Source organism: Alcanivorax sp., assembly GCF_040118815.1.
GTDB lineage: Bacteria > Pseudomonadota > Gammaproteobacteria > Pseudomonadales > Alcanivoracaceae > Alcanivorax.
Genome location: NZ_JBEDTC010000021.1, coordinates 115,343 through 165,589, shown reverse-complemented (window position 1 = coordinate 165,589; position 50,247 = coordinate 115,343). Strand labels below are relative to the sequence as shown.

The following is a 50,247-nucleotide window of genomic DNA, read 5'->3' as shown; positions in this document are numbered from 1 at the left end:
TTGTAGCTTGTAGCTTGTAGCTTGTAGCTTGTAGCTTGTAGCTTGTAGCTTGTAGCTTGTAGCTTGTAGCTTGTAGCTTGTAGCTTGTAGCTTGTAGCTTGTAGCTTGTAGCTTGTAGCTTGTAGCTGAATTACACTCGCTTCCCATGCGAGACGATACCCGTGATTACCTTTCCCTGTTCCTGAATGACACGCCCCTGCTGGACGTGCGCGCCCCCGTGGAATTCGCCAAGGGCGCCTTTCCGGGTGCCGTCAATATTGCCCTGATCAACGATGACGAGCGCCACCAGATTGGCATCTGCTACAAGCAGCAGGGCCAGCAGGCGGCCATTGATCTTGGCAATAAATTAGTCAGCGGCGAGGAGCGGCAACAGCGCATGCACACCTGGCAGCAATGGTGGCAGGCTAATCCCAACGGCTACCTGTATTGCTTCCGTGGCGGCTTGCGCAGCCAGACCACTCAGGCCTGGCTACGCGAAGCCGGGATCGATGCGCCACTAATCACCGGTGGTTATAAGGCGCTGCGCCGGTTTTTGATTGATGAAATGGAAGCCTGTATCGCCAGCTTGCCACTGGAAGTGCTGTGCGGACGCACCGGCTGCGCCAAAACCCGAGTGATTGAACAACAGCCCAACGCCATCGACCTGGAAGGTCTGGCGCACCATCGCGGTTCCTCCTTCGGGCGCCGCCCGGGCGGCCAGCCCACCCAGATCGATTTCGAAAACGCCCTGGCCATTGCCCTGCTCAAACAGCGTGACACTCAGCCCACGCGTATTCTGGTGGAAGACGAAAGCAAACTAATCGGCCGCTGCCACCTGCCTTTTTCCCTGCAGGATCAGATTAAATCGCAGCCACGTATCGTCATCGAGGAATCACTGGCATCCCGTGTGCAGGTAACACTGGAGGATTACGTGATCGGCCCCTTGCAAGAATACGCCGGCTATTTCGGTGAACAGGATGCGCTAACACAGCTCGGCGACGAGTTACTTGCTGCCATGGATCGCATCCGCCGACGCCTGGGCGGCATCCGCCACCAGCAACTTCGTCAGCAACTTCAGGAAGCACTTGCCGTGCAAGCCGCCTGTGGCGACACCGAACTACACCGCGAATGGATTCACCGCCTGCTCGCCGATTATTACGACCCCATGTACGACTACATGCTGTCCCGTCGCGAAGGCACCATTGTATTCCAGGGCACCCGCGCCGAAGTCAGCGATTTCCTCAACAACCGCTGACGCAAAACCGCGCGCAAGCCGTTATACTGCCCCCACGTTTGCGTATGGCCGAACCCGCAATCGTACCCGTGCATTTCCCTCATAAAGTTCGGTAAGCCTCCCTATTAAACGGAGACAACAATGCGTTTGAAATGTCTTGCTGCACTGGCTGCAGTCTTGCTGCTATCTGCCTGTAACGAACCTCATACCGGCACCTTCACCTTTACCGCGATTCCCGATCAGGATGAATCCCAGCTGGTGAAACGGTTTGGCACCATTGCGCTCTACCTGGAAGACCAGCTCGGCGTACCGGTTAAATACGTGCCGGTGAAATCCTATGCCGCAGCCGTGACCGCCTTCCGTAACAATGAAGTACAAATGGCCTGGTTCGGCGGCCTCTCCGGCGTACAGGCCCGGCGCCTGGTGCCCGGCTCTGAAGCTATTGCCCAGGGCCAGGAAGACACCGCCTTCAAATCGTACTTTATCGCCAACAGCAGCACCGGGCTCAGCTCCGTGGAGACTCTCGGCGACGATTTCATTGCACAGCAGTCGTTCACCTTCGGCTCCAAAGGCAGCACCTCTGGTCGCCTGATGCCCGAATTTTATCTGCGCGATACCTTCAACAAGGCACCCGGCGATTTGTTCGAGAAAGTGGGTTTCTCCGGGGACCACAGCCGTACCATCGCGCTGGTGCAAAGCGGCGCCTACGCCACCGGCGCGGTGAATTTCAAAGTCTGGGAGCGGGAACTGGCCGAGGGCAAGATCGACACCAGCAAAGTCAGCGTGATCTGGGAAACCCCCACCTACCCGGACTACCACTGGACCGTGCGCGGCGATCTGAATGACCGCTTCGGCGAAGGCTTCAGCCAGCGCGTCACCGACACCCTGCTGTCCATCGACGATCCGGTGCTGCTAAACGCGTTCCCACGGGAAAAGTTTATTCCGGCCTCCAATGCGGACTATGCCCCGATTGAGGAAACCGCCAGCGCCATTGGCCTGTTGGACTAACGGCCAAAGGCAGCACCAGCGTGTTCCGCTTTCAGCAGGCCCGGCTTGGTCATGGCCACCAGGTAGTCTTCGACGACCTAACGCTGACCATCGAGCAAGGCGAAAAAGTCGCCCTGCTCGGCCCTTCCGGGGCGGGCAAGTCCACCCTCCTCAATGCCCTGCGCTCCCAGCAGGAAAGCACTTGTGCCTGGTGTCCCCAGGCCGGCGCCCTGGTGCCCATGCTCAGCGTGTTCCACAACATCTACATGGGCGCCCTGTCCCGCAATCGCACCCTCACTAACCTGCGCAACCTGATCACCCCCAGTCGACACGAGCGCGAACAGGTTGGCGCGCTGGCCAACGACCTGTCGCTTCACGACAAGCTATTCACCAGTGTCGATCAACTCTCTGGTGGCCAGGCGCAACGTACCGCTCTGGGCCGCGCCCTCTATACGCAACGCCCGATTCTGCTCGCCGACGAACCCGTCTCCAGCCTGGACGAGCATCAGGGCCAAGCACTGCTGACGTTATCACTGGCTCGCCATGCCAGCGCCGTGATCGCCCTGCATGACCGCGCATTGGCGCTGGCCTGCTGTGACCGAATTATTGGTCTGAACCAGGGCAACATCGTCCTCGACGCTGCCACCCATTCGCTATCGCTTAGCGATCTGGATGCCCTGTATCGGGATGACGTGAATTCATGAACGCGCCAACGTGAATACGGCTAGCGCGCCAGTGAATACCACTGCCAGCCGCTGGCGGCGCACCACCGGCGGTCTCGCCCTGGCGGGGCTGGCAGCACTGTTACTGGCCGATATGGAGATCGCCCGCTCCAGCCCTGGCCAGGAACTGCTGCGCATGGGCAAAGGGTTCATGGCCCCAGACTTTTTTGCCACCGAACAACTTGGCCAGGCACTGGCCAACACCTTGGCCTTTGCCTGGCAGGGCACCGCGCTGGCCGCCCTGTTCGGTTTTTTGATGGCAATTTGCTGGTCGTCACGGGCTGTCCGCGGCTTCGCCGCCAGCATCCGCGCCATTCATGAACTGTTCTGGGGATTGCTGCTGTTACAGGTAGCCGGCCTCAGCACCCTCACCGGGGTACTGGCCATCGCCATCCCCTATGCGGGGATTTTTGCCAAAGTGTTCGGGGAGTTTCTCGAGGAATCGGATCCAGACCCATCTCACTCTCTGCCCGTCAGCACCACCGCCGTCAGCCGCTTTTTCTTCGCCCGGCTGCCACTGGTCTGGCAAGCTTTCAAAGCCTACGGAAGTTACCGGCTGGAGTGCGCCCTGCGCGCCTCTGCCATTCTCGGCTTTATCGGTTTACCCACTCTGGGCTTTCATCTGGAAACCGCCTTTCGCGAAGGCGTGTACGACCAGGGCGCCGCCCTGTTGTATCTATTCTTTGCGCTGATTTTCACCCTGCGTTGGTGGCTGCGCCCGGCATTGATCCCGGTGTACCTGATTGCCGCCGTGATTTGGGCGCCACCGGTTTTTACCGGCAGCCTGTCTACTTTGGTGCGTTTTGTCACGGTGGATCTGGTTCCGTTCCCCCTGCGTCAGGGCGGCGGGTTAGTGGAACTGTGGCAGTGGTTCGCCCTGCTCTGGCAGCAGCAACTGTGGCCCGGGCTGTGGCAGACCGGGGTACTGGGCCTGGCCGCCTTGCTGCTCACCGGTGTGCTGGCGCTGGTGCTGTTCCCGCTCACCTCGCCGCTATTCGGTAATCGGATCAGCCGCACCCTGGGCCATGGCGTACTGGTGGTGCTGCGTACCACCCCGGAATTTTTTCTCGCCTTCTTCTTTCTTATATTGCTTGGCCCCTCCATGTTGCCCGGCATTTTCGCCCTGGCCCTGCATACCGGTGCCATCGTTGCTCACCTGACCGGCCGCTTCAGCGAAACCCTGCGCCTGCGTGCCGACGCCCCCACCGGGGTCAACCGCTATGCCTTTGAGGTCTTGCCGCGCATCAGCCCGAACCTGCTGGCCTTCTTGCTCTATCGCTGGGAAGTGATCATGCGCGAAACCGCCGTGCTGGGCATTCTTGGCATCCATACCCTGGGTTTCTATATTGATTCCAGCGTGGCGGAATTCCGCTTTGACCGAACCGCCCTGTTGATCCTGGCCACGGTGTTGCTCAATCTGGGGGTCGATGCCTTGTCGCGCACACTGCGACGGCGCCTGAGACTGCACCCCGGCCACGGCGTGCCGGCAAGTGGTTAGCCAAACAAAAGCAGACACGAGTCGCCCTATGAAACTGTACCAAGTGGATGCTTTCACCGACGCCCTGTTTGCCGGCAACCCGGCCGCCGTGGTGCCGCTGACACGTTGGCTAGATGATGCCCTGCTGCAAAACATCGCGCTGGAAAACAACCTGTCGGAAACCGCTTTTCTGGTGCCGGACGAACAAGGCTTTGCGTTACGTTGGTTTACCCCTCAGGTGGAAGTGGACCTGTGCGGCCACGCCACACTGGCCGCCGCTTGGGTAGTCTTCAACGCACTGGGGTTTCCCGGTGAGCGCGTGCGCTTTTCCACCGCCTCCGGGCCACTGTTTGTCACCCGCAGCGGGCAAACACTCAGCCTGGATTTCCCGTCCCGCCCGGCCCATGTACTCGCTGATAGCACACCGTTTCATCAAGCACTGGATCTGCCCATCCGGGAAGTACTTCAAGCCCGAGACACCCTGATCATTGTCGATAGCGCCGAACAGGTCCGTCACTTTCAGCCGGACTTCGCCGCCATCGCCTCACTGGATACCTTCGCGGTAATGATCTCTGCCCCCGGCGAAGACTGCGATTTTGTCAGCCGTTTTTTTGCACCGGCCAAAGGCGTCCCGGAAGACCCGGTCACTGGGTCGGCCCATTGCACACTGGTGCCCTACTGGGCAGAAAAACTCGGCAAGACACGCCTCCATGCGCGCCAACTTTCCCCCCGTGGTGGCGAATTGCACTGCCAATTACAGGGCGACCGCGTCATGCTCAGCGGCACCGCTCGCTGCTACCTGCAAGGTGACCTTCAACTGTGATACGCCCCTCTGCCCATTACGATCTGGTGTTTGTTGGCGCCGGCCACAGCCACGCGCTGGTCCTGCGCATGCTGGCCATGAAACCGATTCCCGGCGTACGCCTCACTCTGGTCTCCCCGGATAGCCTGAGCGCCTACTCCGGCATGCTGCCAGGGCTGATCGCCGGGCACTACGACCTGAATGACACCCACGTGGATGTATATCGGCTCTGCCAGGCCAGCGGCTGCCGCTTCATTCAGGCCAGCGTCACGCAGATTGATCCACAACAGCGACAATTACAGCTCAGTGATGGCAGTCAGCTAGATTACGACTGGCTAAGCCTGGATGTGGGCGCCACACCGGATCTCGCGCCCATCGGCAACGATTCTGCCGGCGTTGTTCCGGTGAAGCCGGTGGCCAGTTTTTATACCCGCTGGCAGCAACTCTGCCACGATACCGGCGAACAAACGCCGTCCCTGGCCGTAGTCGGCGCCGGTGCCGGCGGCACCGAAATGGCGCTGGCCATGGCCCAGTACTTCCAGGCCCGCCAGCAACCGGCAGAGATTCAACTGATCACCGGCGGTGATCTGTTACCGGGCTTTCCTGCCACTGTGCGTGACAAGATGCGCAAGCGGCTGACCGCCCATCACGTCACGCTGCATACCGATACCCGTGTCAGCCGCGATGGCCAACGGCAACTACGCATGGACAATCAGCCGCTAGCGGCCCAATGGGTGCTCTGGTGCACCGGCGTACGAGGGTTGCCGTTACTGACAGACAGCGGCCTGGACTGCGACCCGCAAGGATTTGTGCGGGTAAACGACACGCTGCAAACGGCCAGTGACGCGCGTATTTTTGCCGCCGGAGACTGCGCCGCCTTTCCCACATCACTGCCCAAGGCCGGGGTCTATGCGGTTCGTCAGGCGCGCACCCTGGCCGACAACCTGCGCGCCGCCATTCAAGGGCAACCGCTAGTGGCCTATCGGCCACAATCGCGCTTCCTGTCACTGTTATCCGCCGGCGGCAAAGACGCCATTGCCAGCCGGGGCGGCAAGCTGTCACTGGGCGGCCATTGGGTGTGGCGTTGGAAAGACCGTATCGACCGAGCCTTTATGGCCAAGTTCGATCAACACCTGCCCACCATGATTGTCCCCCCGGCAGACACGGACGCATTACACTGCGCCGGCTGCGGCGCCAAGGTCGGCAGCAATGCCTTGCACGACGCATTGGCACACCTTCAACCGGTGGTGAAACAGGGCATTGAAGCCGGTGTAGACGCCGCCGATGATGCCGCCATCATCGATTGGCCCGCCGGGCAGCGGCTGGTGCAGAGCCTGGATTTCTTCCCCGCTTTTATCGATGAGCCTTACCTGTTCGGGCGCATCGCCGCCCTGCACAGCCTCAGTGATCTGTACGCCATGAACGCCCGCCCCCACTCCGCGCTGGCCAATGTCACCCTGCCCTGGCACCACCCGCGCCTGCAGGGCCGCGACCTGCAACGGATGATGGCCGGAGCCGTCCGGGAACTGAATGCAGCCGGCTGCACCCTGGTTGGTGGCCACACCATTGAAGGCCCACAGATGGCCGCCGGGTTCACCGTCAACGGCCAAGCGGACCCGGCACAGCTCTGGCACAAAAGCGGCGCCCGCCACGGCGACCGGTTAATCCTCACCAAGCCGCTAGGCAGCGGCGTGCAGCTTGCCGCCTTGATGCAGTCCCCCGGCAATGCTGATATCACTTTCCACGGCCCCTGGCTGGAGGCCACCTTGCGCCACCTGCTGATCAGCAACGGATTGGCCCAGCAGGCCTTGCAGGGCATACCCGTCAACGCCTGCACTGACATAACCGGCTTCGGGTTACTCGGGCATCTCTACGAAATCAGCCAGCAAAGCGACGTAACCCTGGCGGTGGATTGCCACAATGTTCCCTTGCTGCCCGGCACGCTTTCGCTAATTCGACAGGGCGTGGCCAGCACGCTCAGTGACGCCAATCGCCATATTCTGATGCAATGCGAGCAACCCAAGCCCGTGGACGATGCCCTGCTCACCGCCCTGTGTGACCCGCAAACCGCCGGCGGGCTGCTGTTCTGCCTGCCCGCCGACTATGCCAGGCAGGCACTGCAACAGCTTGATCAGGCAGGCATTGCAGCCGCGGATATCGGTAAAGTCCTTGTAAAAAGTCCCCCGAACCATGCATCGATCCTGTTGGATAGCAGTCACACTGGTAGCGTATAACGCTTCCAATTATCAGGAGATGCATCCATGACAACCTCAAAGCGCGTTACCGGCATCATCAGTGCCTTTATGCTGCTGTTCATGCAGCTGCTGATCGTACCTGCGGCCCAGGCCGCCATGATTGGTAATGACACCGTAATCCAGCAACAGGACCGCGCTGCCATGAAGCAGCAGGTGATGCAGCTGATGGATCACAAAGTGGCCGCCCAGGCCCTGAGCGAATACGGGGTAAACGAACAACAGGTGAGCCAGCGGCTCGATCGTCTCACCGATGCTGAACTGCAACAGCTGGCCCAGAAATCCGAAGAACTGCCCGCCGGCCAAGGCGTGCTGGGCGTGGTGCTCGCCATCATTCTGGTGCTGGTGATTCTGGATCTGCTCGGCGCCACCGATGTCTTCCCGGTCATTGATCCGGTGAACTAATGGCAATGGCATTACGCAGCCTGTTTGCCAAAAAGCAGGCCGCCCTGCTGGTAACCGTTTTGCTAACGCTGGGCGGTTGCCAGAGTTTTCCCCCGCCGCAAAGCGCCACTGTCCACACCGAACAACAGGTGGTGGTGCCCTTTGTTCCCCAGGATGCCTACCAGTGTGGCCCGGCCGCCTTGGCGATGATGCTGCAATGGGCTGGCAAAGACGTCAGTGCAGACGCACTGGTGGACGAAGTCTGGCTACCGGAACGCAAAGGCTCACTGGGCATCGAGCTGCGCGCCGCAGCTCGCAGCCGTGGCCTGATGGCCTACCCGGTGGAATCCGCCGAAGCGCTGTTTCAAGAGTTACAGGCAAACCGCCCGGTGCTGGTGATGCAAAACCTGGCGTTGCCCCGCTGGCCGAAATGGCACTTCGCGGTGGTGACCGGCTACCAGGACCAAGGCGATACCGTGGTGCTGCACAGTGGCACCAGCCAGAGCGACAGCACCCACTGGAACCGCTTTATCCGCACTTGGGCCCGGGCCGACCAATGGGGTTTCACACTGGTGGAAGCCGGCCAGCTCCCTGCCAGCGCCGAACCCGACGCCCTGTTTCGGGCCATTTCACCGTTACCCAATAGCGCCGCGTTCTGGCCTGCGGCGGTAGACGCCTTCCCGCAAAGCGGGCAGCTATGGTTCGGCTACGGGAATGCCCTTTGGGCAGAAGATAAACAGGAAGATGCACGGACCGCGTTTGAAAAAGCAGTGCGTCATGCGCCGGAGCTGGCCGCCGCCTGGAACAATCTGGCCTATGCGCAACAGGCAGCGGGGGATAACAAACAGGCACGGCAAAGTATCTGTCAGGCCTTGTCGGTATCACCGAACGATAGCGAGGTTCAGGACAGCGCCCGTGAGCTGGGTGCTCAGTCCTGCGACGTCTCGCCGGCTCCCTCTGCTGCTTCTACCCCCTCTGCCTCCTCTTCGGCGGCCAGTTCAGGGTGCTGCGCCACCAACTGATCGCGCTGCTCACGCAGCGTGTCCAGTTTGGCGATGCCTTCTTCCAGTTGCTCAGGGGCAATGCCAAATGCCTTTCCCTCGGCGATCAGCCCTTCCAGCTCGGCCATTTTGCGATTGGCCGCCGCCACGAAAGACGCGCGCACCTGCTGGTTCTGGCGGGCTTCGTATTGCTGATACTGAGACGGGTCTGCCAGTTCGGCAGCGCTGGGCGGTTCGCGTAAATCCGTATTGCGCACCAGCGGCGGCGTGCGCGGATCGCCATTGCGCATGCTTTCGCGCAGTGCCGCCACCGCCTGTGGTGAGGGCGTCGGCGCGGCTGAGCCATCGCGTTCATTGCGATTATCGGGGGGGGGAAGTCTGCGCTCCGCCACCGTATCAATCATCGACAACGCCGCCGGAGTAGACGCCGCTTCCGCCTTGGGTTGCGGGTGCTGTGGCAGGCCTGCCACAGCCTCATGCGTGGCACTCGGCGACGCCGGCTCCTCCGGCACAAGCCAGTAGGCCCCGGCGCTCGCCGCCACCGCCAACCCAGCCAGCAGCGCCAACCGCAACAGGCCACGCTGTTGCTGATGCCGCCTTATCGGCATCGTCTTGCGATCATCCACAGACATCACAATACCTCGTGATTCACTCGCAACGACGCCGCCTCGGTGGCCTCCGCCAGCAAGGTCTGGAAACGCTGCTGCATCTGCTCCCGGGCAATGGCCTGGGCCGCCCGATAACGCACCGATTCACTGTCCACACGCTGATAGCCCATTTCTTTCTGATCCACCCAGAGCAGCTCCCAATAAGGGGCACTATCGGTGGCCGGGCTACGGAACGGCGGCGACACCCGCTGGGCCGGTTGTACAAACGCCAGCGCCTGGATCCAGTGATCCTCACGGCTATCGCGGTCGATCCAGCCCAGCGCCCCGCCCTGTTCGCGGTCAACCGCGACCGAGTAGCGCGCCACCGCATCGGCAAACGCCTCGCCCGGGTCAGCGCTTTCGTCTTGCTGTATTTTTAACAGCTCGGCATAAATCCGGTCGGCTTCGGCTTGGCTGTTCACCCGCAGGTGGTGGGCGTGAACGCGCTCCACGCGAGTGAATTCGTCCTTGTGCTGTTGATAGTACGCAGCGATCTGCGCCTGGCTCACTTCAGCCGCCAATGCCCGCAGCTGCGGGTTATCGTCGTGGATATCGTGCATCAGCCCCAGATCATGGAGCAATACATCACGGGTCATGGCGTCATCAATGCAGTCATCCACGGCAGCGATGGCATCGCCGGATAAACCCGAGTGCTGGTCGAACCAGTAAAAGACATACTCCATGGTGAGCTGTTGCTTGATGGCCTCACGGATAAAGCCGGTATTGAGGTTGTGCATTTGGACTTTCAGCTGAATATTCTGCCGGCGGTACAGGTCCCACAGTGTCAGCGTTTGTTCCGGCTGATCCTCGTCAAAACGGTAACGGGCAATCACCAGCTGACTGGCCGCGTGTTGCTGGGCCTCGGTCATGGTGGCGTATAACGCCTGCTCCAGCTTCAGCAACGGTGACAGCGCTTCGTCAGACAGCACCAGCGGCGCAGAAAGATAATCCAGGCTGTTTTTCGTGCCGCTCTCTTCCACCGCTACGCGCAGCGCATCGGCAAAGGCAGTACGAATCAGCTTGAAGCGTTGTTGTTCATGTCGGGTCTGTGCGTCATAGCCCACCCGACTGGCGTCGGCATGATCATGCCCGGCTGGGTCGTCATGCTTGTGGGCCACCGCTGCCAACAGCCGGTTTTCCACCAGCCCTTTGAGCACTGCTTCACGGCTGACATCAGGCTCACTGCGATGGGCAGCAGCCACAAACACATTCAGGGTATCCAGCGGAATCACGGTGCTATCCACTGTCGCGGCCACGCTGTCGGGCAACGGCCCCCAGTGCTGCCAACCGGCATAGCCGGCCAGCGCAACAACCGCTAACCCAATGGCCAACATCCCTCGACGTAATGCCATGGCCGTTTTCCTCTATTTTGTTGTTAGTGCAACGCAGACACGCATCGCCCTACACCCATCAAGCACGTGTAGCGTGATGCATGCCGCTTGTTACGTCTTATCAGGGATTAACCTTCACGGCAGCGTGGTTTAGCACATGCACCACCATGGCGATGGCATGGGGAATCACCACCTGCGCCACCTGCACTCGATCCGCATGGTCGGTGCTGGACAGCACAATACCGCCATTGCCGTAGGCCAGTGCTCCGCCTTCAGTCAGCAAGGGGCGAATATCGTTGCTACTGGATGCCAGCGGGGTGAAATCCAGCAACGCCTGATCCACCAGCGCAGTGTTGCTCAGATTTTCGCTGTCATAGTAATCCGCCACCCAGGATTCCCAGCCGCTGTGGTTCAGCGCCGAGGTGGTCCACACATGGTGCGGCTGCAACAGGTCGGTGGTGTGCATCACGAAACCCAGAGTCTGGGCGGTGGGGTTAGCGAGGAACTGGCTGTACCAGTACTGCCCCAGATTATCGATGGGCTGGAAAGGCATTTCTTCAAAGTCATCGTACATGGACTTGCTGGAGGTGCTGCCCTGGCGATAGTTGGCTTCAGTGACGCCGTAGGTGTTGTACTCGCTGTCATCGGCACAGCTCCAGAAGCACCAGCCGGTCATGCCACCATTACCATCATCCATGTAGTCACCCACCAGCCAAGCAGCGGCGATGTTGTCGATATCCCCCCAGACGGTGAGCAGGTCGTAGTTATAGCCGCCCAGGTCATTACCGTGCGCGTCGGAGCCCCGGGTATGGTTCTGGAAATGCCAGTAGGAGGTGTAGTTCACCAGTGAGACCCCGGCGTTAAAGACCGGCGCATACACGCAGTCCCCGGTGACCGCGCCACACAGGTAGGTATCCTGGAAATCGTCCACGTCGTAGGCGCCCTGGCCGATCACTTCAGCGAACTGATCCACGCTGTACCCGGCCGCGTTCACCCAGCTCTTCAGCCGGTTGTACTCGGTGGTCGTCGGGTGCGCCTTCATGTAGTTCACCGCATCGATGGCAATGCGCTTGTGGGTAATTTGCTGGAACGCCTGGGCAGGCGATGAAAGAACAGCCGCGGCCAGCAGGCCGGTGAGTGCAAGCGTCTTCATGGGGGTCCCCCTCCTGTTATTGTGATTATGTAAATTTTTGTATTTATTGATCAAACAATAAACAAGCAGGCATATCAACCCAAGGGCTCAGACGGACAAAAAGTGGACATTTCCTGACAGGACACATCGCGTCTTTGCTTCAGTGCCCGCCTCCGCTTTTCATCTCCATGCCCACCCCTCGTATAGAATGGGCACCTGCACACCCTGCCATGAATAAGTGACAATACATGGACAGGGTTTTGTTCTGGTGGCCCCCGTGCCCATAAACCCTTACTCGTCGTCGCCCGGTGGTTCGCCAACGACTTCGCTGATTAGCACTGTCGGGACAGCAATGATCCCGACCCTGTGATACAAAGACCTCAACACTTTTCAGGAGCCTTGGTTGTTATGGATCGACGCCTTCTTCCTCTCGTCCTACTGATATTGCTACCCGTTCTCGCTATTGCGCAGCCCGGCAGCTTTTCCCTGCCCGGCGTTGGCGACCTGCAAAAGCAGCTCACCGATACCAGTGACAAAAAATCCGACGGCACGGAAAACCCCGACAAGAAACAGCTCAAGGAGACCCTGAAATTCCGTCAGGAGATCGACAGCAACCAGGAAAAAATCAAGGAACTGAAAACCTTTTCCCAGCAGGCCGCCAGCCAACGCACACGTCTCAACGTCGAACTCACACGTCTGCGCCAGGAACGGGACACCGATTGGGAAAAACACTACGCAGGCAAAAATCTGGACGCTCTGGTGAAAGCCCTGGTCAGCGAGCTGGATGCTCTGGAAGCCAATCAGGAAGATCTGGCTGACGCCAACAGCGACCTGACTCGCGCCCAGACCCTGCCGGAACAGGCCCAAAACGTAATCAGCAAAGCCATGGACCGGCTGGACGTCATCCGCACCCGCCTCAATCAAGGGGTCGATGAAGAAGGCGAAGCCTTGTCTGAATTGCAGACACGGACGCTGAACACGGAAATGCAGGCCCTGGAATCACGCATCGAGCGCTATAACCAGGAACTCGCCATTGTCGATAAACAACAGGATATTGCCCGCCTGAGACAACAGACAGACAAGCAGCTACAGCTCATCATTGAGGCAAAACTGGATGCGCTGCAGCCACTGATCAATGAGCGCCGCCTGAATCAACTGGAAGAAACCGCCAATTCTCCGGAAACCGATCTCCCACAAAGCGTGCTGGACCACCCCCAGGTCCAGAAAGCCATGGACAAGAACCGGGCCCTGCGTGAACAACTGGCCGGAGCCAGCGAAAGTGTAAACAGCCTGCTGCGTGAAGCGGTCAACACCAAGACCGAACTGGACAAGGCACGTTCATTATCCTCCACCGTCAACGACCAGATTCGCATGCTCGATGGCAGTTTGCTGCTGTCACGCATTCTTTACGAGCAGCAAAAAAGCCTGCCCCAGGATCAGGGCGAACTGAATCTGGACAAGGATATTTCTGACGCGCGCCTCAGCCAATTCGATATCGAACGGGCCATGCAGGATCTGGATGACGCACACCTGCCCTCACAGGCCCAGGCGGACAAACCCCTGAGCCCGGCACTGGAGCAGGCCTTTTCCATCCTCCGGGAAGAGCGCCTGGCCATTTACGACCAGCTGGACCAGGAACTCAGCCGCCAGCTGGCCATCCTCACTCGCACCCAGCTCAGCCATGAACAGCTGCGCAAAATTACCCGCAGCCTGCACAACACCATTTCCGAACAAACCTTCTGGATGCCCAGCAACCAGCCCCTGAGTTTTGAATGGCTCGGCAAGCTGCCAAAAGAACTCATGGAGCAGGTTAAAACCATGCCCTGGGGCGACCTGTGGGAGGGAACTGGCGATCTGTTTAGCCGAAAATGGGTCTGGCTGATCGGGCTGCTCATCCCGGCAGTGCTGCTAATAGTGGTACGCAGCAAACTCAAAAACCGCATCGACGAAATGAACAAGGATGTAGGGTACCTGCGCCGTGATAGCCAGGCTCACACTCCCCTGAGCCTGCTGTACACCTTTCTGATTGCGGCACCTGTCCCGCTTTTTCTTGGCCTGCTGGCCGCCGGCTTGTGGGTGCAACCTGGCACATTCACCAGCGTCATGGGCGCTGCCATGGCACAGATCGCCTTGCTATGGCTGGTATTCGAAGTGCTCTACCGCCTACTTAAAAGCGATGGCATCGCCCAGCGTCATTTCCGCTGGAGCATGGAATACAACCATCAAATGCGGCGGCGACTGCTGGTAACCGGCCTGGCGCTCATCCCCCTTACCTTTCTGGTGGCGTTTGGTGATCAGTGGCCAGCACAGCTCAGTAATGACCGGCTCGGACTGGTGATCATGATGGCATCCATGATCACCATCATGGTGAGCCTGCCCTGGGTGGCGCAGTCCTACCCCGGCCGTCATTACAGCCGCACCATGAGGACCCTGGCCACCGGCCTGTGCATTCTTGCCCCGCTCACCCTGATCGTGCTCACCGGTGTGGGTTACTACTACACATCGGTACGACTCACCGGGCACATGATCTACAGCCTCTACCTGATTGCACTGTGGATCGTTCTGGATGCCACCGCCGTGCGCGGCCTCGCCGTGGCAGCCCAGCGGCTTTCTTACAAACGGGCCGTCGCACAACGCGAAGCCGAACAGAAAGAAGACACCAGCAGCGCCGAAGCCGTGGAAGTGGAAGAGCCACAACTGGACCTGAAACAGGTCAACCAGCAGTCACTGCGCCTGATCCGCCTGGCGCTGGTGGCCGCAATCGGCCTGCTGGTGTATTGGGTCTGGGCAGACGTACTGCATGCCTTCGCCTATACCGACAACATCGTGCTGTGGGAAACCGCCGAAGGAGCCGGCCAGGCCGCCACCACCTCCCCCATCAGCCTTGGCGACGTGATTGCCTCGCTAGTCATCGGTGCCGTGACCTTCCTGTTAGCCAGCAACCTGCCCGGCTTGCTGGAAGTGCTGGTGCTGTCGCGCATGGACCTGCGCCAGGGCACTAGCTACGCCACCACCACCCTGCTCTCCTACGTGATTGTCGCCAGCGGTATCATGTTAACGCTTGGCGCGCTCGGCCTGAGCTGGGACAAGATGCAGTGGCTGGTAGCCGCACTGGGCGTCGGGCTGGGCTTTGGCCTTCAGGAAATTTTTGCCAACTTCATCTCTGGCATCATCCTGTTGTTCGAACGCCCCATCCGCATTGGCGACGTGATTACCATCAACAATCTGGATGGCACCGTCAGCCGCATTCGCATCCGTGCCACCACCTTGATCGACTTCGATCGCAAGGAAATTCTGGTCCCCAACAAGGTGTTCGTCACCGAACGGCTGATCAACTGGTCCCTCTCCGACACCGTGACCCGGATCATTCTCAAAGTCGGCTTCGCCTACGGCTCCGATTTGCAGAAATGCCGCGACATTCTGCTGCAGGCCGCAAAAGAGAACCGGCGCGTACTACGTGACCCGGAACCTGTCGTACTGTTTATGGGCTTTGGTGCCAGCACCCTGGACCATGAACTACGCGTTCATGTGGATGACATCAACGACCGCCTGGCAGCCACCGACGAGATGAACCGTCACATCGACGCCCTGTGCCGGGAACACGACGTGGAAATCGCCTTCAGTCAGCTGGATATCCATATCCGCAATAGCAACGGCGACCAGCTAAATCTGGAAACCCATTCGGCAGAAGAGGAAGGTAATGGGGACGACAACACACCGCCACCGGAAGCCAACGACGGGAAGTCCAATGAAAGCAGCGATCCGCGCTAACCACGGCAGGGGCATCGCTGGCGGCGCGGTGGAGTAACAGTGACGAGTAGCGAGTTTCGAAAATCAAAATCTGGACGTTGGGAAAGTCAGGTTTTCGCTTCTCGTTTCTCGCAACTCGATTGGGTAACCGCGGCGCCCCTACGGGAAATCAGGGCTTACAGCACCACCTCAAAACACTCCAACTGCGGCGGCCCCAGGTAAATGTCCTTGCGCGCCCCCGCATTGGCATGGGCCTTACGGAACGCTTCCGACTTGGTCCACCCTTCAAAGGCCTCTTGCGATTCCCAGGTCGCATGGGACGAGAACAGCGTGTACTCCTCGTTGCTGGCACCTTGCAACAGGTTGAAGCTCTTGAAACCCGGCACATCTTTCAAAAGAGAGTCGCGGCCTTTCCAGATCTCGATGAAATCCTGCTCGCAGCCGGGTTTGATCTTGAAGCGGTTCATAGCAATAAACATAAAAGTCTCGATGTCCTTCCAGGGTTTGAGAGCGAATAAAATGGGAGAAGAGTAAAATGGGGACACGCATAAATTTAAAGAAATGAAATCATACCTCTCACCCCAACGCACACGCCACTTTCTGCCCCGATATCCATTGTCGACCCGTTGCTTCAGCAAAAGCCCGTAAGCGGGTCATCGCACCCACCGCAAGAGGTACCCGCTGTTTTCTAGGGGCCATGTGCCGCAACCATGCACTTTGATCGATACCTAAACGTGAAAGGATCTCAGCGGCCTTGGCGTCAATGGCGCCCCGCTTGTCCTCTCGAATCGCCCGGCCGGTTGCATCCACCAATTGCAGGTAATCCATCAGCCGGAATCGGCAAACCGTTACTGCGTCTTTCTTTTCAGCGTTATCCGTATCAACCAGAGGCACAAGCCGCGGCAACCCCTGGCTGACGCCATTGTTGCGAAAACGCTCTGCGCGCTGCCGGATAGATGTGTGTTCGGAGTCTTCCGGGGTGGCCGCTATGCCGGCCCGCACCGGGTTGAGGTCTACGTAGGCCATGCAGCTCAACAGCGCCTTCTCATCCAGTAGGGCCTGGCTTTTATAACGACTTTCCCAAAAGCGGCCTTTGCAGTGGTCTTCTTCATTGGCTTTACGGGCCAGGTGCTCGTTCAGGCACTTCATGAACCAGCCCAGATCAAACAACCGGGTTCGCCAGCCCTCAACGATTTCCCGCGCTTTCAGGGTCTCGGCTTTGACCGTCTCTCCTCGCAGCCAGCGCTTAACCAGCAGCGGCCCGGAGAACAGCGTCATCCATCGTTCCGCTACCTCTTCTGACGACCACGCTTGAGCGCTCACCCGGTCGACCTTCAGGACCACGTGGTAATGGTTCGACATGACTGAGTAGGCACAAAGGTCGATCGCGAAGGCCTCCACCAAGATAGCTAATCGTTCTACCACCCACTGCCGGCGGTGTTCATAGTTCTCACCAGAGTAAGGATCCTGACCACAAAGAAAGGCCCGCCGCACACAACGGCAGATACAGTGGTAATAGGGCGTCTCGTCCAGCGAGACCTGAGAATAACGGGCTTGTGTCATGGGCGCCTCCTTGCTTGCCATAACACAAACCTTAACGACAGAACCTAGAACCAACCATCAGCGATTCAATCAACGGAGCGTAAGTGATCGTCTAATTTATGCGTGTCCTGTTACTTTGTTGGAAGTTAAGCAACGGGAAACAGGAGACCCCGGGCCGCTGATACACTACACGGGTATAAAAGGATGTACGCTAAAGCGGGGGAACTACAGCGTCGCATTTGACGCGCTTGTTAAGAGCTTTCAGAAGAACCATGAAAATATCAGTCCTATACCCAATAGTGGGAGCACTCCTAGCCACAGTAACACCACTGACCTGAACCCCCATTCCTGCCACTTAGGCAGTGTGGCTTCTTCTGTTTCATCCCATGGTTGCTCTGTGCAAACCACTGAAATGAAGTCAGATTTGTAACTGGGTGAAGCAGAGTTTTCCGCTATAGCAAGGTCAATGGACTCTTTTAGCAGCACGAGACCATCGCGATTCCCAACGATGCAATCCTCGTAGACATCGCTAGCTGTTTTCACCCATGGCTCTACCTCTGCACTCAACCTATTTGCCTCTTAACGCCTGCAGCAGGTGCGCGACGTCAGGAGCGTCACTTGCCTGCATTTGTTATACATTTAAGAGTTCGCCTCCCGTAGCGTATTTTCAATGCCATCGGGCTGTAAATCATTATCTATAGCCTCTTGAGCACGAGCTAGATCATAGTCAGGAGCTTCTCTTACTCCGACACGCCGTCGTTCCGAATCCACTTTCCAGAACTCAACGTGCTCTATGTTCCTCAGTCGAGGCTCCATGAATAACGAAAAGTCTAGCGTATATGCTTCAAACCTACCTTTTCTTCCGGATGCAGCTGAGGTATCTGGCTCAACCACATGGATAAGCTTAAAATCCATAAGCTGGAGGATCAGTTCGTGAACACTAAACAACTTTTGCGCTTGTTCCTGAGAGACCAAAAAGGCCGTCTTCTTCTTTTCTCTTAAACAGAAAGAGATAATATCTTGGTAAACTTTTTCTAATGGAGAAGAATCCGAACTCGCTTCTTCCTTAAGGTTATTCAACTTCGTCCGATACGAGAGTCTGCTTGCGCCCTTCCAAATATAGGTTGGCGTCAGCCATCGATCTTGGTCATCTGCGTTAGCCGCCGAAATTGCCTCAACAAATATATTTAGAAAATCTCTTGGAACCCCTCCTGACGCTAGCACCAACGAGTGAAAGGCGTCGGGATTGAAAAGAGTGTCCTTTGGATTATCAACTCCGGCTGTGTACGATAGCGCGGCGAGCATCTCACCGAGGTATTCGCTGGTGGCCTCTAAATCTTCTAGCGTCCTATCAAGATTAATTTCCTCTACGTCCTGATGGAGCTCTACACCTATTGTTTGTTCACCGTTTCTTATTATAGATGTCCGATGCCTAACCGTTCCTATTTTTAGGTAAAAGTTTGTCCCACGAAGTAACCTATGAAGGTAGTCTATGACATCTGGCTGACGACTTCTTGGTATAAGATAAAAGTCGTCAAGTAGTATAAACGCTGAGTCATACTTGGATTCATCCAAGGATTCCGAAAGTGACTTTTTGTAATCGCTGAGATAACGCTCCAAATGATCAAGTTTCTGCTCTTTGAATTCACTTTGTTTCTCTTGACTATCTGAACGCTTGCCATGAACTTTGGCGGGTCCCTTTTCAATACCACCACCATGTTCAGAATTTCTTCCATCAGTTTGCCTGACCTGGGCTTCTTCGGCTTGCGCAAGAACTTTTCGTAAATCGTCGATGTTCTTCTGTACCGAATTCGGCATTCTTAACAATCTTCGCCACGAGCTACTAGCCGCGGGCATATTCTCAAATATTCGAAGCAATAGCCTGACTAGAAGATCAGGATACGTAAGCCGCTTGAACTCATCACCCTCGATATAAATTGGCAGTATTCCATTGCTAGCGTTTTCGTCGTTTAAGAAATGGACAAAAAGACACGACTTCCCCGACCCCCTTCGGCCAAATACTATCTGGTGTTGCTTGGACCGGAACCTTTCCAAATGACCAGATACGTCCACGTAGTCTGGGTTGTGGTTTGGCCTAATACGAAAGGAGTCTTTGACCAGGTTGGTAAGTCTTGAAACCTCTTGGCTACGAAGCACATGTATCTCCATTTGTATAACAGCGTATTAGTTAGAACGTTCCTTATAACTCGGTTCCGCATAACTCCGAGCTACCCGCCCCACAAAAGATATCAAAATACTCTCATAACAATCACTTACAGTGAAATAGCCAATGTCCTACACGGAGTTCAAAGGAACCTTCCTTTGAACTCCGTTCCTGCTACCCCAATCCCCGGCACTAGAATATCGATTGAAATCAGTATATTGGAATTTCAGCCCCCGAGTTATGCGGAACGTTCCGCTGAAAACGGCCGATCAGCCAGGTTCAGTGCGCGAACACCCACGATCACACAGCCACTGATGTACAATCACGCCCACACTCTCCAGAGCCCAATCCCATGCGCACCTTCGTCCTCCGTGCCCGCGCGGCCTCCACCAACAGCCAGACACTGCTTGCCAATGTAGGCGGCGATGCCCATAGCGAGATTCTGGCGCATACGTTGATGAATGCGATCTTTGTGGCCCAGTCCCACCGTGGTGATGTGGTGGTGCATCTGGTGCTGGAAAGCACCCAGGACTACTCCCGCACCATCACCTTTGTGGCCGCGGAGATGCGAGATATTGGCGGGTTTCATGAGCAGGCACTGCTGACCAAGGTGGTGCGGGCCCTGGATGCTTCTGCCGGCATGGGCAAGGAACAGATGAAGGCTGTGGAGAGTGGGATTACCGTGCGCACGCAGAGCTTTGAAAAGCTGGTGAAGGAATTGGCCGAAGACGGCCACCAGCTTTACATGATGGACCCCAAGGGCGAAAGCATCCGCGAGCTTACCTTTGCCGAGAAACCTTGTTTTCTACTCACCGATCACATCCCCATGCCAAAGAAGAGCTTCAACAGCCTGAAGCGGCTGGGCACGGAGAAGATCAGCCTGGGGCCGACCATGCTGTTTGCGTCGCAGTGTGTGGTGCTGATTAATAATGAGCTGGATCTGGCGGGGGCATAGTACTGGGTTGAGAAGCGAGTGACGAGTTTCGAGTTGCGAAAGACAAAACAGAACGAGTTTCGGGTTCTGGGGTTCGAAACTCGCTTCTCGTAACTCGAAACGGCTTTTCCTCGCTGTCGCTCGGTTCGCGCCTCAAGATGCGCTCCTACAGCGGCTACGTCAGGTCGGTTTAGGGTTTAGCTATTAATTATTCATTATTAACTATTAATTAACTGTCCAGCCACACTTCACGCGCCCATTGCCAGATGCTGCCCCACACCTCGTCTTCGTTGATGCCTTGCTCCGGCTCCCAAAGCACCACTTCGCCTTCCTGAGACATGGCGTAGACGCCCGCGGCGGCTTCGCAGACGGGGATCAGGTAGCGTGGCATGCCCTGGTCCCAGGCGTTGGCGGCCATTTCCGGGAGGAAGTTGTGGGCGTAGTCGTCCATCACGGTGGCGGGCTCCAGGCTGCCACAAACGATGTCGCTGGCGTTGAGCAAGAACTCTTTGTAATCCCCCGGCAGGGAGATCAGCAGCTGCTCTTCAATTTCCACTAACCGGTCTTCGTCCGGTAGTTCCAACGCGACCAAACCACCATCATGGCGCTCGCGCAGCATGTCGATTATGTCGTCCATATCAAACCCTTGCTAACCACAAAGGACACAGAGCCCACGGAGACATGCCTCTGTGAACTCTGTGCGCCTCTGTGGTGAAAATGGTTTTACCCCCGACGGAACGGGAAGAAGAACTGTTTGACCACCCCTTCCGGCACCTGGGTGCTGGCGCGGGTGCCGTACTCGGCGGCCAGCCGGTTGGGCATGATCAGAGTGCCGAACAGTTTATCGTAGATGGGCAGGAAGGCGGCGTAGTTTTTGTCCACGGCTTCGTCTTCCGAGGAATGGTGCCAGTGGTGAAATTCCGGGGTGGCGATCAACCAACGAACGCCGGGGAACCGGAAACGCACATTGGCGTGGATAAAAATCGCATGGAAGGACACGAACACCAAGTAGGCGTACACCGCTGACGGCGAGAATCCGAGGACAAAGATCGGCAGGTAACCGATAAAGCGGTTCGCGACGATTTCCACTACGTGCAGGCGCGACGAGGCCAGCCAGTCCATCTGCGTGGTGGAATGGTGCACCGCATGGAACTTCCACAACCAGGGCACCTCGTGGAAAGCGCGATGAATCCAGTAGCTGCCCAGGTCGATCACGATCAGAATCTCGATAAATTGCAGCCACAGGGGCTGGCTGGCGATGGCCTGCTGAAAACCGATATCCACCTTGTTATGCAGAAACACCTGAATCGGGATAACCGTAAAGAAGCTGATCAACTGCAATCCCACATGGCTGAACAGGAAATACTTCATGTCGGTGATCCAGCCACCGCGCAGGGTCTTCTGCTGCGGATTCTTCGGGTAAGCCCGCTCCAGTGGAATAAACACCAGCCCGAGTACCAGCAAGGTGAGAATGAAATAATCCAGCCCCGCATAGAGGCTGCGGCCATCCATTGGCGGCATATCCAGCCGCCCGGAGCCGATCAAGGCGGCCATGCAGGCCAGCACCATGCCGATAATCCCGTAACGGCGCTCCTGATGGCGAAAAACACTGAAGAAGCCGCAGATAAAGCCGGTGCCAATGCCCACGAACAGCATCCATCGCAGCACCTCGGCATTATAGAAGACGCGAAACTCCGGCGTGGTAAACAGATCCGGGTAGAGGAAACAAAAGCTCCCCAGCAGCGCCAGCAACCCCAGCCCGATTGAGATCGTCGCGGTGATCTTGCCCTGCCCCGGGGTCAGGTCCACTTCTTCATAGCGTTCGCGCAGAAATTCCGACATTGTTCATCCCTTCCTTTATTCTTCCCGCTGTAGACCGTGCTGACAGCGGCTTCCACGTCCCGCCATGCTGCCGTGGCCGGACGCCAAGTACCAGTACACGCCCGTAACAAGCTGCTACACTGCGCGTTCAATTAGATAGATGCATCACGCAGCCCGCGACACGCTTCAACACGGGACAAACCGCGCTTATCCGGCCGCTATTCTCCGCGCTTAAAGGCCCGGGCGCGAGGCACTGATTCTCACTGCCTTGCCATTGTCCTGTTTATACCGTGTCGCGCGCTGCGTGTTGCCTGATGCCTGGATTTATAAAGTATGCCACTGATTACCCTTCGCGACATTCAGCTCAGCTACGGGCAACACCCCCTGCTGGACCACGTTAACCTGTCCATCGACGTAGGCGAGCGCCTGTGTCTGATCGGCCGTAACGGTGCCGGCAAGTCCACCCTGATGAAGATCATCGCCGAAGAAATTCAGGCGGATGACGGCCAGATCGAGAAGACCCAGGGGCTGAGTGTAGCCCGCCTGGAACAAGAAGTGCCCGATGACCAGGAACACAGCGTGCACTTCATGGTGGCCGAAGGGCTGGGGGAGCAAGGCGCCTTGCTCAGCGAGCACGCCGAACTGGTGCACCACCTGGGCGACGGTGATGACAAGGTACTGGCCCGCTTTCAGGAACTCAGTGATGAGATTGAAGCGCTAGGGGCATGGCAGCTGTCGCAGCGGGTGGACACCGTGCTTTCCAAGCTGAACCTGGACGGCGACATGTCGTTCGCCGGGCTTTCCGGCGGCATGAAACGCCGCGTACTGCTGGCCCGTGCACTGGTGCAGGACCCGGATATTCTGCTGCTGGACGAGCCCACTAACCACCTGGACATGGAATCTATTCAGTGGCTTGAAGAATTCCTTAAAAGCTACGGCACCACCCTGGTCTTTATTTCCCACGACCGCGCCTTCATCCGGTCGCTGGCCACTCGGATCATCGAACTGGATCGCGGCAAGCTGACCAGCTGGCCCGGCAGCTACGAGAAGTACCTGAGCGGCAAGCAGGCCGCACTGGATGCGGAGGAAAAAGCCAACGCCGAGTTCGACAAGAAACTCAGCCAGGAAGAAAAGTGGATTCGCCAGGGCATCAAGGCACGTCGCACCCGTAACGAAGGCCGAGTACGTGCCCTGAAGGCCATGCGCGATGAGTTTTCCCAGCGTCGTAGCCGCACCGGCACCGCCAGCCTGACCATTCAGAGCAGCGACAACTCCGGCAAGATCGTGGTTGAAGCAGACAACATCAGCTACGCCGTGGGTGGGAAACAGATTGTTCGTGATTTTTCTATCGACCTGATGCGCGGCGACCGGATCGGCATTCTGGGCCCGAACGGCTGTGGTAAATCCACCCTGATTCGCCTGTTGCTGGATCGGCTGGCCCCGGACACCGGCACCGTCAAGCAGGGCACCCAGCTTCAGGCGGCCTATTTTGACCAACTACGTGACACTCTGGACGAAGAGAAAAGCGTGATCGACAACGTGGCGGAAGGCTCCGATGTCATCAACCTGAACGGCCAGAGCAAGCATGTGATCGGCTACCTGCAGGACTTCCTGTTCGACCCGGGCCGGGTGCGCCAACCGGTGAAATCCTTGTCCGGGGGCGAACGTAATCGCCTGCTGCTGGCCAAATTGTTCACCAAACCGTTCAACCTGCTGGTGCTCGATGAGCCCACCAACGACCTGGACGCAGAAACCCTGGAACTCTTGGAAGAACAACTGATCAACTACCAGGGCACCCTGCTGCTGGTCAGCCATGACCGGGAATTCATCGATAACGTGGTGACCTCCACTCTGGTCTTCGAGCACGGTGAACTGAACAGCTACGTGGGCGGTTATCAGGACTGGTTACGCCAGCGCCCGGAACCCAAGCGGGAAAAAACCGTCAAACCGGCCAAGCCGGCGGCAGCGGAAAAACCTGCCCCTGCCCGCAAGAAGCTGTCATACAAGGATCAACAAGAGCTGGAACAATTACCCGCTCGTATTGAACAGCTGGAAACGGATCTGGACGCGGTACAGACGCGCATGTCCGATCCCGCTTTCTACAAGGGTGAGCCGGCTGATATCGGCGCGGCAGAAGCTCAGCAAAGCGAGCTGGAGCAGCAGCTGGAAGTGGCTTTCTCCCGCTGGAGTGAGCTGGACCAACAGGGTTAGCGTGGGCGCGGTGCGCCGCGCCCCACCACATGGAAACGACACGCAAGGAGCCGTTTGTGCACAAACGCCTGTCATGGATAACTCTGGGCACTCTGTCATTGCTCGCCTTATCACTGCTTACCGCCTTGGCTCAGCCCGTCTGGGCCACCGAAGTGGAAGACGAAGAACGGGCACTGGAGCGGCAACAGGAAACTGACGCCAATACGCCCAACAAAGCCCCGCATCGCAGTGAGAGCAAACAGGGCGACGCTGACTCAGAGAGCCCCAGCGCGGGCGCTGAGCCGGAAAAACCGTCACCACTCCCCTTGTTAGGCCAGACGGTGGAACCGGGCACCTTTGCCACCCTGCACTGGACGCCAGATCAATCGTTTGCGTCCATTGCCACACCAGTGCCTGTATTGGTCGCCCACGGCGACAAACCCGGCCCCAAGCTGTGTCTCACCGCCGCCATCCATGGTGATGAGCTGAATGGCATCGAGATGGTTCGCCGGCTCATGTACGAACTGGAACCGGACCAGCTGGCCGGCACCGTGATCGGTGTTCCCATCGTCAATCTGGACGGCTTTCGCAGCGGCACCCGTTACCTGAGCGACCGCCGTGATTTGAACCGTTATTTTCCCGGTAACAAGAATGGCAGCGCCGCCAGCCGCGTGGCCTCTTCATTGTTCAGCAATATCGTCAGCCACTGTGACTACCTGGTAGACCTGCACACCGGTTCCCAGAAACGCGTCAACCTCCCTCAGCTACGCGCCGACCTGGATAACCAGGACGTGGTGGCCTTTGCCAAGCACTTTGGTGGCATGACCGTACTGCACAGCCCAGGCGTAAGCGGCATGCTCCGCGATGCGGCGGTAAAAGACGGCATTACCGCCGTGACCATGGAAGCGGGCGGCCCGAACCGGCTGGAAACCCAGGCCGTGAACTACGGCGTGCAGGCCATCGAAACCCTGCTGGAAAACCTGGAGATGCGTAAGGCCAGCCGCTTTTGGAGCGCCCCGCAGCCGGTGTTCTTCGAATCAGAATGGATTCGCGCCGGCCAGGGCGGCATTCTGCTGTCTGAGGTAAAACTCAACGACAAAGTGAAAAAGGGCCAGATCCTCGGCACCGTCACCGACCCGATCAGTAATACCGGCAGCGCCATTATCGCCCCGTATAACGGGCGTGTGCTGGGCATGGCTGTGAATCAAGTGGTCCACGCCGGCTTTGCGGCCTTCCGCATCGGTGAAGAGAAGAGTACCGAGGAAGTGGAAGCCCAGGCGGAAAAAGCCAGCAAGGAAAAAGAAAGCAAAGGAGACAAAGGGGATAAAGACGAAAAGTCGGAAGGAGACGGCGAACCCGAACCTCCCAAGGCGCCACGACCTGAACGGGACGTGGACCGTGCCGACGACCTCAGCGCTGTCGACCATCAGGACGATGAAGACAACGAACCTCACCCCTGATTATTCATTTTACGAATCGCTGCGCGGGATGCTGTTCCCGCGCAGCAATCGGCCCCTCTCGCTATTGCACCACGATCTGATCGCGCATTTTCGCCAGCGTTTTCTCGCCAATGCCTTTAATGGCCAGCAACTGATCCGGGCTGGTGAAACCGCCTTGGCTATCACGGAAATCAATGATCGCCTGGGCCGTTTTCGGACCAACCCCGTGCAGCGTTTCCAGTTCGGCCATATTGGCAGTGTTTAGATTGATGGCGGCCTCGCCTTCTACCTTGGCAGCCGCAATACCCGACACGGCCTTATCCGCTTGTTCGGCAGACGCAGTCTTGAGGGTGTCAGCGGCGGGCGCAGGCTGCAGCTCAACAGCTACAGCCGGCATGACCAGTGCCATCAGGAAGGGCAGAATCGCCAGGGAACGTTTTTGCATGTGAGATCTCCGGTTCTTTTTGAATGGAGAGCCCACCTTAGAGAGGGGCCAGCGCCGCTGTTATCCGCCTGTGGCGAGCGGCACTGTAAGCAAGCTATGTCAGGCTGTGTAATATAGCGTCGACTACGTCCGTAGGTGTGGCGGCCTGGGTGATGGGCCGGCCAATGACCATGTAATCCACACCCGCGTCTCGTGCCTGCACCGGCGTTAACACCCGACGCTGATCGCCCGCCTCGGTTCCTTCCGGGCGGATCCCCGGCGTTACCAGCTCGAAGGCGGGTCCGCAGGCCTGTTTCAGCATCGCCGCTTCCTGGGCAGAACAAACCACACCATCCATACCCGAGGCTTTCGCCAGCTCTGCCAGGCGCTGCACCTGCACCTTGGGCACATCCACCACGCCCACCTGCTGCAGGTCGCTATCATCCATGCTGGTCAGCACTGTCACAGCAATCAGGTGCGGGCGCTGGGCATGATTGGCAATGGCATTGGCGGCGCCTTCCATCATCCGTTGCCCGCCACTCGCGTGCACGTTCACCATCCACACCCCCATGTCCGCCGCCGCGGCAACCGCACCCGCCACGGTATTGGGGATGTCATGAAATTTAAGATCGAGAAACACCTCAAAACCCAGCTTGTGCAACGACTCCACCACCGCCGGCCCACTGCGGGTAAAAATTTCCTTGCCCACCTTTACCCGTACTTTGCCTGGATCCAGTTGTTGGGCCATAGACAGGGCCTGTGCGGCATCCGGGTAGTCCAGAGCGACAATAACGGGGCTGGAAATAGGCATGGCAGAGATCCTGGGTGATGGTAGGCGGAGCTATGGTAGGCGCTGCGCAAAAGCGGTTCAAGAATGCTCAAACAGTGACGAGTTTCGAGCTTCGAGTTGCGAAAGACAAACTCCGGAGGCACGTGCGGGTTTAGCCTTTGATCTTCGAAACTCGCTTCTGGGTTTCCCTCTATACCTCTTTCACCACCGGCTTGATGGTGCCCCAACGCTTGCAGCTCGGGCAGCGCCATTGCATCAGCGGCGTTTCAAAACCACAGCGGCGGCACTTGTAGAGGCTTTTATCGTTGAGCAGCTTATCCGACACTTGTTTGAGCATGTCCAGATGCTCACGGGCTTCACCTTCCGCCGTGCTGGCCAGGCTCATGTCGATGATGCGGTTAAGCCCACGCACTGACGGGTTGGCCTTCATGTATTCGCGAATAAAATCCGCGGCTTCCTTGTCGCCATAACGCTCTTTAAGCGTTTCCGAGAGCAAAAGAATACGCGTGGTGCTGGGTTTTTCCGCACTGTAGTCGGCCAGCATCTGGATAAAGTCTTCTTCTTTTTCCTGGTGCTGGAAACATTGGCGCAGGCGCTCCAGGGTTTCATCGAAGAAATCGCTATCCTGGGTCCAAACCCGCTGAAAGGCATCAATCGCAACGCCCCAGTTAGATTCCGCCATTTCCAGATCGCCCTCTGCCAGGCTGGCGCGGACGCACTGGTTATCGAATGACAGCGACCGGCGCAGCATGCGGCGGGCCGGGTTGATATCACCGTCGCGACGCAGATTTTCTGCTTGCTCACAGCAGAACTGCGCCAGCACCGGCGCCAGGTTGGCGCGGTTCTTGAGCAGACGCTCGCCCATACTGATGGCGTTCACCCAATCGCGTTCCTGTTCGTACAGGCCCATTAATTGTTCGCACACTGCGTCCTTGGCCTGGCAATCCTGATCCAGCATTTCCAGCAGCACCTGCTCAGCCAAATCGAAAATGCCACTAGCCAGATAATCCTGGGCCAGTTCCAGCTGAATTTCTTCCTGCACCGGCCGCCCATAATCCCCGTGTTCAAGCAGGTGGGTATGCAGCTGTGCAGCACGGTCAAATTCGCCCCGCTTGCGGAACAGCTTGCCCAGGGCCAGATGGGTCTCCAGCCCCTCTTCGCTCACATCAAGGCTGTTGAGAAGCGCTTCGATGCCTTTATCCGGCTCTTCATTGAGAAAGAAATTGATGCCCGCCACATAATCCTTGGACAGGGACGCCATGCGGCGACGTTGACGGCGTTTGCTTTCGCGCCGCCCCATAAAAAAACCGGCGGAAATGGCCACAAAAAACAGGGGAATGAGCCACAACGATTCGCTCATGAAAACAAGCCCTTGATGCCACGCAGACCGACCCCGGCCAACAGGCCGAGCAACAAGCCGATGGCCAGCACAGAGACCACCAGCACGCCCAGTGAGACCTGCCACTGCCAGGCATCCACCAACAGATCAATCATTACCAAGTCACGGTTGCTGGTAACAAAGAGGAAAGCGACAAGAAAAATGGCCACAACGGCCAGAATTACCAGAATCCGGTAAAGGTTTCGCATCGTGAACGTCCTTTTCTGGCCAGGCTCGAAAGCCAGGCAACACTAACTGGCGGCAGCTTGATTGCCGTTACTGCCGTTATTATCAACATCTTCGCCTGAGTCTGTCAGCGATTCATTGACGCGCTCACGGAGCTCTTTGCCAGGTTTGAAGTGAGGAACGTATTTACCGTGCAGCTCGACGCTGGCACCGGTTTTCGGATTGCGACCCACTCGCGGGGCGCGAAAATGGAGGGAAAAACTGCCGAAGCCGCGAATTTCAATGCGACCACCGCCGGCCAGGGAATCGGCCATTTGTTCGATCAAGGTTTTAACTGCCAGCTCCACATCCTTGGGGGACAGCTGCGCTTGCCGGTCGGCAATACGCTCAATCAGTTCGGACTTGGTTAATGCCATTACCGCTTACTCCCTGGGCTCCCAGCCCAGTGGGGCCGGCGCGATGCCGGCCCCCGGGAGGAGCCGTTTATGACTCGTTACTGCTTTCCATTTGCTTCTTGATCAAGTCACCAATGGTCTTCGGAGCATTCGCGTCTTGCTGCTCCTGATGACCTTCGACGGCTTCACGCTCATCCGCCTGATCCTTGGACTTGATGGACAAGCTAAGGACACGGTTCTTGCGATCAACGTTGGTGATTTTGGCTTCCACCTCGTCACCGACCTTGAGAACCTCGGTCGCATCGTTAACGCGGTCGCGGCTGATTTCGCTGGCGCGCAGGGTGGCTTCAACGTTCTCAGCCAGCTCAACAATGGCCGCTTTCGCGTCGACTGCTTTCACTACGCCCTTAACAATTGTGCCCTTGTCGTTAGCAGCAACATACTGAGCAAACGGATCATCTGTCAACTGCTTGATACCCAAGGAAATTCTTTCGCGCTCTGCGTCGATAGAAAGTACCACGGTTTCCAGCTCATCGCCCTTGTTGAAGTTACGCACGGCGTCTTCGCCCTGCTCTTCCCAGGAGATGTCAGACAGGTGAACCAGACCATCGATGCCGCCTTCCAGGCCGATGAAGATGCCGAAGTCAGTGATGGACTTGATTTTGCCGCTGATGCGCTCGCCTTTCTGGTACTTCTCTTCGAAGGCATCCCACGGGTTGGACTGACACTGCTTGATACCCAGGGAGATACGACGACGGTCTTCGTCGATGTCCAGGATCATCACTTCCACTTCGTCGCCGATCTCTACAACCTTGGACGGGTGGATGTTTTTGTTGGTCCAATCCATTTCGGAAACGTGAACCAGGCCTTCCACACCTTCTTCGATTTCGGCAAAGCAGCCGTAATCGGTCAGGTTGGTTACCTTCGCTTTCACGCGAGTACCTTCTGGGTACTTGCCAACGATATCGTGCCAAGGATCTTCGCCCAGCTGCTTCAGACCCAGGGAAACACGCATCTTCTCGCGGTCGAACTTGAGTACCTTAACGTCGATTTCCTGGCCAACTTCAACGATCTCGCTCGGATGCTTGATGCGCTTCCAGGCCATGTCGGTGATGTGCAGCAGGCCGTCGATACCACCCAGGTCTACGAAAGCACCGTAGTCGGTCAGGTTCTTGACGATACCTTTGACTTCCATGCCTTCCTGCAGGGATTCCAGCAGCTGCTCGCGCTCTGCGCTGTGCTCTGCTTCCATCACCGCACGACGGGAAACCACCACGTTGTTACGCTTGGGATCGAGTTTGATGACCTTGAAGTCCAGCTCTTTGCCTTCCAGATGCGCAACATCGCGAACCGGACGGATATCTACCAGAGAGCCAGGCAGGAAGGCGCGGATCGGGCCGATATCGACAGTGAAGCCACCCTTCACCTTGCCGGAAATCATACCTTTTACGATCTCGTCTTCGTCGAAAGCTTTTTCCAGCTCGCCCCAAACTTCGGCGCGCTTGGCTTTTTCACGGGACAGACGGGTGAAGCCCATACCATCATCGATGGCGTCTACGGCAACATCTACTTCATCGCCTTCGACGATTTCCAGCTCGCCTGCCTCGCTAAGGAATTCTTCACGGGCAATAATGCCTTCGGATTTCAGGCCTGCGTTAACGGTTACCCAGTCGCTATCGATGGATACAACAGTACCCTTGATAATGGAGCCACGGGCAACGTCCAGGTCCTTTAGGCTTTCTTCAAAGAGATCAGCAAAAGATTCAGTCATGAAATTCACTCAAGTTTTCGCACATGCCAACCAGCAGACATGGGTTAGTCAATAGATGAGATCCGCCCTTCCCCAGCTGGCTTACTTTTTCAGGGTTGAGCAGATCGGCCGCTTAACACAGAGTAACCCCGCGATGGCATGCCACCGGGAGGCGTTAACGAAGTGTGTGCCACCGTTACGCCAACTGGCGTGCGGCAGCCTCATCAAGAATCCGGTTTACCACGTCATCAACCGTCATAGTGGTGGAATCGATCACCACGGCATCGTCTGCCGGGCGCAATGGCGCCACCTCACGGTTCATGTCACGGTCATCCCGGGTGCGGATGTCCTCGACGAGGGTCGCGAGGGTAGCACCAAAGCCCTTTTCCTTCAACTGCTCAAAACGCCGTCTGGCGCGCTCTTCAGCGCTGGCAGTCAGGTAAATTTTAAGGGGGGCGGCGGTAAACACCACGGTGCCCATATCGCGGCCATCGGCCACCAGGCCGGGGGACTCGGCGAACACCCGCTGACGGGCCAATAAGGCGTCGCGCACGGGCTGCAATACCGCCACCTGGCTAGCCAATTCGCCCACGCTTTCCTGGCGAATGATATTAGACACATCCTCCCCATCGAGAATCACCGCGGTGTGGCCCTGTTGCTCGATGAACCGCACCGGCAGCGCCTGCGCCAAAGCGATCAAGGCAGGCTCGTCATCAAGAGCAACCCCTTGATTTCTGGCGTGATATCCGAGAACGCGGTAGAGCGCGCCAGAGTCCAGCAGGTGCCAACCCAAGCGGATCGCCACCAGGCGGGCCACGGTGCCTTTGCCGGAAGAAACCGGCCCATCAATGGTCAGAACAGGTGTCATTTCACCTCCAGCTTGAGGCCTGCATGGGTCGCCAACTGGGCGAACCCGGGGAAGCTGGTGGCCACGTTGGCGCAATCATGAATAGTAATGGGTGCCGTGGCGCGCAAGGCCGCCATGGCAAAACTCATGGCAATCCGGTGATCGCCGTGGGACTGAACCTCACCGCCACCGAACTCGCCGCCGGTAATACGAATCCCGTCTTCGAACACCTCGTGGCTCACGCCCAGGGCCGCCAAACCATCCGCCATCACCTGAATACGGTCGGATTCCTTCACCCGCAGCTCTTCCGCCCCGCGCAGGATCGTCTCCCCCTCGGCACAGGCTGCTGCGATGAAAATAGCCGGAAATTCATCAATGGCCAGCGGCACCAGCGCTTCCGGGATCTCGATCCCCTTAAGCGGTGCCGCCTTGACGACCAGGTCCGCCACCGGCTCGCCCCCCGCATCACGCTGATTTTCAAGGCGAATATCCGCGCCCATCAGCTTGAGAATGTCGATCACCCCGGTACGGGTGGGGTTGATGCCCACGTGCGGCAGGGTCACTTCACTGTCAGCGGCGATGGAGGCGCCAACCAGGAAAAACGCCGCGGAGGAGATATCTGCGGGCACTTCCAGCTTGCCGGCGGACAACTGGCCACCGCCCGTCAGCGCACTGGTGGGGCCATCACGGCGTACGTCATAGCCGAACCCACCCAGCATCCGCTCGGTGTGGTCCCGGGTAGGGGCCGGCTCAGTCACCGAGGTTTCTCCGTCGGCGTACAGGCCACCCAACAACACCGCTGACTTCACCTGGGCGGAGGCCATGGGCAGGTCGTAATGGAAGCCTTTAAGCGGCTGGCCGCCACGGATCCGCACCGGGGGACGGCCCTGCTCGCCTGTGGTGATCTGGGCGCCCATCTCGCGCAACGGTTTGGCCACGCGCTCCATGGGACGCTTGGACAGGGAAGCATCGCCAGTCAGCTCCACATCAAAGGCCTGCCCGGCCAGCAAGCCGGTAAGCAGGCGCATGGAGGTGCCCGAGTTGCCCATATACAAGGGCTTCTCCGGCGCCTTAAGACCATGCAACCCAACTCCGTGAATCGTCACCTGCCCGTTGTGCGGGCCTTCGATCACCACGCCCATGTCACGGAATGCCTGCAGGGTAGCGAGGGCATCTTCCCCTTCCAGGAAACCTTCTACCTGCGTCACCCCTTCTGCCAGCGAACCGAGCATAATGGAACGGTGGGACATGGATTTGTCGCCGGGCACGCGCAGGCGGCCCTGTAGCTGACCACCCGGTGTTACCAGAAAAGTGGGATTCTGGGCGGCGTCATTACTGTCTGTCATGGTTACGTCGTCACCTGCACACTGAACATGGTGGGCGCGCGTATAGGAGGTGCGCCCGTTCATAGCCAAAAAATGGGCCCGAGCGGTATTGGCCCGAGTCATGATGCCCATCAGGGCATCGGAATCTTCATTTTCCACCGACTGGCGGAAGCGGCCGATACCGTCACTGAACTGGTCCAGTGCCTGCAGCAGGGCCGCCTTGTTCTCACGAAAAATGTCGTGCCACATCACCGGATCGGAGCTGGCGATGCGGGTGAAGTCGCGAAAACCGCCGGCAGCATAGCGGAAGATCTCGGTGGAATCTCCCTGCCTGGCCAACGTGTCCACCAGCGAGAACGCCAGCAGGTGTGGCAGATGGCTGGTTTCCGCCAACACTTGGTCGTGATAATCCGGCGCCATTTGTAGCACTTCCGCGCCCATAGCCGTCCACAGCGCCCGTACTTCGGCAGTGGCCGCCGGGTCGGTGGCATCGGTGGGCGTGAGAATCACTCGATGGTCGCGATAGAGATTCGCATCCGCGGCCGTGACGCCGCTTTTTTCCTTGCCGGCAATCGGGTGCCCGGGCACAAAGCGGGCATAGTGAGCCCCAAGAGCATCGCGGGCGGCGGTGACCACCGCGCCTTTCACGCTGCCGCCGTCAGTCACGATGGCACCCTTCGCCAGCCCCGGCTTCAGGGCCGCCAGCACCGCTCCCATGGCAGACACGGGGGTGGACACAAACACCAGATCGGCACCGTCTACCGCCTCCGCCAGGTCCTGGCTGCCGCTGTCGATAATGCCCAGGGCAACACCTTGCTCTAGCGTTCTTGCAGAGCGGGAGCCAGCAACGATGGAGCGGGCCAGGCCGTTTTCACGGGCGGCAGCAGCGAATGAGCCACCAATAAGGCCCAGGCCGATGACAGCGATGCGATTGAAAAGCGGTTCAGGCATGGAAGCGCTCCAGGTTTTCGGTAGGAGCCCCTCTCGAGGTGCGAATCGAATCTGGCACGGGCCGTTGCAAGCAGGTTGGCACCTCGAGAGGGGCTCCTACCGCGAGGTACCCGCAACGATGGAGATTATCCATCCGCCATCACCTTCTTCAGGGCAATCAAAAAACGTTCATTTTCGCGGCTGGTGCCGACGGTGACGCGCAGGTGGTTGGGCATGCCGTAACCCGCCAAGGGCCTCACAATCACGCCTTCCTGCAGCAAGCCCTCGTAGATCGGCATGGCATCACGACCGCAATCAAACGCAATGAAGTTGGCCACGGAGGGGATCTGCTCAAGATGCAGCGCCTGCAACCCTTCGGCAATTTGCACCAGGCCGCTGGTATTCTCGCTGCGGGAATTTTCCAGGTGGTCCTCATCGGCCAGCGCGGCTTCCGCCGCCACCATAGCCGGCGTATTCACATTGAATGGCTGGCGGACCCGGTTAAGCACATCAGCAATCTGCGGGCTGGAAACGCCGTACCCAATACGCAGGCCAGCCAGGCCGTGAATTTTGGAGAACGTGCGTGTCACCACCAGGTTCGGGTATTTTTCCAGACGATCAATGCCATTCGGGTAATGGCTCTCTTCCACATATTCAAAATACGCTTCATCCAACACCACGATCACCCGCTCAGGCACCCGCGACAGAAATTCATCCAGCGCATGGGCATTAAACCAGGTACCCGTGGGGTTGTTAGGATTCGCCACGAACATCACCCGAGTGCGTTCGGTCACCGCTTCCGCCATGGCCGCCAGATCATGGCCATAAAGGTTGGAGCTCACCTGCACGGGCTTGGCACTGCAACCCAATGTGACCAGCGGGTAAACCGCAAACGCATATTCGGAAAAGACGGCTTCATCGCCGGGTTGCAGGTAAGCGCGGGCAATCAGCTCCAGCACATCGTTGGAGCCATTACCCAGCGTCAACTGATTCGCCGCCACGCCCAGCTTCTCTGACAACGCCGCTTTCAGGGCAAAACCGGCCCCGTCGGGGTACAGATGCAGGTCGTCCATATGGCGCAACGCATGCAACGCTTTGTGGCTCGGCCCCAACGGGTTTTCATTGCTGGCCAGCTTGACGATATCGGTGACACCAAGCTCCCGCTCCAGCTCGGCAATAGGCTTGCCCGGCTCGTAAGGCTTGAGTTGCTGAACACCGCTGTTGGCGAGTTTGATGTAGTCCATATTCGCTCCGCAATTTCAGGCCGGATGCCGGACGCCAAGCGCCTGACGAGGGGAGTCTTCCAGCGTCAGGCATCCTGCATCAGGCTTCGAGCGTTCTACAGTACGGCTTTTGGGTACGAGCCCAGCAGCTTGATGGTATTGCCCGCGGCTTCCAGTTTGTCCAACACCGCCTGCAGGGTGGCGTCTTCCTTGTGGCCTTCGCAATCGACGAAGAACACATAGCTCCAGTTGGCAGTGCGCGAGGGGCGGGATTCCAGCCGGGTCAGGTTGATGCCCTCGTCCCGAAAAGGGGACAGCACTTCGTATAACAAACCCGGGCGGTTCTTGCCGCTGATCATCAGGCTGGTCTTGTCGCAGCCGGAGGCCGGCGTGTCCTGGCGACCAATGATAATAAAGCGGGTGGTGTTGTCCGGACGGTCTTCAATGTTGCGTTGTACGGCAGTCAGACCATACAGCTCTTCCGCCATTTCCCCGGCAATGGCCAAGGCATTCCATTCGTCTTTCAAGCGGCGCGCCGCTTCGGCGTTAGAGCTGACCGCGATCCGCTCCACCCCGGGCATATGGGCATCGAGCCACTGGCGGCACTGCGCCAGCGTCTGCTGGTGGGAATACACCCGGGTCACCTTGTCCTGACGGGTATGCTCACCCGCCAGCAAATGATGATGGATGCGTAGCTCCACTTCCCCGCAGATCTTCAGGCTGGAGGTCATGAAGGTATCCAGGGTGTGATTCACCACCCCTTCGGTGGAGTTTTCCACCGGCACCACGCCATAGTTGGCAGCACCGGATTCCACTTCACGGAAGACTTCATCGATGGCACCCAACGGCAGGCTTTCCACCGCATGGCCAAAATGCTTGAGCGCGGCCTGCTGGGTAAAAGTGCCTTCCGGCCCCAGAAACGCCACTTTCATGCGCTGTTCCAATGCCAGGCAGGCGCTCATCACTTCACGGAAAAAGCGCGCCATGGTCTCGCCATCCAGCGGCCCCTGATTACGCTCTTTCACCCGACGCAGCACCTGGGCTTCTCGCTCCGGGCGATAGAACACCGGGTTGGGGTCGGTGGCCGTTTTTACTTTGGCGACCTTGTGAGCCAGAGTGGCGCGCTCATTGAGCAGATCCTGAAGCTGCTGATCCAGCTCGTCGATCTGGCTGCGAAGGGTGTCCAGATTATCGGTCATGCAGACCTCGCTTGCAGGCAGCACGCAACACGCGAACAAGCGTGGGAGCGTTCTTTGCGGTCTGCTGCCAACCATTCAAATTCATTGTTTTACCCACCGTTCAAACAATCACATAGCTCCACACTACCACCGCCCCATCAAACATGGCGTGGCGCGTGTTGCGTGGTGCATGTTGCGTTCATTCAGGCGTTTCTTTTTTCAAATTCCGCCATAAAGCCAATCAGCGCATCCACCGCCGCTTCAGGCACGGCGTTGTAAATGCTGGCGCGCATGCCGCCCACGCTCCGGTGACCTTTCAGATTCAACAAGCCGGCTGCCTGTGCTTGATCCAGGAAGGGCTTGTCGAGCCGGTCGTCTGCCAGCACAAAGGGCACATTCATGCGGCTGCGGCTGATTACCTCTACCGGGTTGCTGTACAGGCCACTGTTATCAATAAAACCATACAGCTTTTCAGCCTTGCGCTGGTTAATTTCACCCATGCTGCCCACACCGCCCTGCTTTTTCAGCCAGGAGAACACCAGGCCTGACAGGTACCAGGCATAGGTCGGCGGAGTGTTGTACATGCTGCCGTTGTCGGCATGGACCTGATAATCGAGCATGGCAGGCACGCGGCTTGACGCCTTGCCGAGCAGGTCCTTACGGACGATGACCAGGGTCAGGCCTGCCGGGCCAATGTTCTTCTGGGCACCGGCATAAATCAGCCCATACTGATTCACATCCACCGGTCGAGACAGGATGGTAGAGCTCATGTCCGCCACCAGCGGGGTGTCGCCAACCTGCGGCACAAAACTGTATTCCAGCCCACCAATGGTTTCATTCGGGCAGTAATGCACATAGGCCGGGTTATCAGACAGGTTCCAGGTGTCCTGCGGCGGCACGGTACTGAAATTCGTGTCTTCACTGCTGGCAGCCACATTGATGTGGCCGTAGCGGCCGGCTTCCTTGATGGCTTTTTTCGACCATTGCCCGGTGTTGATGTAATCCGCGGTTTGCCCTTCGCCCAACAGATTCATGGGTACCATGGCGAACTGGCTGGACGCCCCGCCCTGCAGAAACAGCACCGCGTAATCATCGCTGATGCCCATCAGGTCGCGCAGGTCTTTCTCGGCCTGCTCGGCAATCTCCACAAAGACGTTATCGCGGTGGCTCATTTCCATAATGGAAACACCCAGCCCCCGATAATCCAGCATTTCCTGCTGGGCCTGTTCGAGTACCGCCTGCGGCAACGCCGCCGGACCTGCGCAGAAGTTATAGGCGCGGGACATGCATTTTCTCCGTTTAAACGAATCCGGTTAATCAAAGAAGCCCGGCATTACCGGGCTTGGGTATTTCTGGCTGAAAAACCTGCCGTAGGAGCGTCGCTGGCGGCGTGATTCCAGCGGATCGTGCCGCCAGCGTCGCCCCTACAGTAGTTTTATTCCTCAGCGCCGTCGGTGGTGGCGTCGGATTCCGGTGTCTCAGACGTCGCTTCGCCCTCCAGCACCTCGCCGTCTTCGCCTTCCTCTTCCTCAACGCCTTCCAGCTCGGGAATGGTGGCCAAGCCACACAGGGCTTCGCCATCGGCCAAGCGGATCAAGCGAACACCTTGGGTGTTGCGGCCAGACGTACTCACCTGATTTACACCGGTACGCACCAAGGTGCCCTGGTTGGAAATCAGCATGATGTCTTCTTCGCCGAACACCTGGGTGGCACCGACCAACTCACCATTTCGTTCGTTGATCACCATGGCAATTACGCCCTGGCCACCACGGCCCTTGGTGGGGTAATCGGTGAGCGGAGTGCGCTTGCCGTAACCGTGTTCGGACGCAGTGAGGATCTGGCCATTCTCTTCCGGCACGATCAGGGAAATCAGATCTACGCCCTCGGCCAGCTTGATGCCACGCACACCACGGGCCAGACGGCTCATGACACGCACCTTGGACTGATGGAAACGCACGGCCTTACCGTTGCGAGCCACCAACATGATGTCTTCGTGGCCTTGGGTAATAGCCACATTCACCAGGTGCTCGCCTTCCTGCAATTTCACCGCAATCAAACCGGAGCTGCGCGGACGGGCAAAGTTGGCAAGGGCTGTTCGCTTGACGATACCGCTAGAGGTGGCCATGAAGATAAAGGGCCCGGGAACGGTATCGGTTACCGCCTCGGCTTCAACCTCAACATCACTCTCCGCCTCATCTTCAATGACTTCAGCCACATCATCTGCATCGACAACGTCTTCTTCGCCACCGGCCTTCTGCTGACGCACCATTTCCGCATCCAAACGCAGGATAGCGGTAATTCGTCCTTCATTACCCAGTGCTGGCAGCAGGTTCACAAGCGGCTTGCCACGCGATGCTCGACCACCCTGAGGTAGCTCGAAGGTGCGCAACCAGAACACCTTGCCGGCATCCGTAAACAGCAACAGGGTGTCGTGGGTACCCGCCACCAGCAGGTGCTCCACATAATCTTCGTCTTTCAGCTGCCCGGCAGATTTACCGCGACCGCCACGCTTCTGCGCACGGTAGGTGTCGATAGGCTGCATTTTGGCGTAACCGCCATTAGACAACGTCACCACCACGGTTTCTTCGGCAATCAGGTCTTCCATGCTGAAGTCCTGACGGGACGCCACGATCTCGGAACGACGCTCGTCGGCGTATTCCTCACGCACCGCCTGCAACTCTTCGCGGATTACTTCCATCAGACGCTCTGGGTTACCCAGAATCTTCAGCAATTCGGCGATCTGCTCCAGCAGTTCCTGATAGTCATTAATCAGCTTTTCACGTTCCAGACCGGTCAACTTCTGCAGACGCAGATCCAGAATCGCCTGGGCCTGTTCCGGGCTCAGGTGATAAAAGCCATCCACCAGGCCGTATTGTTCATCCAGGCCATCCGGACGGGCCGCGTTTTCACCACCGGCACGTTCCAGCATCTGCAGCACATCACCAGGCTTCCAGCCCTTGTCCAACAGCTTGGCTTTGGCTTCTGCACCGCTGGGGGACGCCTTGATCAGCTCGATCACCGGATCGATATTGCTCAGGGCAACCGCCAGGCCTTCCAGCAAATGGGCTTTTTCACGAGCCTTGCGCAGCTCGAATACAGTCCGGCGAGTCACCACCTCACGGCGGTGAAGAATAAAGGAGTCCAACAGCTGGCGCAGATTAAGGATCTTCGGCTGGCCATCGACCAGCGCCACGGTGTTGATACCAAACACCGATTCCATCTGAGTCTGCTGATACAGGTTATTGAGCACGACTTCGGCATTCTCACCCCGACGCAACTCAATCACGATGCGCATACCATCTTTATCCGATTCGTCGCGCAGCTCGGTGATGCCTTCGATCTTTTTGTCTTTCACCAGCTCGGCAATCTTCTCGATCAGCCTCGCCTTGTTCACCTGATAGGGGATCTCGTTAACGATGATCGCTTCTTTACCGCTCTTGTCGGTGGGCTCGATCTCCGCACGGGCGCGCATGTACACACGGCCACGGCCGGTGCGGTAGGCCTGCACAATACCGGCGCGGCCGTTAATAATGCCAGCGGTGGGGAAATCCGGCCCCTTGATGTATTCCATCAAGTCATCCGGCGTCAGGCTGTCGTCGTCGATCAACGCCAGGCAACCATCCACCACTTCACCCAGGTTATGGGGCGGGATGTTGGTAGCCATGCCCACGGCAATACCGGAAGAACCGTTCACCAGCAGGTTCGGCACCCGGGTGGGCATCACATCGGGAATGCGTTCCGTGCCGTCGTAGTTATCGACGAAATCCACGGTTTCCTTGTCCAGATCAGCCAGCAGTTCATGGGCGATCTTGGCCATGCGCACTTCGGTATAACGCATTGCCGCCGCGGAGTCCCCGTCGATGGAACCAAAGTTACCCTGGCCATCTACCAGCATGTAGCGCAGGGAAAAAGGCTGCGCCATCCGCACGATAGTGTCGTACACCGCCGAATCACCGTGGGGGTGGTATTTACCAATTACGTCACCGACCACACGGGCCGATTTCTTGTAAGCCTTGTTCCAGTCGTTGTTCAACTCGTGCATGGCGAACAGCACGCGGCGGTGCACCGGCTTAAGGCCATCGCGCACGTCCGGCAATGCCCGCCCGACGATTACGCTCATGGCGTAATCCAGGTATGACTGCTTGAGTTCGTCTTCGATGTTGACCGGGGTAACTTCTCTGGCGAGATCCGTCATAGCGATCCTTACTGTCCACAAGGTGTCGGGAAAGCCCCTGCGGCTTCCCCAAGCCGGCCCGTCAGCGGGCCGATTTCACAGGATGCCTATGGCCTCCCGTGCAGTCTGTTCTTATAGGCAGTGGAATTTCAGGGGGCAGACACCCTACCCGGCCCCACTGCCGTCGCGAATTCCGGTTCACAAAGCCCGGAAAAGCCCCGGATGATAGCACAGCTGGACGGTATCGGCGCCATACTCGCGTTGATCCTCGCAAGATGGCTTTCCTCTACCCGCCTGAGAGCACTTTCTCGTCATAGAGCAAAGGCAAAAGGCGCGGTGACACGCTATACTACGGCGCACAAATCGAGGGCTCAGCCCCCTGTTCGATCAAGGAGTTATGCATGAGCGACAATCAGGCCGACCTGATCGTCCACGCCCGCTGGATTGCCCCGGTGGCCCCGCAAAGCACCGTGCTGGAAAACCATGCACTGGTGGTCAAGAACGGCCGTATCGCCGACTTGCTACCCAGCGCCCTGGCTAACCAGAAGTGGCAGAGCGAGGAAGAGGAGCATTTAGGCGATCACCTGCTGATCCCTGGCCTGGTCAATGCGCACACCCACGCAGCCATGAACCTGCTGCGCGGCATCGCCGACGACTTGCCGCTGATGACTTGGCTGGAAAAGCATATCTGGCCCGCCGAAGGCCGCTTTATCAGCGAGAGCTTTGTGTATGACGGCACCCGGCTGGCCGCCGCGGAAATGATCCGCTCCGGCACCACCTGCTTTGCCGACATGTATTTCTTCCCCGCCCATGCAGCCCGCGCCACCGTAGAGGCCGGCCTGCGCGCCAGCCTGTTCTGCCCGCTGCTGGACTTCCCCACGCCCATGGGGTCCGGGCCGGAGGACTACCTGCGCCTTGCCACCGACGCCATGGACGAATGGCAGCATGAGCCACGCATCCAGATCGGCTTCGGCCCCCACGCGCCTTACACCGTGTCTGATGCACCATTACAGAAAGTGATCACCCTGGCTGAAGAACTGGACGTGCCAGTGATGATGCACGTGCATGAAACCGCCGGCGAAATCCAGATGGCCGTGGGCAACACCGGCGAGCGCCCACTCACCCGCCTGCATAACCTGGGGCTGCTGTCGCCGCGCCTGCTGGCCGTGCACATGACCCAGCTCACCGACGACGAAATCGCCCTGGTGGCTAAAACCGGCACCCACGTGGTGCACTGCCCGGAATCGAACCTGAAACTGGCCAGCGGTTTCGCACCAGTGGAAAAACTGCGCAAAGCCGGCATTAATGTGGCACTGGGCACCGATGGCGCCGCCAGCAACAACGATCTGGACATGCTGGGTGAAGCCCGCACTGCGGCCTTCCTGACCAAGGGTGTCAGCCTGCAAGCCGATGCCCAGCCCGCCATGGAAACGCTGAAGATGGCCACCCTGAACGGCGCCAAGGCACTGGGCCGCGACGATGAAATCGGCTCACTGGAAATCGGCAAACAAGCTGACATGGTAGCCGTGGATTTGAACCGACTGGAAACCCAGCCGGTCTACGACCCAGTGGCCCAACTGATTTACGCCGCCACCCGGGACCAGATCACCCATACCTGGGTCGGCGGCCGCTGCCTGATGGACAACCGCCAGCTAACCACACTCAATGAAGCCCTGATCCTCAACAATGCCCAGCAGTGGCAGGAAAAAATTGCCGGAGCCGACCGTGACTGAACAACAAGCCCAGACTCACTCCTCCAAGCAGAACGTAGACGCGAGTGAAATCGCCAAGTTCAACGCCCTGGCCGAGCAATGGTGGGACCCGAACTCCCAGTTTCGTCCACTGCACGACATTAACCCGCTACGCCTCAACTATATTGACGAGCGCGTCAGCCTGCCGGGCAAAAAAGTCATCGACATCGGTTGCGGTGGCGGTTTGCTTTCCGAAGGCATGGCCCGCCGTGGCGCTGAGGTCACCGGCATCGACATGGGCGAAGCCCCGCTGGCCGTGGCACGCATTCACGCAGAGCAAGCCGGCGTAGCGGTGGAATACCTGCAAACCCCGGCGGAACAAATCGCCGAGCAGCGTGCTGGCCAGTACGACGTGGTCACCTGCCTGGAAATGCTGGAGCACGTGCCAGACCCCTCTTCGGTAATCCGCGCTTGCGCCACCCTGGTTAAACCTGGCGGGCAAGTGTTCTTCAGCACCATCAACCGCAACCCCAAAGCTTTCATGTTTGCCATTGTTGGCGCCGAATACGTTCTGCGCCTACTGCCCCGGGGCACCCACGAATACGCCAAACTGATCAAGCCGTCAGAACTGGCCGGCTGGGCCCGTGACGCCGGGCTGGAAGTCAAAGACACCGCCGGCATGGTCTACAACCCGCTAACACAGGTCTACAAGCTGAACCGGGATGTATCCGTGAACTATCTGATGCACGCCCACAAAGGGGCCTAAGAAAGAGTCGAGTCGTGAGTGACGAGTTTCGAAAGGCAAAACCGGTTTTGATCTTCGCAACTCGTTACTCGAAACTCGCGTCTGCTTTCAGGTCTTCACCGTAAGCACCAACGATCAAAGAACAGAGAACGCTATGGAACGCCTTGAAGCTGTTTACTTCGACCTGGACGGCACCTTGATTGATACCGCACCGGATTTTCATACGGTGCTCAACACCCTGCTGGAGCAACACGGTCGCCCGGCAGTAACCTACTCTGCGGTACGCGCCAATGTCTCCAATGGAGCCCGTGCACTCACCGAACTGGGCTTTGGCACTGGGCCGGAGGATCTCACCTTCCCGGCATTCTTGGACGAACTGCTGGACGCCTACGAGCAACACCTGGCGGTAGATACCGTGCTGTTTCCCGGCATGGACGAGACCCTGGACTGGATGGAAGCAAACGGCATCCCCTGGGGCATCGTCACCAACAAGCCAGCTCGCTTTACCGGCAAGGTGCTGGAAGGGCTGGGGCTGCATAAACGAGTGGGGCCAGTGCTCTGCCCAGACGACGTTAAACAGCGCAAGCCAGATCCGGAAGGCCTGTTGATCGCGGCCAGCACAGACCAAGTAGATCCGGCAAACTGCCTTTACGTGGGCGACCATCTGCGCGATATACAGGCAGGCCAGAATGCGGGCATGGAAACCGCCGTTGCGGCCTTCGGCTACATTGATGCGGACGATGACCCACGCGGCTGGCAGGCCAATTATTATCTGGAACAAGGCACTGATCTGTTACCGCTCTTACAAGCCCTCTACCAACAAGCGCCACACTGACCGCATGGCGGAAACCGGTTCCGCCGGCTTTCGCCCTACGATTAAACGCGCCAGGCCGTAACCTGCCGCGCAAGATACACAGGAACCGTCATGACCGACATCCAGCAACAAGCCCTCAACTACCAATGCGCCGATGGCGCCTTCAAGAACCGCATTATCCTGGTCACCGGTGCCGGCGCTGGCATCGGCCGCGCCGCGGCGCTGTCACTGGCAGCCCATGGTGCCACGGTAATTCTTCTCGGCCGCACCCAGGAAAAACTGGAAGCGGTTTACGATGAAATCAAAGCAGCAGGTTGGCCGGAACCGGCTCTGGCGCCGGTAAATCTGACCGTTGCCCGCCCGGAAGATTTCCAGGAACTAGCAGGGCTTTTCGATAAAGAATTCGGGCACCTGGATGGCATCCTGCACAACGCATCCTTGCTTGGCGACATCACCCCCATGGACCGCTACGGCGCAGGCACTTGGGAGTCAGTCATGCAGACCAATGTGAACAGTGCCTTTTATCTGACTCAGGCCATGCTGCCCCTGTTACGCGCCAGCGATGATGCCCGCCTGCTATTCACCTCATCCAGTGTCGGTCGCAAGGGTCGCGCCTTCTGGGGTGCCTACGCAGTTTCCAAAGCGGCCACCGAAAATCTGGCCCAAGTGTTGGCCGAAGAGCTGGAAAACACCAGCAACATTCGCGTCAATACCATCAACCCCGGCGGCACCCGCACCGACATGCGCGCCCTGGCCTACCCCGGCGAAGATCCGAACACGCTGAAAACCCCGGCGGACATCATGGCGCCTTATCTGTTTTTACTGGGCCCGGACAGCCGCAACATTAACGGTCATTCGCTGGATGCCCAGCCAAAATAATCACCATTAGCACGACAACTGTTTACCTGCCGGCAGCCCGACTGCCGGCAGTTGCCGCAACGCGGCCACTCCCTGCGCCAAAGTCCTCCTTTCTGCTTTAATGCCATGCTATTTCTATAGCCACTGATATTCTGATAAAACCTTTATCGAAACGCATTATTAATACATGAACAGCCATACCCATATAAATATTGGCGCATAAAAAGGCTATTCATTGCAGCGTTTCCCATAACAACAACATCGCCCGGAGATTGCCATGCGCACCCGACTTTCTGTTTTTTTTATTCTCTCCCTGCTGTGCGCAACCCTGAGCGCAGCCACACTGACTGACGCACAAAAAACACAGCTAAAAACACTGCTGCCCGGCGTCACCCTGAGCGACGATATCATCGAAAAACTGGAAGACGTTTTTTATACCCGGGAGATGCCGGTTCGCAGCCGACTCAAGGCCATCAGCCAAATGGTCGGACTGGATCAGATGCCCGCTGGCAGCACGCTGAAGCGCACCATCTGCATCTGGGATATTGGCGGGCGCAATGGGCCGGTATTCAATGCAGCCATGGAGCAACGCGCGCTAGCTGTCGAGTACGGCATTAACCTGGACCTGGTGCCCTACACCAACGAAACCGTGATGGTGGAAGAATTCAAAGCCGGCCGCTGTGATGCCGCGTTAATGAGTGGCCTGCGCGCCCGCCAGTTCAACCTTTACAGTGGCAGCGTCGATGCCATTGGTGCAGTCCCTGACGACAAACACATGCAAACCTTGCTGCAGGTCCTGTCCCACCCTAAACAGGCGGGGCACATGGTCCAGGGCGACTATGTGGTAATGGGTATTTATTCCGCGGGGGCTGCGCATATTTTTGTTAATGACCGCAGCATAAGCTCACTGGCCAAAGCCGCCGGCCGCCGTGTTGCCGTGCTGGATTATGACCAGACCCAGGCGGAAATGGTCGCCGCCATCGGCGCCACCCCGGTCACCACCGATATCGTTTCCGCTCCAAATAAATTCAACAACGGCCAGATTGACATCCTCCCGGCACCACTCGTTGCCTACGAAATTCTGGAACTTTATAAAGGTATGAGTCCAGATGGCGGCATTGTCGATTACCCGCTAACGCAACTTTCCATGCAGTTAATCGGCAGGCTGGACAAGTTCCCCAATGAAGTGGCGCAGCTGATTCGTGAAGCCTCTTTTGAAGCCTACCCCATGGTAATGAAGCGCATCGAACAAGAAACCAAACGCGTACCTGACCGCTGGATGATCCATATCCCGGAAAAAGACAAACAGGAATACGAAGTCATGATGCAAGACGCCCGTGACGTCCTGCGCAAGCAAGGCTATTACAGTAGCGACATGCTGATGCTACAACGAAAAATTCGTTGCAAATTCAACGCGGCACGCTCCGAGTGCAGCATTACCCAGTAACCTCCCAGGGTAGCCACTTACACAAGATCCCTGCCCCGCGGCGCCCTTCAGGGCGCTTCGTACAATTGTCATACAGGCGGTAAAACTTCGCCGCCTGGCAACATGCTATAAGCGTTTCATTTAATGACAAAGGATTGGTCATGGGGACGTTTCGATACTTATGCATGGCGCTGCTTTTTGTTGCTGCAGCCAATGGCTCAGCGCTGACGCTTACCGACAAACAACAAACACAGCTCAAGCAGGCCCGACAGTCTATGGGCCTTGCGGAAAACGAAAAGCTGAAAAGGCATATCTGCCTCTGGGATTTATCTGGTCGTTCCGGGCCTGTGTATAACGGCGCCACCAATTTGCGCGTGGACTTGCTGCGCTATGATGTTGATATCAGCCTGGAAGCATTCACCAATGAGGGAGTACTGGTTGCCTCACTGAAAAACGGCCACTGCGATGCCGCCCTGATGAGTGGATTTCGCGCCCGTCAGTTCAATCGTTTTACCGGCAGCATTGATGCACTGGGTGCGCTGCCAACACTGGAACACGTCAACCTTCTGCTACGCACGCTGGCCCACCCGCAACTGGCCGAGAACATGGCCAGCAAAAAGTTTCAAACACTGGCCATTACGCCTGCGGGAGCCGCGTACCTTTTCGTCAATGATCGTGCCCTGAACTCCCTCGGCAAAGTAGCGGGAAAAAAAGTGGCGGTTTTGGATTTTGATCCTGGCCAGTCAAAGATGGTGACCCAAATTGGCGCCACTCCCGTTGCCAGCACTCTGGCCACGGCCCCCAGCCAGTTCAACAATGGCAGTGTCGATGTGCTGCCTGCGCCGCTGATTGCCTATCAAGCTCTGGAGCTTTACAAGGGAATGGAACCCGCCGGCGGGATTGTGAATTACCCCATCGTACAGCTCACTGCCCAACTGATTGCTCATACAGAGAGTTTTCCTCCCGCTTTTGCCGCACTCATTCGCGAAGTAGCCGCGGACAGCTTTCAGTCCGTCCAGACAGCTCTGGAAAAAGAGGCCGAACGCATTCCTTCACATTGGTGGATTCCCCTCCCGGATGAGGAGAAACGCCACTACAACAGCATGATGCGTGACGCACGCATCAAACTGCGTAGCAGTGGCTATTATGACCCGGTCATGTTGAGCATTATGAAAAGGATACGCTGCACCCTTGAAGCAGACCGACCGGAATGCAGCCAAAGCGCAGAGTAGCCAACCGTATCCCACGCAAGGCTGATCAGCCCGATTGGCGGCACCGCCAGGCAGGCGGGCTAATCAGCCAGCGACGCACCGCCCCTAACCTGCCCACAATGCTGTAACGATATTACGGCTAACACCTGATCGTGATGCCAACAACAAACAATAATGACCACGGAGGCTATCGTGCGATTTCTTCGTCACCTGTTTCTGCTTTCCCTGCTAATTGGCAGCCCCTTTGCTATCAGCGATGACAGGCTTGATTTGACGCCGGCCCAGCAGGCTGAACTGGAGAGCTTTGCCCCCGGTGTGGAGTTAACCCCCGCGCTGGCAGAAAAATTGCGCACCATTGCCTTCGACCAGAGCCGAAGCCTGGATGATCGCATCAAAGCCATGCAGAAAGCGGCGGGCTTCAGCCAGGGCGAACCGCTCAAACGACGTATTTGCATCTGGGATATCGCAGGCCGCGCCGGACCTATTTTCAAAGCGGCAGAAGACCAGCGCACACGGCTGCTGCAATACGGCGTGGATCTGGATGTGCAGCCCTACACCAGCGAAAGCGTCGTTGCCGAAGACCTCAAAGCCGGCATTTGTGATGCTGCACTGATTACCGGCTTACGCGGTCGTCAGTTCAACAAATACACGGGCACAATTGATGCCATCGGCGCGCTGCCCACCGATGAGCACATGAAAATTCTGCTGCAGGTGCTCGCCAGCCCGAAAAGTGCGGACAAAATGGCCAGCGGTGAATATGTCATTCTCGGCCTGGCTCCGGCTGGCGGCGCGTATGTCTTCGTTAACGACAGAAGTATCAACACCCTTGCCAATGCAGCAGGAAAGCGTGTGGCGGTGCTCGACTATGACCCCACGCAAGCGGAGATGGTCTCGCAGATTGGGGCAACACCGGTCGCGTCCGATATTGTTTCTGCACCCAATAAATTCAACAACGGTGTGGTGGACGTTCTGGCAGCACCACTGGTCGCCTACGAAGTGCTGGAACTCTACAAAGGCATGGAACCAGACGGCGGCATCATCGATTACCCGCTGGCGCAAATCACCATGCAATTGATCGGCCGCAAGGACAAGTTTCCAAACGAAGTGGCACAACTGGTGCGCGAAGAGTTCTACAACAGTTATCACCTGATCATGGAGCGCCTGGCAATCGAAGCGGCCAAAGTCCCAGAACACTGGATGATTCAGATCCCCAAGGAAGACAAACAGGAATATGAAATCATGATGCAAGAGGCCCGCCTGCAACTGCGCAAGAAGGGATATTACGACCCGAGCATGCTGACCCTGCAACGCAAGATCCGCTGCAAGCTGGACGCCAGCCGAGCGGAGTGTAGTAATCCGGTGGAATGATAGCTACGAGTTTCGAGTTTCGAAGAGCAAGAAGCAGTAAGTAACACCAGGCTGACAACGCCATCTCTTGATTTTCGAAACTCGTTACTCGTCACTCGCATCAAGGCCCAAACAAAAAAACCGTACCTTCGCAGGTACGGTTTTTTTGTGGCTCATAGGTCGCAGCTTGCTGCTATTAGTGCAGAAAGCCACCCGGCATTTCGTCAACGGCACCGAACATGTCCACCCGGTTATCGCTGAACATATCCATTTCCGGCGCCAGCACCTGCACATAACGATCGAAGTAGAGGAACTGTTTCAGCAACAGGGCAAACTCTCGCGGGAAACGGATACCGTGGCTCTCACCAATTTTGACGATATCCATCAACAGGCGATTCACCTCCTTGTCGTTCCGGTCAGCCTGCACCAGTGCTGACGGATCCACCTGCCCCAGAGAGCCCTGCAGACCTTCAATGTCGCGAGCCAGTGCAGAGACGTCCACCTCCTCACGGGTCATGCCGATCACAGCCATGGCCTCTGCCATCTGGCGGACATCACCCCGGCCAATGGCGTCAAAAAAGGTCGCCATGCCATCCCAGGCCTCTCGGCGTATCCGCCCAACGATGCCAAAGTCGATAAACCCTACCCGGCCATCCTCCAACAGCATCAAATTGCCCGCATGCACATCCGCATGGAAGAAATCACACAACATCAGGCTAGAAAACCAGGTATTAAGGGCGGAGATCAAGGTGCCTGCCGGATCATCAGTATACTTTTTAAGCACATTCATATCCGTCAGCGGCACCCCGAAGAAACGCTCCATGGTCAACACCTTGCCTGTGGTGTGCGACATGATCGGCTCCGGCGCTACCGCCTGGGTGTTTCCGGTGTCGCGCAAAAACACGTTAAACGCCTTCAGGTTGTTCGCTTCCTTGATGAAATCACACTCTTCCAGCATGCCGGCCTGCAACTCTTCAATGACCCCGGAAATGGCCGAACGGGACAATCCCGGTGCCAGCTTCTCGGTAATTCGTGCGGCAAAGTAGAGAAAATTGAAATCTGTCAGCAGTACATTCTTCACACCCGGGCGCTGAACCTTGATAACCACGTCCTGGCCGTTTTTCATTTTTGCTGCATGAACCTGCGCAATTGACGCACTGGCCAATGGCTTGGGATCAACAAATTGATAAAGCGATTCCAGACTGGCACCCAGCTCGGATTCAATGGTTTCGCGGATGTAATGAAAAGGTAGGGGGGGCGTGCGGTCCAGGCAGCGCTGGAACTCTTCTACATATTCTTCAGGGAAAATCGATGGGGAGCTGGCAATAAACTGCCCTAATTTGATGTAAGTGGTCCCCAAAGATTCAAAGGTAGTACGCAGCAAAGCCGGTACTGGTGGGCGATCTCCCAATGCCCAACCGAGGCTCTGGCGACCCAGTACGCCGAGCGTTTCGAGAACACGCAAGCCGCCCCGAGCGGTATTCAATGCCAGAGAAAGGCCACTCCGTTCGCCCGCCAGCCAGGCCCGCATGTCTTTAACGCCACTGTGGTCACTCATAATAAAGTCGTATTTTCCTGTGAATTCCATGGGTTATTGAACAGCATCCATGATATAGCAAATTTATTATTTGTAATTGATTGCAGGCTTTTTTGTAATTGCCGCTTGTGCCAATTGGCGGACTTTCGTACCTTTGACGGCGCTATTTTGAGAACAATAACAAGGAGCATACTAATGCGTTCTCTTTCCATGAAAAAAATGCTACGACA

General features: G+C 57.7%; 41 protein-coding genes (1 of these 41 running past the window's edge). 20 read left to right on the top strand and 21 right to left on the bottom strand.

Going from position 1 to position 50,247, the window contains the following annotated elements:
- The first annotated feature begins 145 nt into the window (after positions 1-145).
- The 8 genes from mnmH to ABNH18_RS16030 all read left to right on the top strand — a co-directional run bounded on the left by mnmH (position 146) and on the right by ABNH18_RS16030 (position 8,859).
- Positions 146-1,234, top strand: a complete 1,089-nt coding sequence (gene mnmH, locus ABNH18_RS16065) for a tRNA 2-selenouridine(34) synthase MnmH (RefSeq protein ID WP_349383804.1) — start codon at positions 146-148, stop codon at positions 1,232-1,234.
- A gap of 120 nt (positions 1,235-1,354) precedes the next feature.
- A complete protein-coding gene (locus tag ABNH18_RS16060; RefSeq protein ID WP_349383803.1) occupies positions 1,355-2,221 on the top strand; it encodes a putative selenate ABC transporter substrate-binding protein in 867 nt (288 codons plus the stop codon).
- 20 nt (positions 2,222-2,241) lie between these two features.
- The gene (locus tag ABNH18_RS16055; protein WP_349383802.1) at positions 2,242-2,904 is read left to right on the top strand and encodes an ATP-binding cassette domain-containing protein; all 663 of its coding nucleotides are present in this window, start codon (positions 2,242-2,244) and stop codon (positions 2,902-2,904) included.
- A gap of 10 nt (positions 2,905-2,914) precedes the next feature.
- Positions 2,915-4,420, top strand: a complete 1,506-nt coding sequence (locus ABNH18_RS16050) for a PhnE/PtxC family ABC transporter permease (RefSeq protein ID WP_349383801.1) — start codon at positions 2,915-2,917, stop codon at positions 4,418-4,420.
- Between the two features lie 28 nt (positions 4,421-4,448).
- Complete coding sequence (locus ABNH18_RS16045) at positions 4,449-5,222, top strand: PhzF family phenazine biosynthesis protein (protein ID WP_349383800.1); 774 nt, start codon at positions 4,449-4,451, stop codon at positions 5,220-5,222.
- Complete coding sequence (gene selD / locus ABNH18_RS16040; protein WP_349383799.1) at positions 5,219-7,435, top strand: selenide, water dikinase SelD; 2,217 nt, start codon at positions 5,219-5,221, stop codon at positions 7,433-7,435. Before ABNH18_RS16045 ends, selD begins: the two co-directional genes overlap by 4 nt.
- A 27-nt stretch (positions 7,436-7,462) precedes the next feature.
- The gene (locus ABNH18_RS16035; protein ID WP_349383798.1) at positions 7,463-7,858 is read left to right on the top strand and encodes a PA2779 family protein; all 396 of its coding nucleotides are present in this window, start codon (positions 7,463-7,465) and stop codon (positions 7,856-7,858) included.
- The gene (locus tag ABNH18_RS16030; RefSeq protein WP_349383797.1) at positions 7,858-8,859 is read left to right on the top strand and encodes a PA2778 family cysteine peptidase; all 1,002 of its coding nucleotides are present in this window, start codon (positions 7,858-7,860) and stop codon (positions 8,857-8,859) included. The genes ABNH18_RS16035 and ABNH18_RS16030 overlap by 1 nt, the downstream gene beginning before the upstream one ends.
- Here the strand turns inward: ABNH18_RS16030 and ABNH18_RS16025 are convergent.
- From ABNH18_RS16025 to ABNH18_RS16015, 3 genes are all read right to left on the bottom strand, one after another.
- The gene (locus ABNH18_RS16025) at positions 8,766-9,470 is read right to left on the bottom strand and encodes a hypothetical protein (protein WP_349383796.1); all 705 of its coding nucleotides are present in this window, start codon (positions 9,468-9,470) and stop codon (positions 8,766-8,768) included. The genes ABNH18_RS16030 and ABNH18_RS16025 overlap by 94 nt on opposite strands.
- Entirely contained in the window at positions 9,470-10,837 is a 1,368-nt protein-coding gene (locus ABNH18_RS16020; RefSeq protein WP_349383795.1) for a peptidylprolyl isomerase, read from the bottom strand. Before ABNH18_RS16020 ends, ABNH18_RS16025 begins: the two co-directional genes overlap by 1 nt.
- A 100-nt stretch (positions 10,838-10,937) precedes the next feature.
- Complete coding sequence (locus ABNH18_RS16015; RefSeq protein ID WP_349383794.1) at positions 10,938-11,969, bottom strand: phospholipase C/P1 nuclease family protein; 1,032 nt, start codon at positions 11,967-11,969, stop codon at positions 10,938-10,940.
- 387 nt (positions 11,970-12,356) lie between these two features.
- On the opposite strand from ABNH18_RS16015, the gene mscK reads away from it, so the two are divergent.
- Positions 12,357-15,719 carry a mechanosensitive channel MscK gene (gene mscK / locus ABNH18_RS16010; protein ID WP_349383793.1) on the top strand — a complete coding sequence of 1,121 codons (3,363 nt, stop codon included), beginning with the start codon at positions 12,357-12,359 and terminating at the stop codon, positions 15,717-15,719.
- Positions 15,720-15,874: 155 nt separating this feature from the next.
- Here the strand turns inward: mscK and hmuQ are convergent, their stop codons facing one another.
- The 3 genes from hmuQ to ABNH18_RS15995 form a co-directional block, all read right to left on the bottom strand.
- Positions 15,875-16,177 (bottom strand): heme-degrading protein HmuQ, encoded by a 303-nt coding sequence (hmuQ, locus tag ABNH18_RS16005; protein WP_349383792.1) that lies wholly within the window; start codon positions 16,175-16,177, stop codon positions 15,875-15,877.
- A gap of 97 nt (positions 16,178-16,274) precedes the next feature.
- Positions 16,275-17,261: a transposase gene (locus ABNH18_RS16000; protein ID WP_349383791.1), complete on the bottom strand. Its 987-nt coding sequence runs from the start codon at positions 17,259-17,261 to the stop codon at positions 16,275-16,277.
- A gap of 618 nt (positions 17,262-17,879) precedes the next feature.
- Positions 17,880-19,058, bottom strand: coding sequence for a hypothetical protein (locus ABNH18_RS15995; protein ID WP_349383790.1), 1,179 nt, complete (start codon positions 19,056-19,058; stop codon positions 17,880-17,882).
- Positions 19,059-19,756: 698 nt separating this feature from the next.
- On the opposite strand from ABNH18_RS15995, the gene trmY reads away from it, so the two are divergent.
- Entirely contained in the window at positions 19,757-20,359 is a 603-nt protein-coding gene (trmY, locus tag ABNH18_RS15990; protein WP_349383789.1) for a tRNA (pseudouridine(54)-N(1))-methyltransferase TrmY, read from the top strand.
- Positions 20,360-20,567: 208 nt separating this feature from the next.
- Here the strand turns inward: trmY and ABNH18_RS15985 are convergent, their stop codons facing one another.
- Together ABNH18_RS15985 and ABNH18_RS15980 are read right to left on the bottom strand one after the other, a co-directional pair.
- Complete coding sequence (locus ABNH18_RS15985; protein WP_349383788.1) at positions 20,568-20,975, bottom strand: SMI1/KNR4 family protein; 408 nt, start codon at positions 20,973-20,975, stop codon at positions 20,568-20,570.
- An 86-nt stretch (positions 20,976-21,061) separates the two neighbouring features.
- Entirely contained in the window at positions 21,062-22,180 is a 1,119-nt protein-coding gene (locus tag ABNH18_RS15980; RefSeq protein WP_349383787.1) for a sterol desaturase family protein, read from the bottom strand.
- A gap of 312 nt (positions 22,181-22,492) precedes the next feature.
- Here ABNH18_RS15980 and ABNH18_RS15975 point away from each other — a divergent pair, with 312 nt between their 5' ends.
- Both ABNH18_RS15975 and ABNH18_RS15970 read left to right on the top strand, forming a co-directional pair.
- Positions 22,493-24,370: an ATP-binding cassette domain-containing protein gene (locus ABNH18_RS15975; RefSeq protein WP_349383786.1), complete on the top strand. Its 1,878-nt coding sequence runs from the start codon at positions 22,493-22,495 to the stop codon at positions 24,368-24,370.
- A gap of 56 nt (positions 24,371-24,426) precedes the next feature.
- A complete protein-coding gene (locus ABNH18_RS15970; RefSeq protein WP_349383785.1) occupies positions 24,427-25,809 on the top strand; it encodes a succinylglutamate desuccinylase/aspartoacylase family protein in 1,383 nt (460 codons plus the stop codon).
- A 61-nt stretch (positions 25,810-25,870) separates the two neighbouring features.
- Here the strand turns inward: ABNH18_RS15970 and ABNH18_RS15965 are convergent, their stop codons facing one another.
- The 12 genes from ABNH18_RS15965 to gyrA all read right to left on the bottom strand — a co-directional run bounded on the left by ABNH18_RS15965 (position 25,871) and on the right by gyrA (position 40,409).
- Positions 25,871-26,233, bottom strand: coding sequence for a ComEA family DNA-binding protein (locus tag ABNH18_RS15965; RefSeq protein WP_349383784.1), 363 nt, complete (start codon positions 26,231-26,233; stop codon positions 25,871-25,873).
- Between the two features lie 94 nt (positions 26,234-26,327).
- Positions 26,328-27,023 (bottom strand): orotidine-5'-phosphate decarboxylase, encoded by a 696-nt coding sequence (gene pyrF, locus ABNH18_RS15960; protein ID WP_349383783.1) that lies wholly within the window; start codon positions 27,021-27,023, stop codon positions 26,328-26,330.
- A gap of 169 nt (positions 27,024-27,192) precedes the next feature.
- The gene (lapB, locus tag ABNH18_RS15955) at positions 27,193-28,362 is read right to left on the bottom strand and encodes a lipopolysaccharide assembly protein LapB (RefSeq protein WP_349383782.1); all 1,170 of its coding nucleotides are present in this window, start codon (positions 28,360-28,362) and stop codon (positions 27,193-27,195) included.
- Entirely contained in the window at positions 28,359-28,589 is a 231-nt protein-coding gene (locus ABNH18_RS15950) for a lipopolysaccharide assembly protein LapA domain-containing protein (protein ID WP_007148948.1), read from the bottom strand. The genes lapB and ABNH18_RS15950 overlap by 4 nt, the downstream gene beginning before the upstream one ends.
- A 42-nt stretch (positions 28,590-28,631) precedes the next feature.
- Entirely contained in the window at positions 28,632-28,982 is a 351-nt protein-coding gene (ihfB, locus tag ABNH18_RS15945; RefSeq protein WP_349383781.1) for an integration host factor subunit beta, read from the bottom strand.
- Between the two features lie 67 nt (positions 28,983-29,049).
- Complete coding sequence (gene rpsA, locus ABNH18_RS15940) at positions 29,050-30,732, bottom strand: 30S ribosomal protein S1 (RefSeq protein ID WP_349383780.1); 1,683 nt, start codon at positions 30,730-30,732, stop codon at positions 29,050-29,052.
- Between the two features lie 175 nt (positions 30,733-30,907).
- Positions 30,908-31,579 (bottom strand): (d)CMP kinase, encoded by a 672-nt coding sequence (gene cmk / locus ABNH18_RS15935; RefSeq protein WP_349383779.1) that lies wholly within the window; start codon positions 31,577-31,579, stop codon positions 30,908-30,910.
- Positions 31,576-33,834, bottom strand: coding sequence for a bifunctional prephenate dehydrogenase/3-phosphoshikimate 1-carboxyvinyltransferase (locus ABNH18_RS15930; protein WP_349383778.1), 2,259 nt, complete (start codon positions 33,832-33,834; stop codon positions 31,576-31,578). The genes cmk and ABNH18_RS15930 overlap by 4 nt, the downstream gene beginning before the upstream one ends.
- Positions 33,835-33,959: 125 nt before the next feature.
- Complete coding sequence (gene hisC, locus ABNH18_RS15925; protein ID WP_349383777.1) at positions 33,960-35,057, bottom strand: histidinol-phosphate transaminase; 1,098 nt, start codon at positions 35,055-35,057, stop codon at positions 33,960-33,962.
- Positions 35,058-35,152: 95 nt separating this feature from the next.
- The gene (gene pheA, locus ABNH18_RS15920; protein WP_349383776.1) at positions 35,153-36,235 is read right to left on the bottom strand and encodes a prephenate dehydratase; all 1,083 of its coding nucleotides are present in this window, start codon (positions 36,233-36,235) and stop codon (positions 35,153-35,155) included.
- A gap of 182 nt (positions 36,236-36,417) precedes the next feature.
- Positions 36,418-37,500 carry a 3-phosphoserine/phosphohydroxythreonine transaminase gene (gene serC / locus ABNH18_RS15915; protein WP_349383775.1) on the bottom strand — a complete coding sequence of 361 codons (1,083 nt, stop codon included), beginning with the start codon at positions 37,498-37,500 and terminating at the stop codon, positions 36,418-36,420.
- Positions 37,501-37,649: 149 nt separating this feature from the next.
- The gene (gene gyrA, locus ABNH18_RS15910; RefSeq protein WP_349383774.1) at positions 37,650-40,409 is read right to left on the bottom strand and encodes a DNA gyrase subunit A; all 2,760 of its coding nucleotides are present in this window, start codon (positions 40,407-40,409) and stop codon (positions 37,650-37,652) included.
- Positions 40,410-40,789: 380 nt separating this feature from the next.
- On the opposite strand from gyrA, the gene ABNH18_RS15905 reads away from it, so the two are divergent.
- From ABNH18_RS15905 to ABNH18_RS15875, 7 genes are all read left to right on the top strand, one after another.
- Positions 40,790-42,121 (top strand): TRZ/ATZ family hydrolase, encoded by a 1,332-nt coding sequence (locus tag ABNH18_RS15905; protein WP_349383773.1) that lies wholly within the window; start codon positions 40,790-40,792, stop codon positions 42,119-42,121.
- Positions 42,114-42,845: a bifunctional 2-polyprenyl-6-hydroxyphenol methylase/3-demethylubiquinol 3-O-methyltransferase UbiG gene (ubiG, locus tag ABNH18_RS15900; RefSeq protein ID WP_349383772.1), complete on the top strand. Its 732-nt coding sequence runs from the start codon at positions 42,114-42,116 to the stop codon at positions 42,843-42,845. Before ABNH18_RS15905 ends, ubiG begins: the two co-directional genes overlap by 8 nt.
- A gap of 133 nt (positions 42,846-42,978) precedes the next feature.
- A complete protein-coding gene (locus ABNH18_RS15895) occupies positions 42,979-43,659 on the top strand; it encodes an HAD-IA family hydrolase (RefSeq protein WP_349383771.1) in 681 nt (226 codons plus the stop codon).
- 90 nt (positions 43,660-43,749) lie between these two features.
- Complete coding sequence (locus ABNH18_RS15890; RefSeq protein WP_349383770.1) at positions 43,750-44,517, top strand: YciK family oxidoreductase; 768 nt, start codon at positions 43,750-43,752, stop codon at positions 44,515-44,517.
- Positions 44,518-44,773: 256 nt separating this feature from the next.
- Positions 44,774-45,943: a putative solute-binding protein gene (locus ABNH18_RS15885; RefSeq protein ID WP_349383769.1), complete on the top strand. Its 1,170-nt coding sequence runs from the start codon at positions 44,774-44,776 to the stop codon at positions 45,941-45,943.
- 140 nt (positions 45,944-46,083) lie between these two features.
- Entirely contained in the window at positions 46,084-47,154 is a 1,071-nt protein-coding gene (locus tag ABNH18_RS15880) for a putative solute-binding protein (RefSeq protein ID WP_349383768.1), read from the top strand.
- A gap of 153 nt (positions 47,155-47,307) precedes the next feature.
- A complete protein-coding gene (locus tag ABNH18_RS15875) occupies positions 47,308-48,501 on the top strand; it encodes a putative solute-binding protein (RefSeq protein ID WP_349383767.1) in 1,194 nt (397 codons plus the stop codon).
- A gap of 175 nt (positions 48,502-48,676) precedes the next feature.
- Here the strand turns inward: ABNH18_RS15875 and ABNH18_RS15870 are convergent, their stop codons facing one another.
- On the bottom strand, positions 48,677-50,038 hold the full coding sequence (locus ABNH18_RS15870) for an ABC1 kinase family protein (protein WP_349383766.1): 1,362 nt from the start codon (positions 50,036-50,038) through the stop codon (positions 48,677-48,679).
- 174 nt (positions 50,039-50,212) lie between these two features.
- Between ABNH18_RS15870 and ABNH18_RS15865 the strand changes: the two genes are divergently transcribed.
- On the top strand, positions 50,213-50,247 hold the beginning of the coding sequence (locus ABNH18_RS15865; protein ID WP_349383765.1) for a hypothetical protein. Its footprint extends 994 nt past the window's final position; the window shows 35 of its 1,029 coding nt (coding positions 1-35); the start codon lies at positions 50,213-50,215; the stop codon falls past the right edge of the window.

Bases quoted from the DNA above. Each gene is read 5' to 3' on its own strand.
- mnmH (WP_349383804.1), top strand. From the start codon at position 146: ATGCGAGACGATACCCGTGATTACCTTTCCCTGTTCCTGAATGACACG.
- ABNH18_RS16060 (WP_349383803.1), top strand. From the start codon at position 1,355: ATGCGTTTGAAATGTCTTGCTGCACTGGCTGCAGTCTTGCTGCTATCT.
- ABNH18_RS16045 (WP_349383800.1), top strand. From the start codon at position 4,449: ATGAAACTGTACCAAGTGGATGCTTTCACCGACGCCCTGTTTGCCGGC.
- ABNH18_RS16035 (WP_349383798.1), top strand. From the start codon at position 7,463: ATGACAACCTCAAAGCGCGTTACCGGCATCATCAGTGCCTTTATGCTG.
- ABNH18_RS16030 (WP_349383797.1), top strand. From the start codon at position 7,858: ATGGCAATGGCATTACGCAGCCTGTTTGCCAAAAAGCAGGCCGCCCTG.
- ABNH18_RS16025 (WP_349383796.1), bottom strand. From the start codon at position 9,470: ATGTCTGTGGATGATCGCAAGACGATGCCGATAAGGCGGCATCAGCAA.
- ABNH18_RS16020 (WP_349383795.1), bottom strand. From the start codon at position 10,837: ATGGCATTACGTCGAGGGATGTTGGCCATTGGGTTAGCGGTTGTTGCG.
- ABNH18_RS16015 (WP_349383794.1), bottom strand. From the start codon at position 11,969: ATGAAGACGCTTGCACTCACCGGCCTGCTGGCCGCGGCTGTTCTTTCA.
- mscK (WP_349383793.1), top strand. From the start codon at position 12,357: ATGGATCGACGCCTTCTTCCTCTCGTCCTACTGATATTGCTACCCGTT.
- hmuQ (WP_349383792.1), bottom strand. From the start codon at position 16,177: ATGTTTATTGCTATGAACCGCTTCAAGATCAAACCCGGCTGCGAGCAG.
- ABNH18_RS16000 (WP_349383791.1), bottom strand. From the start codon at position 17,261: ATGACACAAGCCCGTTATTCTCAGGTCTCGCTGGACGAGACGCCCTAT.
- ABNH18_RS15995 (WP_349383790.1), bottom strand. From the start codon at position 19,058: ATGCCGAATTCGGTACAGAAGAACATCGACGATTTACGAAAAGTTCTT.
- trmY (WP_349383789.1), top strand. From the start codon at position 19,757: ATGCGCACCTTCGTCCTCCGTGCCCGCGCGGCCTCCACCAACAGCCAG.
- ABNH18_RS15985 (WP_349383788.1), bottom strand. From the start codon at position 20,975: ATGGACGACATAATCGACATGCTGCGCGAGCGCCATGATGGTGGTTTG.
- ABNH18_RS15980 (WP_349383787.1), bottom strand. From the start codon at position 22,180: ATGTCGGAATTTCTGCGCGAACGCTATGAAGAAGTGGACCTGACCCCG.
- ABNH18_RS15975 (WP_349383786.1), top strand. From the start codon at position 22,493: ATGCCACTGATTACCCTTCGCGACATTCAGCTCAGCTACGGGCAACAC.
- ABNH18_RS15965 (WP_349383784.1), bottom strand. From the start codon at position 26,233: ATGCAAAAACGTTCCCTGGCGATTCTGCCCTTCCTGATGGCACTGGTC.
- pyrF (WP_349383783.1), bottom strand. From the start codon at position 27,023: ATGCCTATTTCCAGCCCCGTTATTGTCGCTCTGGACTACCCGGATGCC.
- lapB (WP_349383782.1), bottom strand. From the start codon at position 28,362: ATGAGCGAATCGTTGTGGCTCATTCCCCTGTTTTTTGTGGCCATTTCC.
- ABNH18_RS15950 (WP_007148948.1), bottom strand. From the start codon at position 28,589: ATGCGAAACCTTTACCGGATTCTGGTAATTCTGGCCGTTGTGGCCATT.
- ihfB (WP_349383781.1), bottom strand. From the start codon at position 28,982: ATGGCATTAACCAAGTCCGAACTGATTGAGCGTATTGCCGACCGGCAA.
- rpsA (WP_349383780.1), bottom strand. From the start codon at position 30,732: ATGACTGAATCTTTTGCTGATCTCTTTGAAGAAAGCCTAAAGGACCTG.
- cmk (WP_349383779.1), bottom strand. From the start codon at position 31,579: ATGACACCTGTTCTGACCATTGATGGGCCGGTTTCTTCCGGCAAAGGC.
- ABNH18_RS15930 (WP_349383778.1), bottom strand. From the start codon at position 33,834: ATGCCTGAACCGCTTTTCAATCGCATCGCTGTCATCGGCCTGGGCCTT.
- hisC (WP_349383777.1), bottom strand. From the start codon at position 35,057: ATGGACTACATCAAACTCGCCAACAGCGGTGTTCAGCAACTCAAGCCT.
- pheA (WP_349383776.1), bottom strand. From the start codon at position 36,235: ATGACCGATAATCTGGACACCCTTCGCAGCCAGATCGACGAGCTGGAT.
- serC (WP_349383775.1), bottom strand. From the start codon at position 37,500: ATGTCCCGCGCCTATAACTTCTGCGCAGGTCCGGCGGCGTTGCCGCAG.
- gyrA (WP_349383774.1), bottom strand. From the start codon at position 40,409: ATGACGGATCTCGCCAGAGAAGTTACCCCGGTCAACATCGAAGACGAA.
- ABNH18_RS15905 (WP_349383773.1), top strand. From the start codon at position 40,790: ATGAGCGACAATCAGGCCGACCTGATCGTCCACGCCCGCTGGATTGCC.
- ABNH18_RS15895 (WP_349383771.1), top strand. From the start codon at position 42,979: ATGGAACGCCTTGAAGCTGTTTACTTCGACCTGGACGGCACCTTGATT.
- ABNH18_RS15890 (WP_349383770.1), top strand. From the start codon at position 43,750: ATGACCGACATCCAGCAACAAGCCCTCAACTACCAATGCGCCGATGGC.
- ABNH18_RS15885 (WP_349383769.1), top strand. From the start codon at position 44,774: ATGCGCACCCGACTTTCTGTTTTTTTTATTCTCTCCCTGCTGTGCGCA.
- ABNH18_RS15880 (WP_349383768.1), top strand. From the start codon at position 46,084: ATGGGGACGTTTCGATACTTATGCATGGCGCTGCTTTTTGTTGCTGCA.
- ABNH18_RS15875 (WP_349383767.1), top strand. From the start codon at position 47,308: ATGACCACGGAGGCTATCGTGCGATTTCTTCGTCACCTGTTTCTGCTT.
- ABNH18_RS15870 (WP_349383766.1), bottom strand. From the start codon at position 50,038: ATGAGTGACCACAGTGGCGTTAAAGACATGCGGGCCTGGCTGGCGGGC.